Origin of the sequence: Dryocola clanedunensis (genome assembly GCF_038405435.1) — a bacterium.
GTDB classification, from domain to species: Bacteria; Pseudomonadota; Gammaproteobacteria; order Enterobacterales; family Enterobacteriaceae; genus Dryocola; species Dryocola clanedunensis_A.
Map to the genome: position 1 here is coordinate 56,753 of NZ_JBBYHZ010000012.1, position 55,963 is coordinate 112,715.

General features: G+C 56.4%; 56 protein-coding genes and 3 tRNA genes (2 of these 59 cut by a window edge). 19 read left to right on the plus strand and 40 right to left on the minus strand.

Annotated elements, in window-relative coordinates; all coding sequences use genetic code 11:
- Positions 1–238, minus strand: the 5' end (the start) of a protein-coding gene (gene radA, locus AAE045_RS19800) for a DNA repair protein RadA (RefSeq protein ID WP_455549174.1). It extends 1,145 nt beyond the left edge of the window; the window shows 238 of its 1,383 coding nt (coding positions 1–238); the start codon lies at positions 236–238; its stop codon lies beyond the left edge, outside the window.
- A gap of 12 nt (positions 239–250) precedes the next feature.
- Positions 251–1,228, minus strand: a complete 978-nt coding sequence (serB, locus tag AAE045_RS19805; protein WP_455549175.1) for a phosphoserine phosphatase — start codon at positions 1,226–1,228, stop codon at positions 251–253.
- A 108-nt stretch (positions 1,229–1,336) separates the two neighbouring features.
- Here serB and AAE045_RS19810 point away from each other — a divergent pair, with 108 nt between their 5' ends.
- Positions 1,337–1,975, plus strand: coding sequence for a YtjB family periplasmic protein (locus tag AAE045_RS19810; RefSeq protein ID WP_455549176.1), 639 nt, complete (start codon positions 1,337–1,339; stop codon positions 1,973–1,975).
- Between the two features lies 1 nt (position 1,976).
- Positions 1,977–2,993, plus strand: a complete 1,017-nt coding sequence (gene lplA / locus AAE045_RS19815) for a lipoate--protein ligase LplA (RefSeq protein WP_455549177.1) — start codon at positions 1,977–1,979, stop codon at positions 2,991–2,993.
- On the opposite strand, the gene yjjJ is transcribed toward lplA, so the two are convergent.
- The 14 genes from yjjJ to AAE045_RS19885 form a co-directional block, all read right to left on the minus strand.
- Positions 2,990–4,318, minus strand: a complete 1,329-nt coding sequence (gene yjjJ / locus AAE045_RS19820; RefSeq protein ID WP_455549178.1) for a type II toxin-antitoxin system HipA family toxin YjjJ — start codon at positions 4,316–4,318, stop codon at positions 2,990–2,992. The two genes, lplA and yjjJ, sit on opposite strands and share 4 nt — an antisense overlap.
- Before the next feature lie 160 nt (positions 4,319–4,478).
- Complete coding sequence (gene deoD / locus AAE045_RS19825) at positions 4,479–5,198, minus strand: purine-nucleoside phosphorylase (RefSeq protein WP_202301367.1); 720 nt, start codon at positions 5,196–5,198, stop codon at positions 4,479–4,481.
- A 107-nt stretch (positions 5,199–5,305) separates the two neighbouring features.
- Positions 5,306–6,529 carry a phosphopentomutase gene (gene deoB / locus AAE045_RS19830; protein WP_455549179.1) on the minus strand — a complete coding sequence of 408 codons (1,224 nt, stop codon included), beginning with the start codon at positions 6,527–6,529 and terminating at the stop codon, positions 5,306–5,308.
- A gap of 52 nt (positions 6,530–6,581) precedes the next feature.
- Positions 6,582–7,904: a thymidine phosphorylase gene (deoA, locus tag AAE045_RS19835; RefSeq protein ID WP_455549180.1), complete on the minus strand. Its 1,323-nt coding sequence runs from the start codon at positions 7,902–7,904 to the stop codon at positions 6,582–6,584.
- 60 nt (positions 7,905–7,964) lie between these two features.
- Positions 7,965–8,744 (minus strand): deoxyribose-phosphate aldolase, encoded by a 780-nt coding sequence (deoC, locus tag AAE045_RS19840; protein WP_202301372.1) that lies wholly within the window; start codon positions 8,742–8,744, stop codon positions 7,965–7,967.
- A 345-nt stretch (positions 8,745–9,089) separates the two neighbouring features.
- A complete protein-coding gene (locus AAE045_RS19845) occupies positions 9,090–10,367 on the minus strand; it encodes a NupC/NupG family nucleoside CNT transporter (RefSeq protein ID WP_455549181.1) in 1,278 nt (425 codons plus the stop codon).
- Between the two features lie 171 nt (positions 10,368–10,538).
- On the minus strand, positions 10,539–11,315 hold the full coding sequence (locus AAE045_RS19850) for a TatD family hydrolase (protein WP_455549182.1): 777 nt from the start codon (positions 11,313–11,315) through the stop codon (positions 10,539–10,541).
- A complete protein-coding gene (locus tag AAE045_RS19855; protein WP_455549183.1) occupies positions 11,312–12,385 on the minus strand; it encodes a patatin-like phospholipase family protein in 1,074 nt (357 codons plus the stop codon). Before AAE045_RS19855 ends, AAE045_RS19850 begins: the two co-directional genes overlap by 4 nt.
- Before the next feature lie 175 nt (positions 12,386–12,560).
- A complete protein-coding gene (locus AAE045_RS19860; protein WP_002437547.1) occupies positions 12,561–12,722 on the minus strand; it encodes a DUF1328 domain-containing protein in 162 nt (53 codons plus the stop codon).
- A 142-nt stretch (positions 12,723–12,864) separates the two neighbouring features.
- A complete protein-coding gene (gene osmY / locus AAE045_RS19865) occupies positions 12,865–13,476 on the minus strand; it encodes a molecular chaperone OsmY (protein ID WP_455549184.1) in 612 nt (203 codons plus the stop codon).
- A gap of 418 nt (positions 13,477–13,894) precedes the next feature.
- Positions 13,895–15,484 (minus strand): peptide chain release factor 3, encoded by a 1,590-nt coding sequence (gene prfC, locus AAE045_RS19870; protein WP_202301381.1) that lies wholly within the window; start codon positions 15,482–15,484, stop codon positions 13,895–13,897.
- Between the two features lie 99 nt (positions 15,485–15,583).
- Positions 15,584–16,261, minus strand: a complete 678-nt coding sequence (gene yjjG, locus AAE045_RS19875) for a pyrimidine 5'-nucleotidase (protein ID WP_455549185.1) — start codon at positions 16,259–16,261, stop codon at positions 15,584–15,586.
- A 21-nt stretch (positions 16,262–16,282) separates the two neighbouring features.
- Complete coding sequence (gene rimI, locus AAE045_RS19880; protein WP_455549186.1) at positions 16,283–16,726, minus strand: ribosomal protein S18-alanine N-acetyltransferase; 444 nt, start codon at positions 16,724–16,726, stop codon at positions 16,283–16,285.
- A complete protein-coding gene (locus tag AAE045_RS19885) occupies positions 16,695–17,108 on the minus strand; it encodes a DNA polymerase III subunit psi (RefSeq protein WP_455549187.1) in 414 nt (137 codons plus the stop codon). Before AAE045_RS19885 ends, rimI begins: the two co-directional genes overlap by 32 nt.
- 107 nt (positions 17,109–17,215) lie before the next feature.
- On the opposite strand from AAE045_RS19885, the gene rsmC reads away from it, so the two are divergent.
- From rsmC to AAE045_RS19905, 4 genes are all read left to right on the plus strand, one after another.
- Positions 17,216–18,253, plus strand: coding sequence for a 16S rRNA (guanine(1207)-N(2))-methyltransferase RsmC (gene rsmC, locus AAE045_RS19890; RefSeq protein WP_455549188.1), 1,038 nt, complete (start codon positions 17,216–17,218; stop codon positions 18,251–18,253).
- Between the two features lie 121 nt (positions 18,254–18,374).
- A tRNA-Leu gene (locus tag AAE045_RS19895) sits at positions 18,375–18,461 on the plus strand.
- 32 nt (positions 18,462–18,493) lie between these two features.
- Positions 18,494–18,580 (plus strand) — tRNA-Leu (locus tag AAE045_RS19900).
- Between the two features lie 46 nt (positions 18,581–18,626).
- Positions 18,627–18,713 (plus strand) — tRNA-Leu (locus AAE045_RS19905).
- A gap of 72 nt (positions 18,714–18,785) precedes the next feature.
- On the opposite strand, the gene AAE045_RS19910 is transcribed toward AAE045_RS19905, so the two are convergent.
- A complete protein-coding gene (locus AAE045_RS19910) occupies positions 18,786–19,019 on the minus strand; it encodes a DUF1435 domain-containing protein (protein WP_271127938.1) in 234 nt (77 codons plus the stop codon).
- 249 nt (positions 19,020–19,268) lie between these two features.
- Between AAE045_RS19910 and AAE045_RS19915 the strand changes: the two genes are divergently transcribed.
- Together AAE045_RS19915 and fhuF are read left to right on the plus strand one after the other, a co-directional pair.
- Positions 19,269–20,333: a GGDEF domain-containing protein gene (locus tag AAE045_RS19915; protein ID WP_455549189.1), complete on the plus strand. Its 1,065-nt coding sequence runs from the start codon at positions 19,269–19,271 to the stop codon at positions 20,331–20,333.
- Between the two features lie 112 nt (positions 20,334–20,445).
- On the plus strand, positions 20,446–21,234 hold the full coding sequence (gene fhuF / locus AAE045_RS19920) for a siderophore-iron reductase FhuF (protein WP_455549190.1): 789 nt from the start codon (positions 20,446–20,448) through the stop codon (positions 21,232–21,234).
- Between the two features lie 98 nt (positions 21,235–21,332).
- Here the strand turns inward: fhuF and AAE045_RS19925 are convergent, their stop codons facing one another.
- Positions 21,333–22,679 (minus strand): PTS sugar transporter subunit IIC, encoded by a 1,347-nt coding sequence (locus AAE045_RS19925; protein WP_455549191.1) that lies wholly within the window; start codon positions 22,677–22,679, stop codon positions 21,333–21,335.
- A 13-nt stretch (positions 22,680–22,692) separates the two neighbouring features.
- Positions 22,693–22,998, minus strand: coding sequence for a PTS sugar transporter subunit IIB (locus AAE045_RS19930; RefSeq protein ID WP_455549192.1), 306 nt, complete (start codon positions 22,996–22,998; stop codon positions 22,693–22,695).
- Positions 22,999–23,206: 208 nt separating this feature from the next.
- On the opposite strand from AAE045_RS19930, the gene AAE045_RS19935 reads away from it, so the two are divergent.
- Positions 23,207–23,665, plus strand: coding sequence for a YbaK/EbsC family protein (locus AAE045_RS19935; protein ID WP_455549193.1), 459 nt, complete (start codon positions 23,207–23,209; stop codon positions 23,663–23,665).
- Between the two features lie 36 nt (positions 23,666–23,701).
- Here the strand turns inward: AAE045_RS19935 and AAE045_RS19940 are convergent, their stop codons facing one another.
- The 4 genes from AAE045_RS19940 to pobA all read right to left on the minus strand — a co-directional run bounded on the left by AAE045_RS19940 (position 23,702) and on the right by pobA (position 27,522).
- A complete protein-coding gene (locus AAE045_RS19940; RefSeq protein ID WP_455549194.1) occupies positions 23,702–24,346 on the minus strand; it encodes a helix-turn-helix domain-containing protein in 645 nt (214 codons plus the stop codon).
- A 119-nt stretch (positions 24,347–24,465) separates the two neighbouring features.
- Positions 24,466–25,113, minus strand: coding sequence for a LuxR C-terminal-related transcriptional regulator (locus AAE045_RS19945; protein WP_455549195.1), 648 nt, complete (start codon positions 25,111–25,113; stop codon positions 24,466–24,468).
- 244 nt (positions 25,114–25,357) lie between these two features.
- Positions 25,358–26,245 (minus strand): helix-turn-helix domain-containing protein, encoded by an 888-nt coding sequence (locus tag AAE045_RS19950; protein ID WP_455549196.1) that lies wholly within the window; start codon positions 26,243–26,245, stop codon positions 25,358–25,360.
- Positions 26,246–26,337: 92 nt separating this feature from the next.
- Positions 26,338–27,522 (minus strand): 4-hydroxybenzoate 3-monooxygenase, encoded by a 1,185-nt coding sequence (gene pobA / locus AAE045_RS19955; RefSeq protein WP_455549197.1) that lies wholly within the window; start codon positions 27,520–27,522, stop codon positions 26,338–26,340.
- Positions 27,523–27,820: 298 nt separating this feature from the next.
- On the opposite strand from pobA, the gene AAE045_RS19960 reads away from it, so the two are divergent.
- Positions 27,821–28,597: a threonine/serine ThrE exporter family protein gene (locus tag AAE045_RS19960; RefSeq protein ID WP_455549198.1), complete on the plus strand. Its 777-nt coding sequence runs from the start codon at positions 27,821–27,823 to the stop codon at positions 28,595–28,597.
- The gene (locus tag AAE045_RS19965; protein WP_455549199.1) at positions 28,588–29,061 is read left to right on the plus strand and encodes a threonine/serine exporter; all 474 of its coding nucleotides are present in this window, start codon (positions 28,588–28,590) and stop codon (positions 29,059–29,061) included. Before AAE045_RS19960 ends, AAE045_RS19965 begins: the two co-directional genes overlap by 10 nt.
- Positions 29,062–29,067: 6 nt before the next feature.
- Here AAE045_RS19965 and AAE045_RS19970 read toward each other — a convergent pair whose 3' ends face one another.
- Entirely contained in the window at positions 29,068–30,447 is a 1,380-nt protein-coding gene (locus AAE045_RS19970) for an MFS transporter (protein ID WP_455549200.1), read from the minus strand.
- A 211-nt stretch (positions 30,448–30,658) separates the two neighbouring features.
- Between AAE045_RS19970 and AAE045_RS19975 the strand changes: the two genes are divergently transcribed.
- Complete coding sequence (locus tag AAE045_RS19975) at positions 30,659–31,300, plus strand: TetR family transcriptional regulator (protein WP_455549201.1); 642 nt, start codon at positions 30,659–30,661, stop codon at positions 31,298–31,300.
- 97 nt (positions 31,301–31,397) lie between these two features.
- On the plus strand, positions 31,398–31,901 hold the full coding sequence (locus AAE045_RS19980; RefSeq protein WP_455549202.1) for a DUF2501 domain-containing protein: 504 nt from the start codon (positions 31,398–31,400) through the stop codon (positions 31,899–31,901).
- 141 nt (positions 31,902–32,042) lie between these two features.
- On the opposite strand, the gene AAE045_RS19985 is transcribed toward AAE045_RS19980, so the two are convergent.
- From AAE045_RS19985 to AAE045_RS20025, 9 genes are all read right to left on the minus strand, one after another.
- Complete coding sequence (locus tag AAE045_RS19985; RefSeq protein WP_455549203.1) at positions 32,043–33,053, minus strand: SIS domain-containing protein; 1,011 nt, start codon at positions 33,051–33,053, stop codon at positions 32,043–32,045.
- Between the two features lie 21 nt (positions 33,054–33,074).
- The gene (locus AAE045_RS19990) at positions 33,075–34,136 is read right to left on the minus strand and encodes an SIS domain-containing protein (protein WP_455549204.1); all 1,062 of its coding nucleotides are present in this window, start codon (positions 34,134–34,136) and stop codon (positions 33,075–33,077) included.
- Between the two features lie 10 nt (positions 34,137–34,146).
- The gene (locus tag AAE045_RS19995; protein WP_202301415.1) at positions 34,147–34,995 is read right to left on the minus strand and encodes a PTS system mannose/fructose/sorbose family transporter subunit IID; all 849 of its coding nucleotides are present in this window, start codon (positions 34,993–34,995) and stop codon (positions 34,147–34,149) included.
- A complete protein-coding gene (locus AAE045_RS20000) occupies positions 34,973–35,752 on the minus strand; it encodes a PTS mannose/fructose/sorbose/N-acetylgalactosamine transporter subunit IIC (protein WP_455549205.1) in 780 nt (259 codons plus the stop codon). The genes AAE045_RS19995 and AAE045_RS20000 overlap by 23 nt, the downstream gene beginning before the upstream one ends.
- Positions 35,753–35,765: 13 nt before the next feature.
- Entirely contained in the window at positions 35,766–36,239 is a 474-nt protein-coding gene (locus AAE045_RS20005; protein WP_455549206.1) for a PTS sugar transporter subunit IIB, read from the minus strand.
- A 15-nt stretch (positions 36,240–36,254) separates the two neighbouring features.
- Positions 36,255–36,677 carry a PTS sugar transporter subunit IIA gene (locus AAE045_RS20010; RefSeq protein WP_202301421.1) on the minus strand — a complete coding sequence of 141 codons (423 nt, stop codon included), beginning with the start codon at positions 36,675–36,677 and terminating at the stop codon, positions 36,255–36,257.
- A gap of 105 nt (positions 36,678–36,782) precedes the next feature.
- The gene (locus AAE045_RS20015) at positions 36,783–39,557 is read right to left on the minus strand and encodes a sigma 54-interacting transcriptional regulator (protein WP_455549207.1); all 2,775 of its coding nucleotides are present in this window, start codon (positions 39,555–39,557) and stop codon (positions 36,783–36,785) included.
- Between the two features lie 131 nt (positions 39,558–39,688).
- Positions 39,689–40,441: a CDP-diacylglycerol diphosphatase gene (locus AAE045_RS20020; RefSeq protein ID WP_455549208.1), complete on the minus strand. Its 753-nt coding sequence runs from the start codon at positions 40,439–40,441 to the stop codon at positions 39,689–39,691.
- A 35-nt stretch (positions 40,442–40,476) separates the two neighbouring features.
- The gene (locus AAE045_RS20025; RefSeq protein ID WP_455549231.1) at positions 40,477–41,409 is read right to left on the minus strand and encodes a LysR family transcriptional regulator; all 933 of its coding nucleotides are present in this window, start codon (positions 41,407–41,409) and stop codon (positions 40,477–40,479) included.
- A gap of 132 nt (positions 41,410–41,541) precedes the next feature.
- On the opposite strand from AAE045_RS20025, the gene AAE045_RS20030 reads away from it, so the two are divergent.
- Entirely contained in the window at positions 41,542–43,323 is a 1,782-nt protein-coding gene (locus tag AAE045_RS20030; protein WP_455549232.1) for an adenine deaminase, read from the plus strand.
- A gap of 35 nt (positions 43,324–43,358) precedes the next feature.
- Positions 43,359–44,702, plus strand: a complete 1,344-nt coding sequence (locus AAE045_RS20035; RefSeq protein ID WP_202301429.1) for an NCS2 family permease — start codon at positions 43,359–43,361, stop codon at positions 44,700–44,702.
- Between the two features lie 35 nt (positions 44,703–44,737).
- Here the strand turns inward: AAE045_RS20035 and AAE045_RS20040 are convergent, their stop codons facing one another.
- From AAE045_RS20040 to AAE045_RS20055, 4 genes are all read right to left on the minus strand, one after another.
- A complete protein-coding gene (locus AAE045_RS20040; RefSeq protein ID WP_455549209.1) occupies positions 44,738–45,217 on the minus strand; it encodes a GNAT family N-acetyltransferase in 480 nt (159 codons plus the stop codon).
- Positions 45,208–45,480, minus strand: coding sequence for a type II toxin-antitoxin system TacA family antitoxin (locus AAE045_RS20045; RefSeq protein WP_455549210.1), 273 nt, complete (start codon positions 45,478–45,480; stop codon positions 45,208–45,210). The genes AAE045_RS20040 and AAE045_RS20045 overlap by 10 nt, the downstream gene beginning before the upstream one ends.
- Positions 45,481–45,588: 108 nt before the next feature.
- Positions 45,589–46,755: a M20 aminoacylase family protein gene (locus tag AAE045_RS20050; RefSeq protein ID WP_455549211.1), complete on the minus strand. Its 1,167-nt coding sequence runs from the start codon at positions 46,753–46,755 to the stop codon at positions 45,589–45,591.
- A gap of 12 nt (positions 46,756–46,767) precedes the next feature.
- Positions 46,768–48,096, minus strand: a complete 1,329-nt coding sequence (locus tag AAE045_RS20055; protein WP_455549212.1) for an MFS transporter — start codon at positions 48,094–48,096, stop codon at positions 46,768–46,770.
- A gap of 168 nt (positions 48,097–48,264) precedes the next feature.
- Here AAE045_RS20055 and AAE045_RS20060 point away from each other — a divergent pair, with 168 nt between their 5' ends.
- From AAE045_RS20060 to fimZ, 4 genes are all read left to right on the plus strand, one after another.
- Positions 48,265–49,200, plus strand: coding sequence for a LysR family transcriptional regulator (locus AAE045_RS20060; protein WP_455549213.1), 936 nt, complete (start codon positions 48,265–48,267; stop codon positions 49,198–49,200).
- A 151-nt stretch (positions 49,201–49,351) separates the two neighbouring features.
- Positions 49,352–49,954: a fimbria biosynthesis transcriptional regulator FimW gene (fimW, locus tag AAE045_RS20065; protein ID WP_455549214.1), complete on the plus strand. Its 603-nt coding sequence runs from the start codon at positions 49,352–49,354 to the stop codon at positions 49,952–49,954.
- 360 nt (positions 49,955–50,314) lie between these two features.
- Positions 50,315–51,064, plus strand: a complete 750-nt coding sequence (locus AAE045_RS20070) for a helix-turn-helix transcriptional regulator (protein ID WP_455549215.1) — start codon at positions 50,315–50,317, stop codon at positions 51,062–51,064.
- A gap of 591 nt (positions 51,065–51,655) precedes the next feature.
- Complete coding sequence (fimZ, locus tag AAE045_RS20075; protein WP_455426782.1) at positions 51,656–52,288, plus strand: response regulator transcription factor FimZ; 633 nt, start codon at positions 51,656–51,658, stop codon at positions 52,286–52,288.
- Positions 52,289–52,363: 75 nt separating this feature from the next.
- Here fimZ and sfmF read toward each other — a convergent pair whose 3' ends face one another.
- The 3 genes in view from sfmF to AAE045_RS20090 are tightly spaced (at most 19 nt apart) and all read right to left on the minus strand, a layout consistent with a single transcriptional unit that may run on beyond the window.
- Positions 52,364–52,891 (minus strand): fimbria assembly protein, encoded by a 528-nt coding sequence (gene sfmF / locus AAE045_RS20080; protein ID WP_455549216.1) that lies wholly within the window; start codon positions 52,889–52,891, stop codon positions 52,364–52,366.
- Positions 52,884–53,888, minus strand: a complete 1,005-nt coding sequence (gene fimH, locus AAE045_RS20085) for a type 1 fimbria D-mannose specific adhesin FimH (RefSeq protein ID WP_455549217.1) — start codon at positions 53,886–53,888, stop codon at positions 52,884–52,886. The genes sfmF and fimH overlap by 8 nt, the downstream gene beginning before the upstream one ends.
- A gap of 19 nt (positions 53,889–53,907) precedes the next feature.
- On the minus strand, positions 53,908–55,963 hold the 3' portion of the coding sequence (locus AAE045_RS20090; RefSeq protein ID WP_455549233.1) for a fimbrial biogenesis usher protein. It continues 512 nt past the right edge of the window; 2,056 of the gene's 2,568 nt are visible here — the last part of the coding sequence; its start codon lies off the right edge, out of view; the stop codon is at positions 53,908–53,910.

A 55,963-nucleotide genomic window follows, 5' to 3' on the forward strand; every position in this document is an offset into this window, starting at 1 on the left:
CGGTGGAGAAACGCGGCAGCTCTTCCAGGCTGATATCTGAAAGCTTCTGCACTTTGCTGACGCCCGCGCTGCCCGCATAGCCGGACAGGCGCTCGTTGCGCGCAACGGTTGGCGAGGCGGCGATGCGCACTTCGGTGATGGTATTCCAGGCATGACAGGCGCTGCACTGCCCCTGCCAGCGCGGATAATCCGCACCGCACTCGTTACAGACAAATGCGCGTTTTGGAGCTTTCGCCACCTTAATATCCTCTTATCTTTCTTCCTGAATCAGGCTGCCGGAGAGAATGCAGAAGACGCCCATCAGGTCGGCATGACGGATGGTGACCTCTGTTTTTTCATTCACCTTAGGCTTGGCATGGAAAGCAATGCCCAGCCCGGCGGCCTGAATCATCGGTAAATCATTGGCCCCGTCGCCAATCGCAACGGTCTGCTCGACGGGGATCTCGTATTTGGTTGCCAGACGTTTTAACGTCTCGGCTTTAAACTGGGCATCGACTATCTGGCCGATCACTTCGCCGGTCAGCTTGCCGTCGCAGATCTCCAGCTCGTTGGCCACGACGGTAGTCAGATGCAGCTTGTCGCGCAGGTATTCCGCAAAGAAGGTGAACCCACCCGAGGCAATCGCCACCTTCCAGCCCAGGGATTCCAGCTTCAGCACCAGCGACGTCAGCCCCGGCATCAGCGGCAGCTCATCGCGCACCTGGCGCAGTATAGAAGCGTTAGCGCCTTTCAGGGTTGCCACGCGCTGTTTCAGGCTGGCGGTAAAATCCAGCTCGCCGCGCATGGCGCGCTCGGTAACTTCCGCCACCATTTCGCCCGTACCGGCGAGCTTCGCGATTTCATCAATGCATTCGATTTGGATCGCGGTGGAGTCCATATCCATCACCAGCAGGCCAGGCGTGCGCAGGTGCGGGATTTTGCCCAGCGGCGCAACGTCCAGCCCGGCTTCGTGGGCAAGCTTCGTCGCCCTTGGCGTCAGGGAGCCCGCCAGACGAATAACCTGATAATCTTCCACGCACCAGGCCGTAACGATAACCATCGCGGCGCCCAGCTTACGCTGATAGCGGTTCAGACATGCCTTGTCGAGATTCCGGCCGTACAGGAGCCAGCCGCTGCGGCCAGCGCGGTAATCCAGCGGCATCACTTCATCGCCGCTGAGGGACAGCGGCAATCCTGGCCAGAGAGCAACATCGTTCGGCAGATCGCACCAGGTCAGACTATTTGGCATTACAGCTCCTGAAAAAAAGATAAAGGCCGGGATAAAACAACGCATGAGGCTACCCTGTCCACGCCGCTTCTGGCAACATTAAAGTATGCAATTTATCGAAGGTGCAAAATGGCTCGGGCAAAAATGAAATTCAGGCTCCATCGTGCGGTGATTGTGCTTATCTGCCTCGCACTTTTGGTCGCCTTAATGCAGGGAGCGTCGTGGTTCAGCCAGGGCCATCAGCAGGCCCGCAACGTGCAGCTTGAAGAGCTGGCCCGCACGCTGGCGCGCCAGGTCAGCTACACCCTGATTCCATTGATGAAATCAGAAAACCCGGATGAAAAACGCATCAATACCATGCTGACTTTGCTGACCCGCGACAGCCGCGTGCTGGATGCCGCCGTCTATGACGACGAAGGCGATCAGGTGGCCCGCGCGGGCGAAGGGGTTGGCGTACGGGACCGGCTTGCCCTGGACGGTAAAAAAGCGGGCGGCTATTTTAATCAGCAAATCGTTGAGCCTATCGTTGATAAGGACAGCCCGATTGGCTATCTGCGTATTACGCTGGATACCCACAGCCTGCCCACGGAGGCCAAACAGGTCGATAACACCACCAATATCCTGCGCCTGATGATGCTTCTCGCGCTGGCAATTGGCATCGTCCTCACCCGCACGTTGTTACAGGGCAAACGCACCCGCTGGCAGCAGTCTCCCTTCCTGCTGACCGCCAATACCGAAGTGAAAGAAGACGAAGAAAAGGAATCCTGATATGTCGACGCTACGCCTGCTGATTTCTGATTCACACGATCCCTGGTTTAACCTGGCCGTTGAAGAATGTATTTTCCGCCAGATGCCAGCCACTCAACGGGTGCTGTTCCTGTGGCGCAACGCCGATACTGTCGTCATTGGCCGCGCGCAAAACCCGTGGAAAGAGTGCAACACCAGACGTATGGAAGAGGACAACGTGCGGCTGGCAAGGCGCAGCAGCGGCGGCGGTGCGGTGTTCCACGACCTGGGCAATACCTGCTTTACCTTTATGGCCGGAAAACCGGAGTACGATAAAAGCGTCTCGACGGCGATTGTCGTCAACGCGCTGAACTCGCTTGGCATAAAAGCGGCGGCTTCCGGGCGAAACGATCTGGAAGTGGCAACGCCTGACGGCGCGCGCAAAGTATCAGGCTCAGCCTATAAAGAGACGATGGATCGCGGTTTTCACCACGGCACGCTGCTGCTGAACGCGGATTTAAGCCGTCTGGCGAACTATCTGAACCCGGATAAGAAAAAGCTCCAGGCTAAGGGAATTACTTCCGTGCGCGGGCGGGTCGCCAACCTCAGCGATTTACTGCCGGGCGTGACCCACGAACAAATCAGCGATGCGGTACGCGAGGCTTTCTTCGCTTACTACGGCGAACGCGTAGAAGCCGAACACATCTCGCCAGATGCGCTGCCGGACCTGCCGGGCTTTACGGAGACCTTCGCCAGGCAAAGCAGCTGGGAGTGGAACTTCGGCCAGGCGCCTGCGTTCAGCCACATGCTGGATCAGCGCTTCACCTGGGGCGGCATCGAAATGCATTTTGACGTAGAGAAAGCCCACATCACCCGCACGCAAATTTTCACCGACAGCCTGAATCCTGCCCCGCTGGAAGCCCTCGCTGCGCGCCTTCAGGGCTGCCTGTACCGCAGCGACATGCTGCAACAGCAGTGCGAAACGCTGATCGTAGATTTCCCGGAGCAGGAGATGGAGCTGCGTGAAGTCAGCGCGTGGATTGCGCAGACGGTGCGTTAGGCAAGGCGGGCAATACTGTCAGCCACAACGTCCAGCTCTGGCAGCATGGAACGGCTTATCTCCCGAAAAGCGTTGCTGATCTCATGGTTCTGGCTTAATTCAAGCCAGAACTGACGAGCAAGCGGCATCATCTCACGCCATACCTCCCCCGGTACCTGCGGATCTATCTGCGGTATGACAGACTCTCTTCGCATGTTCCCGACGCTGTTTGGCGCAAAGGCCATTGGCAGCATGTCGTACACCGGTGCCAGGCTGAGAGGCATATCCGAAAGGAAGAAAGAAAGATTTCCCGCATGCATGTCACTATTGGCAATCAATCGGCCAAACGCCCAGATTTTCTGCGCTAAACGTAGCGTCGCAGGCTCTACGATTTTTTGCTTTAACAGTTCGGCTATTGCCGCAGGCCAGCGTTTAGGCCCGCTGGCATACTCTGCCTGCACGGCCTCAAGAGAGACAATGCCTTTCCGCCCCTGCGCCCCTATGCAGTCAAAGCGAACGACCTCAAGGAAGGTCTGGCGCAGGCCGCTTCTTATAACGGTTGCGTGGGATGAAGCAATCCCAGCCTGATTGAGGATAGTTAGCGCGTGAGCCTCCGCATGAAGCAAATCCGCCCAGCGCTGGCTATTTTCGTTTTGCACAGCGGGAGTAAATTTTACGATTACCTGGGCCGGGCCAGCTTCGGTTTGCGAATAGCAGGTAAATTTTGGCTGCTCGCCCCCCGCAGACGAGCCAGCAACCTCCCCGGAAAGCGCGTTAGCCGCCAGTGCGGCGTACAGAGAAAGTTTGTTCGCTTCAGGGATAGCCTGTGGCGAAGGTAGTTCAAACCAGCGGTGATAGCTCTGCTCCCCCACCAGCCAGCCGCCCAGGTTTTCCGGTACCTGTTGCGATAATGCGAAGAGCACATCTTCTTCCTGCCACAGGCGAATATCTTCCGGCAACCCGGCTCGCTGGGCTAATCTGCGTCCCCATGCCCGCCCTAAAAACCCCTGCGGACGCAGGTCAGTTAAATACCAGGGTAATCCGTCGTACCACTGCGCGGCACCGTTATTGAGCCTCACCAGACAGCTGCCCTGCGGCCAGACTGGATACAGTTCGCCAAATAGCCATGCCTGCCCCGCATCGTCGATTTGCCATAGCGGAAACTGCCTGATTTGGCGCACCGGCCTGATCAAAGCATAACGAGTTGACCTTGCCTGCCCGACTTTGATGACGTCGCTTTCGGCATTAACGAGGCGTGAAAAGGTTGCCTGACTAACGCCCAGCCGCTGACGCAGCCGGGTAGCTGATTGTGGGCCATGAAGTAATAAATCGGTCAGCACGCTCATTGAATAGTTTCTTGAATAGATATCTGAATAGATACATGAATAGATTTATAGCGCTAATAGCATGAAAGATAAAGGCGGAAGGACAAATTTTGAACTATTCGTGAATAGATACTGAAAACAAAAAAGGCGCCCAGGGCGCCTTTTTCACTAAGAGAAAAACTTACTCTTTGTCACCCAGCAGCACGGATTCAAGGGCAATCTTGATCATGTCGTTGAAGGTGGTCTGACGCTCGGCGGCGGTGGTCTGCTCGTGCGTGCGGATATGGTCGGAGACGGTGCAGATGGTCAGCGCTTTTGCGCCGTATTCTGCCGCTACGCCGTAGATACCGGCCGCTTCCATTTCCACGCCCAGGATGCCGTATTTTTCCATTACGTCAAACATTTGCGGATCTGGCGTGTAGAACAGATCTGCAGAGAAGATGTTGCCCACGCGAGCGTCAACGCCCAGCGCTTTCGCCGCATCAACCGCGTTACGCACCATGTCAAAGTCAGCGATAGCCGCAAAGTCATGGTCTTTGAAACGCAGGCGGTTCACTTTGGAATCCGTACATGCGCCCATGCCGATAACCACGTCACGCAGTTTCACATCGGCACGAACCGCGCCGCAGGAGCCCACGCGGATGATTTTCTTCACGCCAAAATCGGTGATCAGCTCTTTGGTGTAGATAGAGCAGGACGGGATACCCATACCGTGGCCCATAACGGACACTTTACGGCCTTTATAAGTCCCGGTGTAGCCCAGCATGCCGCGCACGTTGTTCACTTCGCGCACGTCTTCGAAGAAAGTCTCCGCAATGTGTTTCGCACGCAGCGGATCGCCCGGCATCAGTACGACGTCTGCGAAATCACCCATCTCTGCGTTAATGTGTGGCGTTGCCATTATTCTGTCCTTTTAAATTATTTTTGCCTGACGGCGGCTGTGCGTTATCAGGCCTGCAAACGGTTTCACGTAGGCCGGATAAGCGTAGCGCCATCCGGCAACGGGTATCACAGCATGTTTTTGCCGTAGTCCATGTCGGACAGGCCAAAGTATTTCGCCACGGTCTGACCGATGTCCGCGAAGGTTTCGCGGTGGCCAAGAGAACCGGCTTTTACTTTCGGGCCGTAAACCAGAACCGGGATGTGCTCGCGGGTATGGTCGGTGCCTTTCCAGGTCGGGTCGCAGCCGTGGTCCGCGGTGAGGATTAAAATATCGTCCTCTTTCAGCAGCTCCATCAGCTCCGGCAGGCGGCGGTCGAACAGCTCCAGACCACCGGCATAACCGGCGACGTCGCGGCGGTGGCCCCAGGAAGAGTCGAAATCAACGAAGTTAGTGAAGACGATGGTGTCGTCGCCCGCTTCTTTCATCTCTTTGACGGTGGCGTCGAACAGCGCGTCCAGGCCCGTCGCCTTCACTTTTTTGGTGATGCCAACGTTGGCGTAGATATCCGCAATTTTACCCACGGAAACCACCTGGCCGTTTTTCTCTTCGACCAGTTTTTTCAGCACGGTCGGCGCCGGTGGCTCAACGGCCAGGTCGTGACGGTTACCGGTACGCTGGAAGCTGCCCGGCTTGTCGCCGATAAACGGACGAGCGATAACGCGGCCGATGTTGTAGCCGCCTTCGGTCAGCTCTTCACGGGCTATTTCACACAGCTCGTAAAGCTTATCCAGGCCGTAGGTCTCTTCGTGGCAGGCAATCTGGAATACGGAGTCGGCGGAGGTATAGAAAATCGGCTTGCCGGTTTTCATGTGCTCTTCGCCCAGTTCGTCCAGGATCACGGTGCCGGAAGAGTGGCAATTACCGAGGTAGCCCGGCAGGTTAGCGCGCTTAACCAGCTTGTCGAGCAGCTCCTGCGGGAAGCTGTTCTGCACGTCGGAGAAGTATCCCCAGTCGAACAGCACGGGCACGCCCGCAATTTCCCAGTGGCCTGACGGGGTATCTTTACCGGAGGAGAGCTCATGCGCCCAGCCGTAAGCACCGATAACTTCTGCGTTACCGTCCATGCCCGCCGGGATTTTACCGGTAGAGCCTTCAGCGGCTTTAACCAGGCCCAGACGGGTCAGGTTAGGCAGGTTCAGCGGCCCTTTACGACCGTTGTCCGCTTCGCCTTTGGCACAGGCTTCCGCGATGTGCCCGAATGTATCAGAACCGACGTCGCCGAAGCGGTCAGCGTCTTCTGTAGCACCGATGCCGAAGGAGTCCAGCACCATAATAAATGCACGTTTCATATTGTTCTCCGTACCTTGTGCTCTGTAAAAAAGCGATCGGATCAGTATACCGCTATTGGGTGATTCGGCGATAGACCGTTGGCGTTTCTGTCGGCTGAGTATCGTTAACTTTGATTGCCGCCTTCACGGCGCGCGCCGCTTCCTGCCACTGGGCTTCGCTTGCCGCATGGATCACCGCCAGCGGACGTGAGGTATCCACGCTCTCACCCAGGCGAGCCATGTCGGTGAAGCCGACGCTGTAATCAATAGTATCGGCTGCCTGACGACGACCGCCGCCCATGGAAACTACCGCCATGCCTAACGCGCGGGTGTCCATTTCGCTGACGAAACCTGTGCGGTCCGCATAAATGGCTTTGCTGAGCACGGCGGTTGGCAGGTATTTCGCGTAGTTTTCCACGAAGTCCGCCGGGCCTTTCTGTGCCGCAACCATGCGGCCAAAGATCTCCGCCGCTTTGCCGTTATCCAGCACGGACTGCAGCTTAGCGCGGGCTTCCGCGTCATCTTTGGCAAGCCTGCCGGAAATCAGCATTTCCACGCACAGCGCCATGGTCACTTCATGCAGACGCGGATTCACATACTCGCCAGTCAGGAACTGCACCGCCTCACGCACTTCAACCGCGTTACCCGCGCTGGAGGCCAGCACCTGGTTCATATCGGTCAGCAGTGCCGTAGTTTTGACGCCCGCGCCGTTGGCAACGCCAACAATCGCTTCCGCCAGCAGCTCAGAGAGTTCATAAGTCGGCATAAATGCGCCGCTGCCCACCTTCACGTCCATCACCAGCGCGTCCAGCCCTTCGGCCAGTTTTTTCGCGAGGATGGAGGCGGTGATCAGCGGAATGGAGTCTACGGTCGCGGTAATGTCACGCGTGGCGTAGAAACGCTTGTCCGCCGGGGCCAGCGAGTTGGTCTGGCCAATAATCGCCACGCCGACATTTTTAATGATGTCGCGGAAGCGGTTATCGTCCGGGAAAATATCAAAGCCGGGGATCGCCTCGAGCTTGTCGAGGGTGCCACCGGTGTGGCCAAGGCCACGGCCAGAGATCATTGGAATGAAGCCGCCGCAGGCCGCCACCATCGGGCCAAGCATCAGGGAAGTCACGTCGCCCACGCCGCCGGTGGAGTGCTTATCGACGATTGGGCCGCCCAGATCCAGGCTTTTCCAGTCCAGCACCGTCCCGGAATCGCGCATGGCCATGGTCAGCGACACGCGCTCCGGCATGGTCATGTCATGGAAGAAGATGGTCATCGCCAGCGCGGCAATCTGCCCTTCGGAAATGGTGTTGTCGCGAATGCCGTTGATAAAAAAGCGAATCTCTTCGTCGCTTAACGCCAGACCGTCACGTTTTTTTCGAATAATTTCTTGAGCGAGGAACAAAGTAACCCCCTGAGGTGATCGGGTAAAAGCGGCGGTCAGACGGACCGCCGCAGGACGAGATTAATAGCCGCTGGCGCTTTTGCCGTCGCCGTGGCCCAGCGCTTTTAACAGGCTGGCAAGCAGGCTGGATGCGCCGAAACGGTAGTGGCGGGAGTCAGCCCAGTCGGCGCCAAACAGATCGTCCGCGATAGACAGGAACAGCGCTGCATCTTCAGCGCTACGCACGCCGCCAGCCGGTTTGAAACCAACTGTTTTCTCAACGCCCATATCACGGATAACTTCCATCATGATGCGTGCGCTTTCAGGCGTGGCGTTCACCGGCACTTTACCGGTAGAGGTTTTGATGAAGTCTGCACCAGCTTTGATCGAGATTTCAGACGCTTTACGAATAAGCGCTTCTTCTTTCAGCTCGCCGGTTTCGATGATCACTTTCAGCCAGACGTTAGCCGCCGCACAGGCTTCTTTACAGGCTTTCACCAGGTCAAAACCAACCTGCTCGTTGCCGGCAATCAGCGCGCGGTACGGGAAAACAACGTCAACTTCGTCTGCGCCGTAGGCGATAGCAGCGCGGGTTTCCGCCAGCGCGATGTCGATGTCATCGTTGCCGTGCGGGAAGTTGGTCACGGTGGCGATACGGATATCCGGCGTGCCCTGCTCGTTCAGGGTTTTACGCGCAATGGGGATAAAACGTGGGTAGATGCAGATAGCCGCAGTGTTGCCTACTGGGGTTTTCGCCTGATGGCACAGAGCGATGACTTTTTCGTTGGTGTCATCGTCGTTCAGGGTGGTGAGGTCCATCAGTTTCAGCGCGCGCAGGCTGCTTGCAGTTAAATCGGTCATAACACTCTCCAACAAAAGATACAGAAGTCTCAGGCTTCGAAACTCAACACGTTGGAGCGGACTTGGTTCCATGAAGAGGAGAGGCAACTCTTGTCACCATCACGTTGAGATCCATCTCACCGCACATTGCCGGTAGCAATGTTATAATTCTAACACTCACTACCTGGGCAATTTTGTGTTTCGAATCACAAAAGCCAAAGGCGGGATTACATACTTTCCACAGTATATGTGATTTAACGAACAAAATAACCTGTTAAAAAGGGCTTCAGAAAACGAAAATGGCTGGCATCGCGCCAGCCATTGGTTTTCGCAAAATGTTAAAATTATAACATTTGCTTTCTGTCGTTACAGCGAGAGGAACACGCCCGCGATGGTCGCGCTCATCAGGTTTGAAAGCGTACCCGCCGCTACGGCCTTCAGGCCAAGCTGAGCAATTTCATGACGGCGATTTGGCGCCATGCTGCCCAGGCCACCGATCAGAATGGCTATAGAAGAAAGGTTAGCAAATCCACACAGCGCGAAGGAGATAATTGCTTTGGTGTGGTCAGAAAGCACCTGCAGGCCAGCCGCCGCAACGGTCGCATCATCTTTGAGATACTCGCCGAAGTTCAGGTAGGCCACGAACTCGTTAATGATCAGCTTCTGGCCGATAAACGAGCCGGCAACGTTAGCTTCGCTCCAGGGTACGCCGATAATCCACGCCAGCGGCGAGAACACCCAGCCCAGAATCAGCTCCATGGAAAGCTGCGGGTAGTTAAACCAGCCGCCAATCCCGGAGAGCATCCCGTTCAGCAATGCAATCAGGGCAACGAATGCCAGCAGCATTGCGCCGACGTTCAGCGCCAGCTGCATACCGGAAGCCGCGCCGGAAGCGGCAGCGTCCAGCACGTTGGCCGGGCGATCCGGATCGTTTTTCATCGATTCCAGCTCTGGCGCATCGTTTGGCACTTCTGTCTCAGGCAGGATCAGCTTGGCGAACAGCAGGCCGCCGGGGGCCGCCATGAACGACGCGGCAATCAGGTATTCCAGCGGCACGCCCATCTGCGCGTAGCCCGCAAGCACGGAGCCCGCCACGGAAGCCAGGCCACCACACATCACCGCAAACAGCTCGGAGCGGGTCATGGTCGCAATGTAAGGACGCACAACCAGCGGCGCTTCAGTCTGCCCGACGAAAATATTCGCCGTTGCAGAGAGTGATTCGGTGCGGGAAGTTTTCAGTACCTTACGCAGACCGCCGCCAAGGACGCGGATAACCAGCTGCATGATGCCGAGATAGTAGAGCACCGCAATCAGCGAGGAGAAGAAGACGATGATCGGCAGTACGCGCAGCGCAAAGACAAAGCCGCCGCCGCCGAACACTTCAAACATCTTGTCAGACACCAGCCCGCCAAACAGGAAAGAGATCCCCGCGTTGCCGTAGGCAATGACGTTCGCCACCCCTTCGGACATGGCTAGCAGGACTTTACGTCCGACCGGAACATAGAGGATCAGCGCACCGATACCCACCTGAATAATCCATGCGCCGAGAACGGTACGCAGATTAATGGCTTTACGGTTGCTGGAAAGAAGAACAGCGATCAGCAGCAGAACTATCATGCCGATCAGACCCATGAGGATTTGCATACATATTCCCTGTGCATAGTAGAAAACAGGAAAAGCCTAAGGGCTTTCCCCCAACGCGCGGATTATAACGGCAGATGCCGGGCAGATTGCCATCGCCATCACGTATTTCTACAAATGTAAGCAAACGTTTGTCTTATAAAGTGACGGGGATCACATCATTTTGCTGAATGATTACCAGAGAAATAATTTGTCTGCATTGTAAATCAGCGCTGTGGCGATATCAGAGGAGGGTTCAGGGCGCAGTTCGCAGAGCGTTTGAAAAACGTCGGCGACGCGTTCGGGGCGGTTTGGCTGGCCCTGGAAACCGCTGAGCGGCATATCCGGGGCATCCGTTTCCAGCAGCAAAGACGAGAGGGGTAGACGGGCCATTACGTCCCGCGTTTTGCTCGCCCTTGGGTAGGTTATGGTACCGCCCACGCCAATATAATAGCCCAGTTCCATGAACCGCTGCGCCTGCTGCAGGCTGCCCGCAAAGCCGTGGACAACGCCGGTACGGGGCAAAGCATGGCGCTTCAGGTGTATGGCGAGTTTGTCGTGGGTACGGCGCGAGTGAAGGATCACCGGCAGATCGTAGCGCTTCGCCAGTTTTAGCTGCGCGTCAAGGATCGTCTCCTGCCGCTCAAAAAGCGGATCGTCCATATAAAGATCCAGCCCGATCTCCCCTATCGCCACCAGCTTATCCGGCTGCTGCTGCAGGTGATGTTCCAGCAGCGCAAGGGACGCATCGTTATGCTTATGGATGACGATGGGGTGCAGACCAACAGCGGCATACAGCGCAGAATGCTGCGCGGCCAATGCCAGTACCGTAGCGAAACGTCCGGCTTCAATCGCCGGAACGACGATCTTCTCCACCCCTGCCCGCTTCGCCGTCTCCAGGCTTTCAGCCTCGCTGCCGGTAAAGGGGGGGAAATCGAAATGGCAGTGGGTATCGTAGAACCTGGTCGTCACGCGCTGTCCTCGCTGGTAAACGAGGCGTCGTTGGCCTCCGTAGCGCCGATGACGGGCTTAATCAGCGGCTCATTGGCAACGGCGGCAGGCGGTACCACCAGCGGCCCCGGCGTGACGATGCGCGGACGGTGACGACTGATCGGCGGCTTATCGGCCAGCAGTCTGCCAACGGTGGCCAGGAAGTACCGGCCACACATACGCCCGGTTTTATAGTCGGCGTTCAGCGACGGCAGGCGGCTGCCGAGGGCGATACTCTGCAATGGTTTCGGCGGATAGATTTCAAAGATGCGCAGCTTGCCCGGCGGCTTTTCGATAAAGCTCTGGATTTCGCGGTAGCTGGCTTCGTGATGCTGCACCAGGTTGAGCAGCGGCTGCAGGCTGCTGTCGCCCAGCCAGCGTTCCATACGTTTAAACCACTGCGGGGTGTAATACATCTGGGAAGGAACCGTGCGGATCACCACCAGCGTATCCGCGCCAAGGCGCACGGCCTCCCGCACCGGGATAGCATCGCTTATCCCGCCGTCCTGATAGCTAATGCCATCGATGTCCACGCCCGTACGGTAGAAGCCAGGTATGGCGCTGGAGGCTTTGATGATGTTCAGCCACGTATCATCCGTCGGAGAAAAATACCCCGGCGTATAGTCATCGCTGCGGCAGGCGCACATATAGAATTGTTTGCCCGTCTCGAAAAGTTCGTCCGCGTGGGACATAGACAACGGAAGTTTGGCCGCTGTCGCCTCAACGAGCCAGTCCAGATCGATAAGGTTGCCTCCGCGCACGAAGCGCAGCGGATCGAAAAAATCACGGGTTGTGGTAAAGCGGGTAATAACGCGGCGCGCGTATCCGGGCTGGTTACAGACGTAGGCGGAAAGGTTTTGCGCACCGGCGGAGGTGCCGAGGAAAAAATCGAATGGGTTGAATTCCGCCCGCATGAATTCATCCAGAACCCCGGCGGTGAAGATCCCACGCTGCCCCCCACCCTCACAAATGATGGCAAGCTTGCCGGGACTAAACGGTTTTGACGCAAGCGGCGCGATATTGCCGAGCGTAACGGGTATTCTTAGTCCCACCCTGCTTTCCTGATTTTTGTTTTTGTTTTTGTTGGTGGATGACGCTTTGCTTATCCACCCTACGCACTCAGAGCATTGTAGGCCGGATAAGCGTCAGCGTCATCCGACACCCCATAAAATGCGAGAGCCAGTCAATTGACTGGCTCTCTGGTCGGTCTCTAACTGTTATAGCACGCTACGGACGTCTGCGGCCCATAAACAGGCTGACCAGGAACAGAATGATACCTACCACGAAGACGATTTTTGCAGCACCTGCTGCGGTACCAGCAAGGCCACCAAAGCCTAACGCTGCTGCAATCAACGCGATAACCAGAAAAATAATGCCCCAACGAAACATAAGCCTCTCCTTAAACCATAGTGAACTCTAATCGCTTCTTAATGGGTGCCTTTCAGGCTTTCCCACTGGCGATGTATGAGTAGCGGTAGTGCTGACTGCTTCCCCCGGACACCCCGAGGGAAAGAGTTTTGATATGCTGCGATTACTGTACTTTCAGGTCGTTTTTAACGCTTTTAACGCCGTCAACGGCCTTGGCAATGCTCTCAGCACGCTCGGACTGAGCGTTAGACTTCACATGGCCTGAAAGCTGAACAACACCATCGGTGGTTTCTACTTTCACGTTACGAGACGGAACGATGTCGTCTGCTAACAGTTTAGCTTTGATTTCGCTTGTGGTTGCGGTATCGCCCGCATAACCGCTTACGGATTTGTCTTTGCCATCGCGAACGTGGAGTTTATCGCTCACGGAAGAGACGCCTTCAACGCCTTTGGCAACGGTCACCGCCTGCTCGGCCTGGGCCTGGCTTTCAACGAAGCCGCTCAGCGTCACCACTTTTTTATCGGTCTTCACCGAAATATCGGTGCTTTTAATATTCTCATGGTCCACCAGGGCCGCTTTTACCTTCGCGGTGATGGAGCTATCGTCCATGAAGTTACCGACTTTATTCATAGAGCTATCGATTTTTTGCCCTGCGCTGTCAGCCGTGGATTCAGTTTTGTTCAGCATTGTGTCTTCTGCAAGGGCCGTGCCGCTTGCCAGAACCGAACCCAGAACTACCGCCAGCAGAGTTTTCGAAATCTTAGTCGTAGTCATCGATTTATTCCTGTAGGTTTGCTCATAATTTGAGCTCTAAGCCACAACGTGGCAGCTTTGCTGAAAAGGCCCGTCTGGCCTAAGCTTGCTCTCAGTCAGCGGCTTTGTTGATAACCAAACCAGGCGGCTTATGCCGTGTTCGATATCTCGCCCTTTATGAGTTAAAGCAGTTATTAATATCGCGATAGCAAAATTACCCTAAAAAACATTCCGCCAAATTACTTATCCGGGGGATATTTATCCGTGTAAGTTGTCATCACAATGTTAAATATAGATCACAATCGCAAAATTGCATGGTCAGAACGGTTGAAAAAGCGGCAAACGAGGGCGAAAGAGGGGTAATTAAGAGTATTCCGTAAGGGGTTAATAAGACTGGAAAAGTAGCGGGACGCGGCGGCTGCCGCGCCCTGCGAGGGGATCAGTGCTCGCGTGTTTTGCGGAACACAACTTCCGGGTAACGGTCCTGCGTCAGGTTAAGGTTAACCATCGTCGGCGCGATATAGGCCAGATTATCGCCACCGTCTAACGCCAGCTGCATTTCGTTTTTACGTTTGAACTCTTCAAACTTCTTCACGTCGCTGCTTTCGACCCAGCGGGCGGTAGAGACGTTTACGGATTCGTAAATCGCCTCCACGTTGTATTCGCTCTTAAGACGAGCCACAACCACGTCGAACTGCAGCACGCCCACCGCGCCTACGATCAGATCGTTATTGGCGATTGGGCGGAAGACCTGCACCGCGCCCTCTTCGGAAAGCTGAACCAGGCCCTTAAGCAGCTGCTTCTGTTTCAAAGGATCGCGCAGGCGGATACGGCGGAACAGTTCAGGGGCGAAGTTCGGGATGCCGGTGAACTTCATCATCTCGCCCTGGGTGAAGGTATCGCCAATCTGGATGGTGCCGTGGTTATGCAGGCCGATGATATCGCCCGGATACGCTTCTTCGACGTGGGAACGGTCGCCCGCCATAAAGGTCAGCGCGTCGGAGATAACTACGTCTTTACCGGTACGAACCTGGCGCAGCTTCATGCCCTTTTCGTATTTGCCGGACACCACGCGCATAAAGGCCACGCGGTCGCGGTGTTTCGGGTCCATGTTGGCCTGAATTTTAAAGACGAAGCCGGAGAACTTCTCTTCCGCTGCTTCAACTTCGCGGCTGTCGGTCTTGCGCGGCATTGGCGCGGGCGCCCACTCCACCAGGCCATCCAGCATATGGTCCACGCCGAAGTTACCCAGTGCGGTACCGAAGAAGACCGGAGTCAGCTCACCTTCAAGGAACAGCTCACGATCGAACTCGTGAGAGGCACCCTGCACCAGCTCTAGCTCATCACGCAGCTGCGCGGCCAGGTCTTCACCCACGGCAGCTTCCAGCTCGGGGTTGTTAAGCCCCTTAACAACGCGAACATCCTGGATAGTGTGGCCTTTGCCGGTCTGGTAAAGATAAGTTTCGTCTTTATAGAGGTGATAAACCCCTTTGAACAGCTTGCCGCAGCCGATAGGCCAGGTGATAGGGGAACAGGCGATTTTCAGCTCGCGCTCCACTTCATCCAGCACTTCCATCGGATCGCGGATGTCGCGGTCCAGCTTGTTCATAAAGGTGAGGATTGGCGTGTCGCGCAGGCGGGTAACTTCCATCAGCTTGCGGGTACGATCTTCTACACCTTTCGCGGCGTCGATAACCATCAGGCAGCAGTCCACCGCCGTCAGGGTACGGTAGGTATCTTCGGAGAAGTCTTCGTGCCCCGGGGTATCGAGCAGGTTAACAAGGCTGTCGCGGTACGGGAACTGCATCACGGACGTGGTGATGGAGATACCACGCTGCTTTTCCATTTCCATCCAGTCAGATTTTGCATGCTGGCTTGAGCCACGGCCCTTAACGGTACCGGCGGTCTGAATGGCCTGTCCGAACAGCAGCACTTTTTCAGTGATGGTCGTTTTACCGGCATCCGGGTGGGAAATGATCGCAAAGGTGCGGCGTTTCGACACCTCTTGCAGGAAAGGAGACAAAGTCATAATTGTATCTTCTGTGAATGCGCGCGGCGCCAGGCCACGCGACGAATGAACGTTTCTGGCGGCTATTTTACCCATCAGTGTGGGTTTAACAATCAACAATCATGGCTTACACAACAGTTGCTCCAGTTCACTTAGCGAGGATACCTGCCACGTCGGGTGAATCCCCTCCGGCAGGCTGCGCCCGTGGGCGTTTAGCCAGCAGGTTGCAATGCCTGCGTTGTTGCCGCCCAGAATGTCTGATTCGGCGGTGTCCCCCACCATCATCACGCGGTCGCGCGGCGGGTTACCCATCTGCTCAAAAGCATAATCAAAGATACGAGGATCCGGCTTGGCGACGCCAACCTGCTCGGAGATAACCAGCAGGTCGAAAGCATCGCGCAGGCCGGTACGCTCAAGGCGGATTTGCTGCAGCGCCGTAAAGCCGTTGGTGATAATGCCGATTTTCGTTTTGCCTTTCAGGGCGTTGAGCAAAGAGACCGCGCCCGGCAGCGGGGTACAAATCTCGGCCATCGCGTTAAGAAACGCGGCGTTGAGATCCCCGGCCGGCACATTCAGTCTTTCCGACCAGCCCTGGAAACGCTGGTGTTGCAGATGTAAGGCAGTGATGGCACCGTTCTGGTAATCCACCCACAGAGGCTTGTTGACCGCCTGGTAATCCTGGAAATCTTCAGCGGTGAAGGTCACGCTGTAGTCGAGAAACATCCGCTGTAAGCCGCCGAAAGCGTCAAAGGTAAACAGCGTTTCGTCGGCATCAAATAAAATCCAGTCCCAGTTCATCAACACACCTTTCTTTTCGTATCAACCAAGCGGTAACGCCATGATAATGGCGTCTTCCCGACCCTCTTTTGTGGGGTAATAATTGCGGCGAATCGTCGCCTCGTTGAAGCCCAGGCTCTCGTAGAGCGCGATGGCTGCCGCATTCGAGGCGCGCACTTCAAGCCACAGGGTAAAAACATCTTTCGCTTCCAGCTCGCGGATTAAATGCTCCAGCAGCTGGCGGCCTAATCCTCTGCGCTGGCAGGCGGGATCGACCGCGATATTAAACAGCGTCGCCTCGTCGAGGACGACCTGGGTGACGGCGAAGGCCGCCATCTTACCGTCGACATCGAGCCGCAAATTGAAATAGCGTTCGCCCTGGTTGCTGGCGAAGGTCTTTTCACTCCACGGGAAGGCATGGCTGCGCTGTTCGATGGCGTACGCCGCCGGTAAGTCATCCGGCGTCAGGGAAGAAATCATGTTCATGTTTGCAAATTTGCTGCCACAGCGCCCAGCGGGCGGTGCCATTGTGATAAAGCTCGTTTAAGGCAGGCGTTGATAACTGCACGCCGGGAAGTGAAAGCGGCGCCTCGACGCCCAGACGCCAGCTGTTGCAGGGCAAGTCTGCGGGCAGCATCGCCGCACGATCCGGCGTCAGCTGCAGAACCTGCGCGGGCGTCAGCGCCAGGGTGCGCAGGACGTCGCTGACCAGCGGATCGTTAAGGGCCGGAAGCGCTTCGGCCACCATCACCAGCCGGGTATCCGCCTGTAACGAAACGGCAATTTCGCCCTGCAACACCAACGGTCGCCGCAGCTGCCACTGGGTGATGCCCAGTTGCTGTAACAGCCAGTCGCGTCGCGAAGTCATAGCGAAACCTTTAGAGAGTGCCAATTGGGGCGCAAATATAGCAAATACATCGAATGTGCGCCATTAAAGCTCTATAATCCCGGATCTGATTTTCCAGGAGTAATTTGATGACTGCGTTAACCCCGGCAAGCGAAGTGCTGCTGCGCCACAGCGATGATTTTACCGAAAGCCGCGTCCTGTTTGCCGGTGACTTACAGGACGATTTGCCAGCCCGCTATGAGACCGCGTCAAGCCGTGTTCATACGCAGCAGTTCCACCACTGGCAGGTGCTTAGCGCCCAGATGGGTGAAGACGCACGTTACGGCCTGGTCGCTGATGCGGACATCGTCGGCGACTGCAATACGCTGATCTACTACTGGCCAAAGAACAAGCCGGAAGCGCAATTCCAGCTGATGAACATTCTCTCCCTGATGCCGGTTGGCTGCGACGTATTCGTTGTGGGTGAAAACCGCAGCGGCGTGCGGAGCGCGGAACAGATCCTTGAAGACTATTGCCCGCTGACCAAAATCGACAGCGCGCGCCGCTGCGGTCTGTACCATGGCCGCCTCGAAACGCAGCCTAAATTTGACCAACAGGCCTGGTGGGATGAGTACGACCACGAAGGCATGACGGTGAAAACCCTGCCGGGCGTGTTTAGCCGCGATGGCCTGGACACCGGCAGCAAGCTGCTGCTCTCCACCCTGACCGCGCATACCAAAGGCAAAGTGCTGGACGTAGGCTGCGGCGCGGGCGTGCTGGCCATTACGCTGAAAAGCCACTCTCCGAAGGTGCGTCTGACGCTGTGCGACGTGAGCGCCCCGGCGGTGGAAGCCAGCCGCGCAACGCTTGCCGCAAACGAGATTGAAGGTGAAGTGATCGCCAGCAACGTCTATTCCGAAATCAACGGTCGTTTCGACATGATCATCTCCAATCCACCGTTCCACGACGGTATGCAAACCAGCCTGGATGCGGCTCATCAGCTTATCCGCGGCGCGGCCCGCCATCTCAATATGGGCGGTGAACTGCGTATCGTTGCCAACGCCTTCCTGGCCTATCCGAACGTGCTGGACGAAGTTTTTGGCAGCCATGAAGTGATCGCACAAACAGGACGTTTTAAGGTTTACCGTGCCGTACTGGCCCGAGCGGCTAAGACGAAGAAGCGCTAAACACGCCGCAGCGCCGCTTTTTGCAGCATTTGGGAAAGCGGCCGCAAATTAACTGTTGACGCCGCTCAGAAAACATCTAGAATGCGCCTCCGTGGTTGTGATACTTCGGTATTACAGGTATGCGAAGGTGGCGGAATTGGTAGACGCGCTAGCTTCAGGTGTTAGTGTTCTTACGGACGTGAGGGTTCAAGTCCCTCTCTTCGCACCACCAACAACCACGCAAGATATCGTTCGCACTGCGCGAAGGTGGCGGAATTGGTAGACGCGCTAGCTTCAGGTGTTAGTGTTCTTACGGACGTGAGGGTTCAAGTCCCTCTCTTCGCACCATGCGAAGGCGATATCTGACCTTTAAGCGCAAGCTTAGAAAAACTGTGCGAAGGTGGCGGAATTGGTAGACGCGCTAGCTTCAGGTGTTAGTGTCCTAACGGACGTGAGGGTTCAAGTCCCTCTCTTCGCACCACTTTCTGGTTGTTTCCCAGAAGTGATCCAGTAGTTCCTCAGTTGTTTCCTGCATAAATTTTTATCTCCTTTTTTATCTCCAGATATTCATCATCACCAGAGCGATCCCGCTGGCGAACGCAATGCCAGACGGCAGCAGTACGTAATGCCGCAACCGCTTGTGGTACAGCATGCCCGCAGAAGCTACCAGCCCCAGCACAACCAGTACCCGCCACTGGCTGAACGACAGATCCATCCACACCAGCGCGGCGACGATCAAACCCGGCACGATAACCCCCCAGGCACTTTCAAGCTGTCGATGTAACATACTGGCTATCTCATCAATTGGTAATGATAACCACTATCATATGATAAATTTTCTCATTTGTCAGCAGGGGCAACGTGAGCGGTGCTCATCATCAGATGACATACATTCATGAAGGTGATAGATTGAGCGATAACGTTAATAAAATTCAACAATAGATAACGGCTGACGTTAATCAGTTAGCCGCCAAAATAACGTTTAACCATCGCACACAGTCAACGCAGACATCTGGCCGAAAGAATCTATTAATTTATGAGTGCAAAAACCTGGCGGGCATTACTGAAAGGTAAGCATCAGCTTTCTTTACGTTTATTCCTGTTACTGAACGCAATTTCTGCCAGTTTTAGCATGGCAAGCCCCATTTACCACACGCAGCCGTTCACCGTGCCTGCTGTGCTGGTGCTGTTCGGCAGCAGCCTGCTGCTCGTATGGCAATTAATTGATAAACAAAGATTAATTAATATTAACCTGGTCTCTTTTTCGCTGGGAATATTATGGGCGTGGCATATCATTATTAAAAATGACGCGATTCCCAATACTGACGCCTCCTATTTAATTATTGCGTTATTGACCATTCTTTTTATCGGTTCTATCTCGTTTATCAATAATTTACGGGCCTTCACGCTGCACTGTCTGCCGGTAACTTTAACCATTCTCTGGCTCGATCAGGGGGAGCACTGGCTGCGGGTCATGTATTCCATTGCGCTTCCGGGGGTTGGCATCACCATCCAGCATATCATTCAGCGCAGGAATGATAACTTCACCCAGCGGCTGATGAACAAGCTGCTGGAGGAGAAGGAGCAGCTGACGGATCTCAGCATGATTGACCCGCTTACCGGCCTGTACAACCGCAGGGGTTTCCAGAACCGTCTGGAGAGCATCCTGGCCGCGGGCAGCGGCAATCACTTTGTGCTGCTGCTGGATATCGACCATTTCAAGGCCTACAACGATAACTACGGCCACAGCATGGGTGATCAGGCGCTGATTCGCGTGTCCGCCGCCATTCGCGACGCGGTCCGCTCCAGGGACGTCGTGACCCGCTACGGCGGCGAAGAGTTTATGGTCCTGCTGACAAACACCAGCGCGGAAAGCGCGATGGATACCGCAGAGCGCATCCGCCTTCGCGTATACGATCTTAAAATCCGACATCTGTTCAACGAACAGGTCGCCACAAACGTCACTATCAGCATTGGCGTTGCCCCCTTAGAAGACGACGGCATCGAAGAGGCGCTGGAGCTCGCCGATAAAGCGCTCTACCGGGCAAAAAACCAGGGACGTAACAGTATCCTCACCAGCGACGAGCTGCAGGCCGCCTGACCCCTGAATTTGAGTTTTCTCCTACAGGAGGCACAAATTCATCTTGCTAACGCTTTTGGCTATAGCTAGGATTGGCAATCATTATCATTTAGATTCCCGGTCGTATCAGGCAATGGCGCTTCAGTCCCAGAGATTTATTGATGACATGCTATGGCAAACGCCGCTTACGCGCGCGCTGCCCGCCTTTGCTGACGATCTGCGCGACCATTTCACCCTCCATCGCGCCTACTTCAACGACTTTATCAGGCTCAACGAAGGCGCGCCGGATAACGCCCTCACCTTTTATCAGTGGGCCCAGCCCGCCACGTTAACGACGCTCTTGGCCTGCTATGCGGACCATATTTACCGCAACGACCCGCAGCAGGCCCGCGAAGGCAAGCCGCTGAAGTCACTCTGGGCGCAGTGGTATCTGGGGCTGCTGGTTCCGCCGCTGCTGATGGCGCTGGTCACCTACCCTCGCGCGCTTAACATCAGCCCGGAGCATATCCAGGTTAAATTTCACGAAACGGGCCGGGCGGAAAGCTTCTGGCTGGATGTAAAAGAAGACGCCGCCGCAACGGTGTTACCGCTGCGCCTGCGGGTGGAAAAGCTGATTAGCGAAGGGATGAAGCCGGTTGTGGATGCGCTGGAGGCGAGCGGCGATATCAACGGTAAGCTTATCTGGGCCAACGCTGGCTATCTTATCAACTGGTTCCTGGGTGAAATCAAAGACCTGCTGAGCGATGAGGCCGTATCCGGGCTGCGTCAGGCCTGCTTCTTCGAGAAGCAGCTGTCGGACGGGCAGGATAACCCGCTCTACCGCACCGTGGTGCCGCGTGAGGGACTGCTGGTACGCCGCACCTGCTGCCAGCGCTATAAGCTGCCGGGCGTTCAGGGCTGCGGCGACTGCACCTTAAAATAGCCTCTGACAACTTCTGCTGGATGGCGCTGCGCTTATCCACCCTTCCAAAAGCATCTAAAACAAACGGCGGGTTTCCCCGCCGTTTTCACATCTTACTTTTACGCTGCCTGCTGGCTCTCTTCGCCAGAGGCTTTCTGCGCCTCTTCGGCTTCCTGCTCAAGCAGCTGCTTCTCGTACACTTTGAAGAACGGGAAGTAGATGATGGCGGACACTACGGCGAGCAGCACCACCAGAATCGCCGCGCGGAAATCCCAGCCCAGCGCCCAGGCCGCGCCGATTGGCGCAGGGGCCGTCCACGGCACGACTGAAATTACGCGGCCAATCAGATCCAGCTTCATCGCTCCCCACGCCAGCACGGCGTTTACCATCGGCGCCAGCAGGAAAGGAATGAAGAACACCGGGTTCATGACGATTGGCGTACCGAAAATAACCGGTTCGTTAATGTTAAAGAAGCTTGGCACCACGCTCAGACGCCCGATGGAGCGCAGGTGCGCCGAGCGGCTGCGCAGGTAGCAGATGACCAGGCCCATGGTGGCACCTGAACCGCCGATAACGATAAAGAAGGTCCAGAAGGCCTCCATAAAGATATGCGGCAGCGGCGCGCCCTGCGCCAGCGCGCTCTGGTTCATCCCGAGGTTAGTCAGCCAGAACATTTGCAGCATGCCGGAGATGATTGCCGCACCGTGGATGCCTGCAAACCACAGCAGGTGGCCAATCAGCACCGCCAGCAGAATTGCCGGCAGCGAATCCGCCGCGGAAACCAGAGGCTTAAACACGGACATGATGGCCTGCGGGATCAGCATATCGAACTGAGACTGAATGAACAGACTCAGCGGATAAAGCGTCAGCACCACCACCAGCACCGGGATCAGCAGATCAAACGAGTTTTTGATCATCGGCGGCACCTGGTCCGGCAGCTTGATCCCGATATTGTGCGCCTTGAGGAACCTCATCAGCTCCACGCAGTACACCGCAACCAGAATCGCGGTAAAGATACCCGTCCCGCCCAGGCTGTCGACCGGCATCGCGCCTTTCGTTTTAGGGGCGGCAACCAGCAGGAAAGCCATCAGCGACAGCATCGCGCACATGAAGGGATCCAGCGCGTGCGACTTCACGTAGTGCTTGCCGAGGTTATAGGCGATCGCCATACAGATATAGATAGACATGATGCCCATCGTCATATCAAACGGCGTCAGGATCTGCCCCTCGAACTGTTTTGCCATATCCAGCCACGCGCGGGCGAAGCCCCAGGTGGTGGTTGGCGAGAACGGCGGATAAGCAAAGACCAGCAGGAATGAGCCGACAATCATAAACGGCATGGCGGAGATAAATCCGTCACGAATCGCCATGACGTGACGCTGGGAGGAAATGCGCCCGGCAACCGGACTCACGTAGTTTTCAACAAAGCGGAAAATCAAATTAAAGGCGGCATGGTTAGAAGACATCGCAATTCTCCTGTCAGGCTATCAACGCGAGTGCGTCAGCGAGAATTTTGTCGCCGCGCATCATTCCGTAATCCATAGGGTTGATCACCGTGACCGGGATCCGTTTGGGTGCTGCCTGTGCTTTGAAATCTTCCAGACGATATTTGATTTGTGGACCGAGTAAACAGCAATCATAACCGGGCATCACGTCCGTGAACTCTTCAATACCGACAGCTTTAATTTCTACGTCAATCCGTTGCGTTAATGCGGCCTGCTTCATCCTGTTCACGACCATGCTGGTAGACATACCAGCGGCACAGCATAAAAGGATACGTTTCATAGACAGCTCTTATTATGGGATACAGGGGGTGGTTACGAATTCAGTATTCACTGCGCTGAAGCGCACTGCAACCGGTTACAGTAACCGGTTGCAGTGATTGTGAAGGAGATCGACAAATGAGTGAAATAAAGCCGGGCGAGGCGCAGAAGCGATTTGCGAAAAGGCCGACCTTATGCGAAATTATTTGCAGCCAAATCAGGAGAAACACATGAGTCTGCAGTCCGTTCGGCAATTCTTTGCTGACCACGCCCCCGATATTGATATTATCGAGCTTAATCAAAGTACTGCCACCGTTGCGCTTGCCGCCGCCGCGCATCAGGTTGAGCCGGGCCAGATAGCCAAAACGCTGTCGCTGAAAGTCAAAAATGCTGTGATTCTCGTCGTCGCCAAAGGGGATGCCAGGCTGGATAACAAGAAGCTTAAAACCGTCTTTGGGGCGAAAGCACGCATGCTAAGCAGCGACGAGGTCGTCACCTGGACGGGTCATCCTGTCGGCGGCGTCTGCCCGTTCGGCCTTGAAAATCCCCTCGCCGTGTACTGCGATGTCTCTCTCAAAAATTATGCAGAAGTGCTGCCCGCCGCAGGTGCTACCCATAGCGCCGTGCGTATCACGCCCGATCGTCTGGCCGAGCTGACCGACGCTACCTGGGTGGACGTCTGCCTGTAAAATACTTTCGAGGACCCCACCTGCGGTCCTCGTTCGTTAACGCTCTTCGCTGTCCTCTGCCGGTAACGGCTCTTCCGTTTCGCTTACCGTGGGCACCAGGTTCAGCGCTCCCCTGCCTTCTTCACTGACCAGCCAGGAAAACAGGGCGGCGTCATTTCCCAGCCCCAGCCTGCGCATGGCGCTTTTCTTCTGGGCGCTGACGGTTTTGTTGCTTTTCTTCAGCAGGACGGCAATCTGGTTCACCCGCCATCCTTTGCTGACCAGTCTTAGCACGCTACGTTCCGAAAAGGTCAGATGCACCTCACACATCTCTTTACTGCCGTGCAGAAGCTGCGATTTTTCGGCCAGCAGCGCCGGGCTGATATAGCTGAACCGGTCCTCGCCGTTAAAAATTTGCTCAATGACATTTTCAGCCGGTTCGCTCACCGACATCAGGGATGTCCGCAATGAAAAGATCCGTTCTATGGCGATATCAATCAGCGCCGGGCGCAGCAGAAAAAGCCAATAAATATGGCGTGAACAATTCTGTAATTCATTAATTGTTTTCAGCACTTCGGTAATGTTATCCGTATCTTCGCTGAGGTCGGCCACCACGACATTCAGGCCAGCTAACTTTTCTTTATCCAAATCCCCCATCGAAGCGTAGCAGCACAGCGATGCCTGACGGGAGCGTTCCAGCAATAGCGCCCTAAGCCCTTCATTTAATAATGGTATTTTGCTAATAAGCGCAACACTACAAGCTGGATTGCGTAAAAACTTTATTTTATGAATTCCTTTCATAGACTTTCTCCCTATGCGTTCTATTTTCCTGTAACGGTCCACCCTAATTGATGAAGATCTTTTTCACTCCTTAGGTTTAACTTTTCCATCGCCCGCCTTTTATGCGTACTGATAGTTCGTATATCCCGGCTTAACTCTTCAGCTATCATGCTGACGCTTTTACCGTTGAATAGTTTTTCCAGCACCTGCACCTCACGGCAGGTCAGTTTTTTTGGCATCTCTTCCGGTAAAAGGTTTCTAATCAGCGGGCTCAATTGTACCTGCTCGCAAAAATCCATTGACCTTATGAATATTGCCTGAAAAACCGTTACCGGATCATATAAAGAAATAATGGCGTTCAGACCCAGCGCAGAAAGGTAACTCAACAGGCGGGGATGGCGATTACGCGTTAAAGCAATAATACGAACTTCAGGATAATAGATCTGCCAGGCATGAAGAAAAGCGAACGTCTGCGCACGTTGAGCGTGATGGTCATTGACGTCCAGTACGACTATCGCGCCTGGGCGCAGTGAGCATAGCGACATCGGCTTATCGGGGCGATATTCCAATTGTTGTACGGACGCAATACCGGGTATCCCGCTTACGCAGTGTCGTACGCCATGCGCGATCATCTCACAGGGGATATGGATAATAACATCTTTATTTTTTTTACGGATTACAGAACTCACGCTATTCATTTCTCGCTCAGGTTATTTCAGCCAAATATATATAACGCAAATACATTTGCGTCATCAATTGATAGCAAAAAGACGGCTTAAATGATGTTAAGTGATTTTTGGGAGGATTGGTATTGCAGATTCAATAATATTTCACAATGCCATTACAATAATAAATAACAGGAAAGTATTATTAAAAGAAATATTAACAACCGATCATAAAATAAAAGTTTTAGAAAAAGGCGCTTATTTCCTTCTAAAAATGGACAATTATCCGCTCAACATCGCGACGGAATGCTTTCGGCGTGGTGCCCGTATAGCGACGAAAAAACCGGGAGAAATAGGTCGCGTCGCTGAAGCCCAGATAGTCTGAAATCTGACTTATCGTCATGCTGGTATAGTGCAGGCTGCGCTTCGCCTCCAGCAGCAACCGCTGGTTGATAACGTTCAGCGCGCTCTGCCCGTGTAGCTCCTGGCAGAGATTATTGAGGTGGACGCTGGACAGCCCGATGACGCTCGCATAGTGCGACACCGGCAGATGCTCGCGATAATGCCTCTCCAGCAGTTTATTAAAAGTACGTATCACGGCCCGTTTGCGTTCCACTCGCCCACCGGCTGCAGGAACAGGCGCGCTCTGACGGTTAAGCCAGACGAGAAGCGCGCCGGTCAGCGAATGCATCATCATGTCCCGCGCTTCACCATCCCCTTCGTACTCGCTCTGCAGGGTACGAAACAGGGTGTTGATCTGGCCTCGGGAGGCGTTAACGGGAAAACATGCCGCCCGGGATAAGACCTGCAGCGGCCGACCAAACTGCTGTTCGAACTGGGTCACCAGCGGAGCAGAAAAAGAGAGCGAGTATCCCTGAGTGCCGGGTGAAAAGCGAAAGCCGTGAACGCACAGCGCCGGAACTACCTGCAGACAGGCCTGTTTGACGTGGTGCACGCTGCCTTCAATCTCTATCTCAGCCTGGCCCTTATGCAGATACAGCAGCTGCACCAGATCCGCATGCTGATGCACACGGATATGCCATTCATACAGGCTGCTGCGGCTGTGAATAGACTCGCAGTGCAGTAAATCCCGCGTCGGCCAGTTCAGGTTTTCGCCGTACAGCTTAAAGACGGGTATAGATTGGCTCAGGCTCATCTCTCGCTCGCGCTCGTGTCAGGGCGGGAAATAGCCGCCCTGAATAAGTGTAGTACATTCAATAGGTTTACAATTGTGCCGCCGCTGGTCCCTCAGCGAACCTCCTCAAAAGGCAGGCCAACATAATTCTCGGCTATCGTCGTCATTCCCGCCTGCGAACCTAAGTAGTATTCCCGGTCAGCCTGCTGCATTTTGCGGTCAAAATCGTTCTGCCCGGCAAAATCATGCAGCAGATTAGTCATAAACCAGCTGAACCGCTCTCCCTTCCATACGCGCCGGAGCGCCATTGCCGAATAGGTTTCTAAAAGATCGGTGCGCCCTTCGTGATACACCTTACGCAAAATACGATAGAGATAGTTTACGTCCGAAGCGGCCAGATTCAGCCCTTTCGCCCCGGTTGGCGGGACGATGTGTGCCGCGTCGCCCACCAGGAACAGCCTGCCGTACTGCATCGGCTCGACGACAAAGCTGCGCAGCGGGGCAATGCTTTTCTCAAGTGAGTGACCAGTCACTAACTTCGCGCCCAGCTCGGCGGGCAGGCGGCTTTTCAGCTCGCTCCAGAAGCGCTCGTCGGGCCAGGCCTCTACGGTATCGGTCAGCGGCACCTGCAAATAGTAGCGGCTTCTGGTTAGTGAGCGCTGACTACACAACACAAAGCCGCGCTCATGATGGGCATAAATCAGCTCGTGGTTTACCGGTGGGGTATCCGCCAGCAGCCCTAGCCAGCCGAAGGGATAAACCCGCTCGTATTCACGCAGGATATCTTCTGGAATGGCGTGTCGGGAAACGCCGTGGAAGCCATCGCACCCCGCGATGTAATCGCAGTCGATGCGGCAGGTCTCGCCCTGCTTTTCAAAAGTGACGTAAGGCGAGTCACCTTTTATTTCAAAGAGCTGCACGTTACTGACGCCATAGATGGAACGGCCCCGGCTCTCTTCGCGTGCCGCCATTAAATCGCGGGTCACTTCGGTCTGTCCGTAAACCATGACCGTTTTGCCCCCCGTCAGCTCTTTGAGCGGAACAGGAATGCGCCTGCCGTCGAACAGGAACTCCACGCCGTCGTGCACCAGCCCTTCGGCATCCATACGCTGGTTCACGCCAGCTTCGCGCAGCAAATCGACGGTGCCCTGCTCGAGAATGCCCGCCCGTATCCGCCCTAATACATAGTCCGGCGTCTGTCTTTCGAGGATCACACTGCTGATGCCCGCCTGGTGCAGCAGCTGACCAAGCAGCAGGCCGGACGGCCCGGCGCCGATAATCACCACCTGAGTTTTCATAGGGTACGCTCGCTCACGATTATGTTTGTGATTTGTTGTGATTGTGTTTTTAAAATGTTTCACATGCATTTTTGCCAGCCAGCCGGGCAAAAAGAAGGCCGATAAATGACTAAAACCTGCACTTTTCGAAAATTAACCAGAACTGCGAGCGGCCTCAAACTTTACTGAAACAGCGTTCGCCGGAGTTTATTCGTACAAAGATTGATCTGGCACGTCGGAGCGCGAGGGGGTGGGTATGTTACTAATGGGAAGTCCTTTTTTTGCGCGATACGCGCTTACTTTTCCTTCAGGGTCAGGCATGCAAACAGAAGTCAGCATTCAACGGGAAGTGACCCGCCTGTGCATACAGTGCGCGCTTTTTTTATTGCAGCACGGGGCGGAAAGCGCGCTGGTAGAAGAACTTTCCTCCCGCCTGGGCATCGCGCTGGGCATGGACAGCGTGGAAAGCTCCATTTCGGCCAATGCCATCGTCCTGAGCACCATTAAAGACAACCAGTGCCTGACGACCACGCGTAAAAATATCGATCGCGGCATCAACATGCACGTCGTTACCGAAGTCCAGCATATAGTGATTATGACCGAGCATAAGCTGCTGGATTATAAAGACGTGCAGAAGCGCTTCGCGCATATCAAGCCGCTGCGCTATCCGCGCTGGCTGGTCGTGCTGATGGTCGGCCTCTCCTGCGGCTGCTTCTGCAAGCTCAACGGCGGAGGCTGGGACGGGGCGTTCGTCACTTTTATTGCCAGCACGGTGGCCATGTACGTTCGCCAGCTGCTGACCCAGCGTCACCTGCACCCGCAGATTAACTTCTGCATCACGGCCTTTGTGGCGACTACCCTCTCCGGCCTGTTAATTGCCAAAGGCCCGTTTGCCAGCACCTCTAATATTGCGATGGCGGCAAGCGTGCTGCTGCTGGTGCCCGGCTTTCCGCTCATAAACGCGGTAGCCGACATGTTCAAAGGACACGTGAATACCGGCCTTGCGCGCTGGGCGATGGCGAGCCTGCTGACGCTGGCCACCTGCATCGGCGTCATTATGGCGATGGCACTCTGGGGGCTACGCGGATGGGCATAATTGATTTTGTTCTGGCGCTGCTGCAGGACATGGCGCTGGCGGCCATTCCGGCGGCTGGCTTCGCACTGGTGTTCAACGTGCCACACCGGGCGCTGCCCTACTGCGCCCTGCTGGGGGCAATAGGCCACGGTTCGCGCATGGCGCTGATGGCGGCGGGCGTAAATATCGAGTGGAGTTCATTCGTTGCGGCAATCCTGATTGGTACGATCGGCATTCAGTGGTCACGCTGGTATCTGGCCCACCCGAAGGTATTTACCGTCGCGGCGGTGATCCCCATGTTCCCTGGGATCTCCGCCTACACCGCAATGATTTCCGCCGTGAAGATGAGCCACTTCGGCTACAGCGAAGACCTGATGATCCTGCTGATGACCAACTTCCTGAAGGCCTCGTTCATCGTGGGCGCGCTGTCCATCGGCCTGTCGCTGCCGGGGCTGTGGCTCTACCGCAAGCGCCCGCGGGTTTAGCCCAGTTTACTCCCTCTCCACCATAGAGAGGGCCGGGGTAAGGGGAGGCTCCTCAGGGGAATGACTCCTTTCGGCCGCCCGCCTGCCCTTGGCAAAAATAGCCAGCGCGGTAATCATCGCCGGGACGGCGAGAATAAAGAACACCGTCTGGAACGCCAGGCCGAGCGACATCATTTCCGCCCCGGCAAAGGCGCTCAGGATCGCGCCGATGCGTCCGACGCCGTGCATCCAGCTCGAACCGGTTGCGCGGGCTTCCGTCGGGTAGTAGCTGGCGGAAAGCGCATTCATGCCGGTGTTTGCCCCGTTCAGACAGGACCCGCAGAAAAAGGCCAGCGCGCCGAGCAGCGTGAAACTCTCGCCTGCCAGGCCAATGACAATCGTCATGCCGCCGCCGGTGGCATACATCAGCCCCAGCGCCCGGTGGGGGTTTATCCGGTCCATCAGCCAGCCGGCAAACAGCGAACCCAGGGTGCCACCGGCCTGGTAGAGCGCGGCAATCACCGCCGCCTGCGCCACCGTCATGCCGATGCCCTTGACCATCGAGGGCAGCCAGCTGCCGAGCACGTAAACCAGAAACAGCCCCATAAAATAGGCCAGCCACAGCATCAGGGTGCCAAAGCGGTACTCTGCCGAAACCACGATTTCTATTGCGCCTTTCTTTACCGCGGGCGGCGGAGGGATCATAAACTCTGTTGCCGCGTCGACGGCTTCAGGATATAGCTTTGCCACAATCTGGCGGATACGCCGCTGCTCGGCACGCTTGCTCACCAGAAAGCGCACGGATTCGGGCAGCTTCCACATCAGCAGCGGAACGAACAGCAGCGGCAAAACGCCGCCCAGCACCATCAGCGAATGCCAGCCCAGGTTTGGGATCATCCAGGATGCCGCAAATCCGCCGCTCGCCGCGCCAAAGGTAAAGCCGCAGAAAATCACCGTAATAATAAACGAGCGCTTTTTCTCCGGCGCATACTCCGACACCAGCGTCCCCATGTTCGGCATCGCCGCGCCCAGGCCCAGGCCGGTCATGAAGCGGAAGAACATCATCTGATCGATGTTCTGCGAGAAGGCGGTGGCGCAGGTCCAGAAGCCGAAGAAAAAGACGCTGTTGATAATAATTTTCTTGCGCCCGAGCCGGTCGGCCAGCGGCCCGGACAGCATCGCCCCCAGGGCAAGACCGATAAGCGCCGCGCTGATAACAAAGCCCAGCTCGTGGTTGGTCACTCCCCAGCTCTCTTTCAGCACGGGAGCGATAAAGCCCATAATGGCGATATCAAAGCCGTCCAGCGCAATTACGCAGAACCCCAGCAGCACGATGAGCTTCTGGTAGCCTCCCAGCGGGCTGTGGTCGATTAATTCTCTTACATCCATGACTTTTGCATCTGACATTAAGATTCTCCGCGCCGTGGAAAGGCGCCACGTCAGTGATAATATTCGCAACGGGGCGCCTGGGAACAGTAGAAGTTAGTGTATAAGGTGCGTTATCGCCCGGCATGAGATCACACTTTTTAAACAATTCGTTCACAAAACGAACCTAATGATTCAATAACCAAAATCAGGTTATAGAATAACTTTTTGGATCCACTCACGAGGAGCCCGCATGGAAAGCCACGAGATCTATCTCCCGGAACGCTTTGAAGAGGCGAGCCTGAAAGAGAAAATCTTCTTTAGCGCCATTGAGCTGTTTGCCGAATTTGGCCTTAACGGCGCGCGTATGGAGCAAATCGCCGAGAAAGCAGGCACCACCAAACGCATGGTGGTTTACCACTTCAAGAGCAAAGAGCTGCTTTACGTGCAGGTGCTGGAATATGTCTACACCCAAATCCGCAGCTCGGAGCGCAGGCTGAACCTGGCCGACCAGCCGCCGGTTGAGGCCATGGTGCAGCTGGTGGAGTGGACGTTTGATTTCCACGCCGGCAACCCGGATTTCATTCGTATTATCTGCATGGAGAACATGCAGCGCGGGCGCTTTGTGAAAGAGTCCACCTACCTGCGAGAGGTGAACCGCAGCGCGTTAACGCTGCTGGAGGACGTGCTGAGTCGCGGCCAGGCTGCGCATCTGTTCAGCAAATCGATTAACGCCAAAGACGTTCACCGCCTGATCAGCAGCTTCAGCTTCCACCACGTCGCCAACAGCTATACCTTTTCGAACCTTTTTGAAGAGGGGGCCGACCCGGCGCAGAACACGGCCCACTACCGTGAGATGGCGGTGAAGGTGGTGCTGAGATATATCGGGCCGTAGGTATTAGGAACACTCCGTCTGCGCCCGCCAGCGGCGAGGGGTTATACTCAGGGGCTACATGCTCCTGCACAGCAGGGAAATAACAGGGAATGAGAAGATGAAAGCAAACAAATTACTCTGCGCTATGGCGCTGGCATCATCCGTATTCGCAGGCCAGGCGCTGGCGGCCAGCTGGCAGGATCAGCTCTCCAGCGCGGCAAGCGAACTGAGCAAAAGCGGCACAGCCTCCACCGCGGGCACCGCAAGCAGCGGCTTGTCCCTCTCTACGCTGACCGGGCTGCTGAACGGCGGCAACCAGGCGCTTAACGCCAACAGTATGACCAACGCGGCGGGCGTGATGGAGTACTGCGCGAAGAACAAGCTGGCTTCCGTGACCAGCACTGAAAACCTGAAAAGCCAGCTGATGAACAAGCTAGGCATGGAAGACACCGCGAAGGCGGTTGAAAAACCGGATTACAATCAGGGGCTGATGGGCCTGCTGAATACCGGCAAAGGCCAGCAGCTGGATCTGACCACCATCGGCAGCTCGCCGCTGGCGGAGAAGGTGAAAACCAAAGCGTGCGATCTGGTGCTCAAGCAGGCGGCTAATTTCGTTTCATAATCCGTTTTACGCGTAAAAATGGTGGATGGCGCTGCCGCTTATCCACCCTACGAATTTTTCATATCTGGTGGGTGGCGCTGCCGCTTATCCACTCCACCTGGTTCGTAGGTCGGATAAGCGCAGCGTCATCCGACAGGGCTGTTAGTAGTCGAACTGACGGTAATAGCGTCGGATATCCAGACTGTGCCCGGTGTAATGTTCAAAATGAGCGGCCAGCCTGTCCACCAGCAGGGTTGAGGCCACGCACGGCGCCATTATCCAGCGGAACTCGTCGTCAATGCCGTTCAGCGCAAATTCACGAGGATCGATAACCACCAGATCGTCGGTGATCTTGCTGGCGAAGGCTTCCACGCGATCGTCGAGCGCGCGGCACTTCCCTTCCCCCTTCACCAGAAACAGCGGCACGTCTTTTTCCAGCAGCTCCAGCGTGCCGTGGAAAAACTCCGCCGAACTGACCGATTTGGTACGTTTCCACTGCATCTCTTCCAGAATACACATCGAGAACAGATAGACCTCGCCCCACATCTCGGCCCCGCCGATCCACATCATATACTCCGCGTTATGGTAGCGGCTGGCAATCTCGTCGGCGCGATCGTTAAATTTGCGTTTAGCCTGTAACAGATTTTCCGGCAGCAGCTCCAGCTGGCCTGCAAAACGATCGTAGCCGCTGAACTCACCGTTGAGCGCGACCAGGCGGAAGAACAGCCAGTACAGCAGCATGTATTCAAACTCCACGCCGTTTTTATGCTGCATCGGGATGTGCCAGGTTGCCGCTTCGGCCAGCGGCGAGTCCGCATTTTTAGTGATAGCCACCACGCGAATGCCCTGCTCCTTGCACCAGCGGGCAATCGCCACCGACTCTTTGGTGTCGCCTGATTTTGAAAGCGTAATCACCACCGAGTCTTTAGTAAGCTTTTTATTTCCCTTAGAGATTAACTCCGCCGCCTGCTCGGTATAAACCGGCAGCGCGGTCACCTCTTTGGCAAACTCCTGCATGGCCATCATCGGCGCCAGCGAGCCGCCCACCGAGGCGAAAAATATATTATTAAAACCTGCCTCGTGAATATTTCCGGCCACCTGCTCGGCAACTTTACGCGCAGAGATAATATCGCGAGCACTGGTCAGGTACTCGTCCTGATTAAAACCTAACATAGTTATTCTCCTGAAAAGGAATTAAATTTTGCTTTTAAGCACTCTGTCAAAATCGTCAAAAATACGCACGCTTAGATCCGTGCCTTTCGCCGTGGCGATATTAAAAGCCAGCAGCTGGAACGGGACTATTAATAATAAAGGCGCAAAGTTATGGCTTACTGAATAATCCAGCGCCAGCGTATTCTCGTCATTACTTTCCGCAGCCAGGGTTACGGTAAATGCGCCACCCAGCGCGGGCCGCATATAGTCCCGTAACGCAGCGCTGCGCGCATGGGGCCGGTCTTCAATGAAAAAGATTGTGTGCTTTGCGCTGGCCTCAAGGTACGGGCCGTGCATGTAGGCCTCCAGCTCGAAGCCGCTGGAGGGCAGCCGCACCGTTTCGGTGAACTTCGTTTCGAACTCCTTCGCCACGCCAACCAGCGCGCCATAGCCAGTCGCCACAAAGCGCTGCGCCCCGATGAAATGCTGCCGATGGCGAGCGATAAAGGCGTTGGTTTTGTCTATAACGCCCGGTATCGCCAGCGCAATATCCTTCAGCTCTGCCAGCGCCCGTTCCTTTTCTCCCGCCTCAGGCAGGCCGCCGTGTTCGGCAACGGTCAGGGCGATAAGCAGCAGGTTCAGCACCGTGGCGCTGAAGCCCAGCGTCACGAAACCGACGCTTTCTATGCCGGTGTTAATATCCAGCACGCCGTCGGCCTGCTGCGCCACCGGGCTTGCGGGATTAGAGGTCAGGCAAAAAACCGGAATATGCCGTGCCTGCACTTTCTTAACGGCTTCCAGCGTCGACGCGCTTTTACCGCTCTGCGACACCGCAATAACCAAATCCGTTGTCGGATCCAGCCGTTCATAATGGGTGAAATTATACGGCTCTTTAATATCTACCAGAATCCCGAAGCGATCTTCGAAATAATACTTCGCGCAGAGCACCGCGTTATATGACGATCCCGTCGCCAGAATCATTATTTTATTTACAGTTTTGTTAGCCAGGTACTCTTTTAGCGGCGCAAGCTTAGCCTCGTATTCATTAAGAATAACCCCCAGCGCCTCTGACTCCCGGTCGATATAATCCAGCATGGTTAACATTGTATAATCCTCAGAATAAACCAATCCATGAACCTAATATCCCCACCACCGCCATGCCGCCCAGAATAGCCAGCGGTTTAACCTTTCTGCCCAGCAGCCAGTAGACGATGCCAAAGCTCAGCAGCGGGAGTAAAGCAGGCATGACGTCGTTGATGATGTCCTGCACGTGGGTTTTCGCATCCCCCGTCCCGAAGGTAATAGGAATGGTGATATCAATCATGGAGGCGGTCATTGCCCCCACCACCATCAGGCCGATTATCGATGCGCCATAGGTCAGGCTCTCCATCATCCCGCTCTTCTGGATACGCTGCAGCACGCCGGTTCCCAGCACGTACCCCCAGCGGGTAAACAGGAAACGCACGGCCAGGTGCGGGATGTTAAACACCAGCAGGAACAGAATGGGGCCGAGGATGCTGCCCTTAAGGGCGAGGCTTGTGCCGATGCCGGTGGCAATCAGGCGCAGCGTGCCCCAGAAGAACGAGTCGCCCAGCCCGGCCAGCGGCCCCATCAGCGAGGCCTTTACGCTGTCCACGGAGGCCGCGTCCATGCCCTTCGACTGGCTGTTTTTCTCTTCCATCGCCGCCGTTATGCCCAGGATCAGCGTGACGATGTGCGGCGTAGTGTTGAAGAACGCCAGGTGACGCTTCAGCGCGCAGGCCAGATCCTCTTTGCGGGTATAGAGCTTTTTCAGCACCGGGATCATCGCGTAAACAAACGCCAGGTTCATCTGCCGCTCATAGTTCCAGGAGAACTCCATCTGGAACGAGCGCCAGAACACGCTGCGCAGCTCTTTATCGGTAATGCCGCCGGTCTCCTCTTCTGCCGCCTGAGTTTCCTCAGAAATCATCTTCATCGTCATTCTGGACTCCTTGTGCCGCCGTCGGGCGCGGGGAATTAAATTGCGTGACGTTCACCATCACCACGGCGGTGATCGCGCCGAGGATGGCAATGCCGGTCACCGGGATTTTCAGATAGGCCATCAGCACGAAGCCGAGGAAGAAGTAAGGCGCCACCTTGCGGTTAATCAGCAGGCGGGCCAGCATCGCAAAGCCCAGCGCGGGGATAATCCCCGTTGCCACGCTCAGGCCATGCTTGATGAACTCCGGAATGGCGTCCAGCAGGCTCTTCACCGCGCCGCTGCCGACCATAAAGGAGACGGTCACCACCGTCGCCAGCATCAGCGAAAGGCCAAACCCGGCGATGAGGTGCATCCGCTCGATGCCCCGCGTATCCGCCTGCTCCGCGTAGGCGTCCGCCTTCTGGTTCAGGGTCGGGATAAACAGCCCGAGATAGACGTTTTTCAGCACCAGCGTCAGCGTGGCTATCGGCAGGCCCAGCAACAGGGCGGTTTCCGTCCCCGCCCCGGACGTAATCGCAAAGGCCACGCCCAGAATGCCGCCGGTGACCACGTCTGGCGGAATAGAGGCCCCCACCGAAAACGAACCGATGAACGCCAGCTCCAGCGTCGCGCCCATAATCACGCCGGTTTGCACATCGCCCAACACCAGCCCGGTGAGCAGGCCGGTGACAATCGGCCTGGAAATTAACGACGTGCCTAATGCATATTCGGACTGGGCAATAAAGGCCACCAGACCGAGCAGTAATGCTTCTACCATGATGCTTCCCTCACTATTCAACGCATTCGGTGAATAATAATTTCCTGTCGTTAGGCACCTGCCGGATTTCCACTTCCGTACCCGCTTTTACCAGTTCGTGCAGCAAATTAATTTCCTCAGGCAGGACGTTAATCGCTTTCGAAATATTCTGGCTTCCCTCTTTGGCTTTAATACCGCCTAAGTTAATGCTTTTTATTTCTGGAATTTCGCTGGCCAGCCGCCAGGCATCCTCAACGGATTCCACGACGATAAATAATTTATATTTATCGGTGACGCCGCTTTTTATCGCCGCAATCGAATCGGCGATATTTTTCATTACCAGCTTCACCGCGGGCGGTTTAGCGAGTTTAATGGTGGTTTTACGCAGCTCATCTTCCATCACCGCATCGTTGGCAATCAGGATGCAGTCGGCGCTGATGTACTGGGTCCAGGAGAAGGCAACCTGGCCGTGGAGCAGGCGGTGGTCAACGCGCAGGAGTGTTATCATTTTTCTGGTCCTCGGTTAAAAGTCTTTATCCGTCACCAGCGCCGTATTCAGCGTCTGGTTGCAGTACTGGATGCTCTGGCGGGCGCTGGCCAGCGATTCGCTAATCAGCAGCTGCGTCTCTTCATCCTGCGGGGAAATCAGCATTTCGATGATTAACGGCAGATTCAGCCCGGCCAGCAAATGGAAGCCGGGGCGGTGGATAAAGCGGATAAATTCATTGTTTACGCTGCCGGCAAAAATATCCGTTAATACCACCAGCTCGTCCTGAGCCGGAAAAGAAGCCATCAGGTTATTCACCTGCTCGGTCAGATCCTCGCCCTCGTTAATATAGGCACAGAGCGTATGGATATTATTTTGCTTGCCCAGAATCAGCTCAACCGAGTTGAGGATACCGGTAGCGAAGGTGCCGTGGCTGGCAAAAATATAGTGTCGTTTCATCCTGTCCTCGAAAATAAATCCCGCTGTCTGAGCTTTAAATTGCAACCGCCGTGCCAGTATTAGTGGCACGGCGGAGGGTGGCGGGGATGAAGCGGGAGAAAAAGCCTAAAACTCTTGATCGTACTGAAGAAATTCAGTTTCCAGATGCAGAATATCGTGGATATAAAACAGCTCGGCCTCGGGGATTTTGACACTGTAGCTGGACTCAATGACACTAAAGGCCTCCCGCAGCGCGGAGAGGTGATTTCTTTGACACTGAGCGCGCCGCCCGCCGTAGACCTGAATCGCCGCCTGGCGGATCAGCCGCTCAATCAGGCAGCTTACGTGAACGTAGAGCGCAACCTTGCGATCGTTAGGCACGGAGATGGCGGCCAGGTGCTGATAGCGCGTCAGAAACTGCTCCACCTGATTAATCACCTTGCCGGTATCGAGAATGGTGACGGACTCAATCACCCGCCGCAGGGAGAAGTTCTTCACGATGCGCTCGTTAATCTGCTTCACCTCTTCCTGCCCGGTCAGCGCCCCGAACAGCCCCAGCAGCGTCTCGTTGCCCTGCCCGGAGATCAGCGTATCCAGCGGGATATAGGGCACCTCGGGGATGTTGGGGTCGAGCGTCCCCACCAGCGCCAGCACGTCGAAACGGGAAAAGATCGGCTCGCGGCGCTTGTTTTCCGCCAGCGTCTCGTACTCATAGGCGACCACCTCGATCCCCAGCTCCTGGGGAATACTCGCTTTCAGCAGGCTGCAAAGATTGCTGGCGGCGCCGATACCCGTCGCGCAGGTGGTAATAATCGCCTTCGGTTTATTCCGCTCGGGCCAGATGATTTTATGCTCGACGGGCAAATCCGTAGCGATGTCGCTGGCGATATTTTCCAGATAGTCCCCCTGCAAAATCCGCTCGCCGACGTACAGCGCCATGCGCGTGGACACGTTATTAATGATGACCACCGGCATCGTCACCCGGTGGCTGAAATACTGGTGGATATCGTTAAGGGAGCCCATATCCACCAGAATCACCAGGCTGCTGGCCTGCGCGTTACGCTCGACGTACTGCGTCACCTGCTGGGCGATGGCCTCGGGCGTCACGTCCAGCGGCATATCGAACGACTCGTAAACCGTCTGCTTCAAAAGCCGGTTCGCCACGTTGGCAATGCTGCTCGCCGTGGCGTAGCCGTGCGCCAGAATCACCGCTTTGGTCACCAGCTGGCTGGTCTGCACGCCGGTTTTATTCAGCCAGAGCAGTAACAGCACGCGGTCCATCGCCTGAATGTTCAAATCCAGCCTGCGGGTCAGCGACGTCAGCACCTCGTCGCAAAACAGATAGAGCAGCGGGTACTTCTGCTCTAAAAAGCGGTCGAGCTGTTTGCACACCTCGGCGTTTAGCTTCGAGGGCTCGACGTTCGAGCGATGCACCAGGTAATGGCCGATGGCGTAAATACAGTTGCCGTTAAACTGGACGCTGTAGCTTTTTTCCAGCCGGTAAAACTCTTCCCGCACCTGGCTCGTCACCAGCAGCAGCATCTGCGAGCTGGCTTTGTCCCGGCTGTCGAAAATCAGCCGGTCAAACAGCTCTTCAATTTCGTTGCCGATACGCAGTTCGATATCATCCCAGGCGTGGTGAGCGCTGCGGTATTTTTCAAACAGGGCCAGCACGCTGAGCTGGAGATCGTGGATCAGCATGCGGGCCGCATCCTGGCTTTGCAGCAGCCACGGCAGGCACGTTTTCTCATCGAGCAGGATATCGTCCTGGCGGTCGGTCACGGCTTCGCTGAGGGCGGGCAGCTGGGCCATTACCGGTTCCGGAAGATCGTGGATCGTCACGCTCAGCGTCTGCCCCGCCCCCTGTTTGGCAAACGCAGAGGCCACCACGTATTTGATGACGTTTTTCAGCTCCCCCACGTTGCCGCGAAAAACGTAATGCGACAGCACGGAGAGCAGCCGCGGGCTGAGGCTCAGCCCAGTCCCTACCTTCTTTGCCTCCAGCCAGAAGAACTGCAGGATCAGCGCCTCTTTCTCTTTGCGGCTGCGGCTTTCAAGCTCCGGCAGCACAACCTGAATGGGGATGCGGCGGATAAACGTGGTCAGGAAGGTGCTGTGAATGTCCTCGGTGGTGGCGAAAATCAGCCGCACCGAAACGGCGTGGCCGCAGGCGGTCTCGCCCAGCCGGTAAATCTCCCCCCGGTCGAGCCAGGTGAAGAGCTTTTCCTGCCCTTCGGCATGCAGCCGGTGAACCTCGTCCAGAAATAAAATGCCGCCGTCCGCCGCTTCGAACGCCCCGGCTTTATCCGCTGTGGCCCCCGTGAATGCCCCTTTGACGTAGCCGAACAGGTTTGCCGCCAGCAGCTCCGGGTTGCTGGCGTACTGGGCGCAGTTGAACGTGACAAAAGGGGCATCGGCCCCAATCAGCCCCTGCGCGATAGCGTATTCATGCATCAGCTGCGCGAGGTAGCTTTTGCCGGTGCCGCTGTCGCCGGTGATCAGCAGCGGTAGGCCACCGTCGGGATAAAAGAGCGCAGTTTTCAGCTGCTCAATCGGCTTCCTGAGCGAGCCTTCATGGCCGATCAGCAGGGAAAAGTGGTCATGCTGCTGTTTCCCGCCGTCGCTTTCTGCCAGCAGCTCGTCGACGCTGGCGAACTCGGTGCGCGACAGGCGGTAAAACTGCTGCTCGAAGCTCGCTTTATGCAGGAAGTAAACGGGGCGGGTGTTGATTTTTATCAGCACGCCCTGCGCCACAAGCTGGTTGAGATAGTGGCTGGCGGTATTGCGCCGTAGCGCAAAACGCCCGGCAAGGTGGCCGGCAGTGAAGATGTCACTGACGTCATGGGGATCGAAAAAGTCGGTCTGGTTTTTCAGGAAGGTGAGCAAATCATCTTTACGCATGGGGCGTTCCTTACGCTGCGGTATACGCTTGCCCCAATGATGCAGTGAAAGATCGCGCCGTGACCAAAAGCCAGCCGGGGATTTTCGATTTTGTGGACGGCAGCACAAAAGCCGCCGCCCCATCGTTCACGCTAGTTTTGCAGCGCGCAGCCGTAGTCGAGGATCTCTCCCGCCGTGCCCAGATTCAAATCCGTCACCTTCAGCCGATTTGCCAGCAGCACAAACTCGCCCCGCTCGTTGACGGTTACCGCCAGGCCATATTTCGCAATGTCGTCGCCGTGCGCCTGAACGTAGCGGTTCAGCAGCGCAAAGGGGCTTTGCTGCGCAAACGTGTCGGCCGGGATTTTCATCGCCAGATAATCATGGCCCTTCAGCCCGATCCCCAGCGGCTGCCAGCTGGTGCTGATAAGCCCTTCCTGCTGGCTAAGCTGCCGATAAACCTCCGGGCGCAGGCAGGCAAGATGGATATGCAGCTGGTTCTGGGAGCGGCCGTACCAGGAGTTGATCGCCAGCGCCAGATAACGGTCGTCGACGGGCTTATCCGTCATCTGCTTCAAGCGACCGCGCTCCTGCCAGGCGTAATAGAAGTAGTTGGGCGCATCCGCCTTCTGAAGCTCCGGGCTTTCAATGCCGGTAATTTCTTCGGTCGGCATCACCAGCGTGTGCAGCGGCCCCTTCGCGTCTTTAAAGACCACGAAACCTTTATCGAGATCGACATCCAGGCAAGGCGTCGGATCGTGCCGCTGCTGCTGGCCGGGCACGCACTGCTGGCTGACAATCTTCCACAGCGCGTCGCTGTTGGCGTGGATATACAGCAGCCATCCGGCAGCGGCCAGCAGCACGAGAAGCATCAGAATTAAAACGGCGCGGAGGGTCTTCTTCATGAAAAACGATCGTCCTTGTGTTTGAAATTATGCGGTCAGTTTAGCTTCCTTTGCTGAAATGCTTTAGCAATCAGCTGGAAACAGTCGTCGATGACGGGCGGGAACGCCTGCTGCGTACTGCGCATCAGCGCCACCGTCCGGCTCAGAGAGGGCTGCTGAAGATGCACCACCAACAGATCTTTATCCTGCAAATGCGTGGTGTAAAGCTCCGGCAGGATCGCAATAGCCAGGCGGGAGCGCACCAGCCCGTACAGGGTTTCGATAAAATCCACCTGATAGCGCGCGGTGAGATTAAGCCGCTGGCTTTCTGCCATAGCGGCCACCAGGCGGCTGATATTCCCTTTTGAAAACACGCCGATATCGCGACGGGAGAGATGCCGCCACGGGATTTGGCTGGAGGCAGCCAGCGGATCGTCCCGGTGCATCACGGCGACAAACGGATCGTCCTGCAGCGGGTGGATCTCCAGCGTTTCGGGCACCGAGCTGTCCAGCGCGCCGATGCCGAAGTCCAGCTGGCCGTTTTCCAGCTGGCTAATCAGGGAATCATTGGTTTGATCGTGAAACTCAACGCGCAGACGAGGGTAATGCTCCGCCAGCAGCTGCGGAATATCCGGGAATAAAAGGCTGCTGACCGAAGGCACCAGCCCGATGCGCAATGTCCCCACCCCGCCGTTTTCCACGATGCGCTGCATATCATCGAACGAGCGCTGCGCCACGTACAGTACGCGTTCGGCATGGGGCAGGATCGCCATGCCCAGCTCCGTGAGCGTCACCGCCGACGCCGTGCGGTTCACCAGCTTGCCGCCCAGCACCAGCTCAATCTGCCGCAGCGCGCTGCTCAGCGCCGGCTGGCTGATAGCAAGACGGTTGGCGGTATCAGTGAAATGCCTTAACCGGGCAAGCGTCACAAAATACTGGATCTGTTTTAAAGAGAGGGCGGGCAGGCGGCGCCAGGGTTCAGCCATTATCGTGTCCGGGTTCCGGAGGTAATCGTTTGCGACAGGATAAACGTTTCTTATCGGCTGATAAATTAAATCATCTGGGCAAAACTCCGCCCGCTGCCTAGAGTAGCGCTATCTTGCGATTTGCGGACGGAAATGATGACTTCATATGTGCACGCGGACCTGCGCCGCCGGGCGGTAAAAGCCGCGCTGGGCGAACAGCCTTTTGACCTGCTGCTGAGCAACGCCAACCTGATAGACATGGCAACCGGCGAGGTTCGCCTGGTGGACGTGGGGCTGGTCGGCTCGCTTATCGCCAGCGTTCACCCCTGTGGAACCTGGGCCGACGCCGCAGAAACCCACGACCTGGCAGGAGCGTATCTCAGCCCGGGGCTGATGGACACCCACGTACACGTTGAAAGCTCGCATTTACCTCCGGCCCGCTACGCTGAAATCGTTGTGGCGCAGGGCACCACCACCATCTTCTGGGACCCGCACGAGCTGGCTAACGTGCTGGGCGTGGAAGGCGTGCGTTATGCCGTGGAAGCCAGCCGTGAATTACCACTGCGGGTGATCTGCGCCGCGCCGTCCAGCGTCCCTTCTACGCCTGGCCTTGAAATGTCCGGCGCTGATTTTGCAGGCAAAGAGATGGAAACCATGCTCGCCTGGCCGGAAGTGGCGGGCGTGGCGGAAGTAATGGACATGCACGGCGTGCTGAACGGCAGCGAGCGCATGCTGGAGATCCTCAACGCCGGGCTGAACAGCGGCAAGCTCATTGAGGGCCACGCGCGCGGGCTTAGCGGCGCGCAGCTACAGGCCTATCTCGCCGCTGGCGTCACCTCGGATCACGAACTGACCTCGGCCGCTGACGCGCTGGAAAAGCTCCGCGCCGGGCTGACCATCGAAATTCGCGGCTCGCACCCGTACCTGTTGCCGGAAATTGTCGCAGCGCTGAACGCCCTTCCGCATCTCTCCTCCCAGGTCACGGTCTGCACCGATGACGTGCCGCCGGATATCCTGCTGGAAAAAGGCGGGATCGTCGCCCTGCTCAACCTGCTGATCGAACACGGCATGAAGGCAACCGACGCGTTACGCCTTGCAACTCTCAACGCCGCGATCCGCCTGCAGCGTAACGATCTGGGGCTGATTGCCGCCGGACGCACGGCGGATCTTGTGGTCTTCGATTCGCTGGAGAAGCTCCGGGCGAAAGCGGTGTATGTCGCAGGACAGCGCCTGGCGCAAAACGGCAAACTGACTGAACCGGTGAAAGCACCGGAAGTTCTGCCGCCGCGCGATACCGTCCGCCTTCAGCCGCTGACTGCGGAAGCTTTCAATCTTACCGTCCCGATGACGCACGGCACCGCCACGCTGCGCCATATCAAAGGCGCACGCTTTACCCAGTGGAACGAAACGACGGTGGAAGTGCGCGATGGAAAAGTGCAAATCCCTGAAGGATTCAGCCTGATCTGGGTGCAGCACCGCCACGGCCGCCACGAAGCGAAGCCGCAGCTGGCGCTGCTGGAAGGCTGGGGAGAACTGCGCGGCGCGATTGCCACGACCTACTCCCACGACTCCCACAACCTGGTGGTTCTGGGGCGGGATCCGCAGGATATGATGCTGGCGGCCAACACCTTAATCGCCAGCGGCGGCGGCATGGCGCTGAGCCAGAACGGAGAGATCCTTGCGCACGTGGCGATGCCCATTGCCGGTATGCTTTCCGACCTGCCCGCAGACGAGCTGGCGCGGCAGTTCCACCAGCTGCGCGAACTGAGCAACAAAGTCGCCGACTGGGAGCCGCCTTACCGGGTCTTTAAAGCCATTGAAGGCACCTGCCTTGCCTGTAACGCCGGGCCGCATCTGACCGATCTCGGCTTAACGGACGGCAGCACGCGCCAGATTGTCGACCCGCTTATTGCCCGTCACGAAACGGCAGCGAAATAACACACAACAATCAGATAGCAACGGAGAGCCGCATAATGGCCGAAAACACAGTTACCCCCGCCGCGTCCGGCAGCTGGCTGGAAAGGCGTTTCCAGCTGCAGGCCCGGCAAAGCAAAGTCAAAACCGAATGCCTCGCGGGCGTCACGGGCTTCCTGGCCGCCGCCTATCTGCTGGTGGTGATCCCCGGCCTGCTGGCCGTCGGCGGCATGGACAAAGGCGCGGTGACCACGGGCACCATTCTGGTGTTTGTGGCGGGCACCCTGCTGATGGCGTTTTACGGCAACCTGCCGTTTATCGTCGGGCCGGGCATTGGGGGTTCCGTGCTGGTGGGCGTAACGCTTGCCGGGAGCGAGGGGATTAGCTGGCAGATTGGCCTGGGCATTGCCTGCTGGTCAGGCATTCTCTTCTTCGCCCTGACCCGTCTCGGCCTGCGGGAGATCGTCACCCGCTCAGTGCCGCAGTCCATCAAACTAGGGCTGACGGCGTCTATCGGGCTGTTCGTCGCCGTCCTCGGCTTCCGTAACGCGGGGCTGGTGCTGGCGAACGTGAAAAGCAACGCGCTGATGCTGGGGGATTTCACCTCGCCGGGCGCGGTTGTTGCGCTGTGCGGGCTGTTCCTTGCCATAGCATTGCAGGCCCGCCGCATCCCCGGTGCCATTCTCTGGGCGATTCTGTTTGCCACCCTCGTCGGCATTCCCTTTGGCGTCACCCACTTGCCGCAAAGCTTTATCGCCCTGCCGCACTCCATCGCGCCCGTGCTGGGCCATGTGGATATGCTGGGCGCGCTGAATATCGCGTTTCTGCCCTATCTGTTCGTCTTTTTTGCCTCGGAGTTCTTCTCCACCATGGGCACCACGCTTGCCGTCGGCGGCGAAGCGGGCCTGCTGGATGAGAAAGGCAATATGCCGCACATCAACCGTCCGTTTATGGTCGATTCCATTGCCGCCGCGCTTGGTCCGTGGGTCGGTATCCCTGCGGCAACGGCGTTAATTGAATCTTCCGCAGCGGCGGAGGCCGGTGGCAAAACGGGCCTGACCGCGCTGACGGCAGCCGTGATGTTCCTGCTGATGCTGCTGTTCACGCCGGTGGCGCTGATGATCCCGAAAGAGGCGACGGCCCCCGCGCTGATCCTCATCGGGTTGAATATGTTCAGCGGCCTGCGCAAGGTGGATTTAGCGAACTTCACCGACGGGCTGCCGGTGCTGATGATGGTGATGATCACGCTGATCGCCAACAGCTTCGGCACCGGCATCGCGGGCGGCCTGCTGTTCTATGTGATCATTAAGGTGATTGCCGGGAAGTGGCGTGAGATCCCCGTGGGGCTGTATCTGCTGGCGATCCCGCTGATCTATTACTTCGCCACGCTGGTCCATCACTGATCCGCTTCGCGCCTTCGGTTTCGGGGGCGCGAATCTTACCAGAGCGGTAAGAGCAAAGTGCTGGGCTGCAGGCCTGACTCAATAAATCCAAAGCGCTGATAAAACGCCTTTGCGTTGTCAGACAGGGCGTGAACCAGCAGCGCCCGCATGCCAACGTGCTGCGAGACCTGCCGGGTTCGCAGCACCGCGTCCTTCAGCAGGGCCACGCCAATTTTTTGTCCGTGAAAACTGGCATCTACGGCCAGCCTGCCAAGCACGCATACGGGTATCGGGTCGGGCATATTACGCCGTACCAGGCCGGGAACCGACGCGCGTTCTACGCTGCCGGTCGCTAATGCGTAGAAGCCAACGACCCTTTTGTTTCCCGCTTCACAAACGACGAAGGTGCGGGAAGCACCGATAACCTGATTCTTAAGCGCCTTGCGTTTAAGCCATTCATCCAGCGTACTTTCACTGCAATTAAATTCTGCCGTTACGTGCTCAGCCCTGAGCAGTTCTGGTGCAGTTATTCCCACGGAGCTCTCCTGCTCAGCAGATCGGCCAGGCCGACGTTTTCGGAAACGGGGGCTTCTAAGGCTTTCAGGAAGGCGTTGTACTGATTTTCGTCCGCCATGAAGAGCCGCTGATCGAGAAGAATATCCTCTGCTTCACGACAGGCAGCCTCCAGCACAAAGTCAGTGCGGGACTTAGAGACCAGCTCCGCAGCGCGATCGATCAGATCGCGCTGGGCGGCCTTCGCTCGTATGTTGATTGGGCTTTCTTTCGGCTGGGTTCTCATGACATTTCTCGTGTATTCATTTGCTATACAGTGTAGCAAATGAATACACAAAGTGTTAGCCACAACGGCGCCAGGGCGGATAAGCGCAGCGTCATCCGCCGTTAAAAGCTAGCGTAAATAAGCCTCGGTGAGCTTCACCCAGTAGGTTGCGCCGATGGAAATACACTCGTCGTTAAACTGATACAGCGGATGGTGGACGGAATAGTCATCTTTGCCTTTGCCGGTGCCCAGCCAGACGTAGCAGCCCGGCACCTCTTCGAGCATGAACGAGAAGTCTTCGCTGCCCATCGCGCTTTTCACCTCCTGCGGATCCGCTACCCATTCTGCGCCAAACGCGTCACGGGCCACCTGCAGGGCGAACTCGGTCTGCGCCGGATCGTTAATCGTTACCGGATAGCCAAAGTCCGGCTCGATAGAGGCTTTCACGCCAAAGCTTTCCGCCTGGCCCTGCACAATCGTCTTAATGCGTGCTTTCACCGCATCCCGCACTTCTGGTTTGAAAGTGCGCATGTTCAGCTTGAGCACCGCGCTGTGCGGAATAATGTTGTGGGTTGTCCCGCTTTGCAGGCTGCCTACGGTCACCACTGCGGCATCCTGCGGATCGACATTGCGGGAAACAATGGTTTGCAGCGCCATGACGATTGCCGCTCCCGCAACGGTAGGATCGATGCTGTTTTCCGGCATCGATCCGTGACCGCCCTTGCCTTCCAGGTGAACGGTCATGCTGTCGGACGAGGCCATCAGCGCGCCCGGCTTAGTCATGATCTGCCCTGCCGGGATCAGCGGGAAGTTGTGCAGGCCGAAGATCGCATCGCAGGGGAAAAGCGTAAACAGGCCGTCGTCGATCATGCGTTTGGCGCCGCCGACGGACTCTTCCGACGGCTGGAAAATGAGATGCAGCGTGCCGCTAAACGGGCGATGTTCAGCCAGATAACGTGCCGCGGACAGCAGAATGGCACAGTGGCCGTCGTGGCCGCAGGCGTGCATCTTGCCTTCCACCGCGCTTGCCCACGGCAGCCCGGTTTGTTCCTGCATTGGCAGCGCGTCCATATCGGCACGAATACCAAGGCGCCTGCCGCCGCTGCCCACTTTCAGCGTGCCGACCACGCCGGTGCCGCCCAGCCCGCGATGCACCTCATAGCCCCAGCCGGTCAGCAGCTCCGCGATGCGATCGCTGGTGCGGAACTCTTCAAAGCCCAGCTCCGGGTGCTGGTGGAAGTCGCGGCGGATGGCGATCATCTCCGCTTCATGGTCAAGAATTTCTTTGATTAGCATAGGTTTTCCTTTTTATTCATCGTGATGACGTTCGCGCCAGGCAACCAGCGCGGCCAGGGAAACGACAGAGCAAAACATCAGGTACCAGGCTGGGGCCATCGGCGCATTGGTGACCTTCAGCAGCCAGGTGACGTTAAACTGCGCGAAGCCGCCGAACAGTGAAACACCTACCGCATAAACCATAGCCATACCGCAGGCGCGTACCGCTTTCGGGAAGGTCTCGAGCACCAGCAGGAACATGGCCACGGCGCTGATGTTGGCGAGGATCTGATCTACCGCGATCAGTGCGATGGTGTAGCCGAGCGGAACGCCATACAGAATTGTGGCAAAGATCGGCCAGATCAGCAGGAAAGAGACGATCGCGCAGCCGATCAGTATCGGTTTACGCTTCGGCAGCCGGTCCGCAAGCCTGCCGCCCCAGAAGGGGATCAGCAGCGTCAGCAGCGCCGCCGTCAGGCTTATCCAGTAGGAGATGCTGGCGGGCATGTGCAGGGTATTCACCATGTACGCGGGCATGTAATAGACGATGATGTAGAACGTCGTAGTGCCCTTCATCACCAGCAGGATCCCCAGCACCAGCGCCCGGCGATGCTCGCGCCACAGCGTCAGGGCCGGGTTGGCAACGGTGCTGGCCGCCGTCGTGCTGTGGGTTTCCGGCAGCTGGCGGCGGATATACAGCCCAACCGGCATGATTAACAGCCCGAAGATAAACGGAACCCGCCAGCCCCAGTCATACAGCTGCTGATCGCTCAGCAGGTGGCTCAGTCCGGCTCCCATCGCGGCCCCCAGCAACGCCGCTCCGCCCTGGCTGGTCATCTGCCAGCTTACGCGTACGCCGCGCCGGGAATGCCCTCCGGCCTCCATCAGCCAGGTGGTCGCCGCACCGACTTCACCCCCCGCCGAGAACCCCTGCAGCAGGCGGCCGGCAATCAGGACTATCGGTGCGAAAATTCCCACGTCTTTGTAGGTCGGGGCGAAGGCGACCATCAGCACGCCCAGCGACATAAGGCCCATGATCAGCGTCATGGCGGCTTTGCGTCCGTGCCGGTCGGCATAATTGCCTAAGACCATGCTGCCCAGCGGGCGCATGATAAAGCCGACGCCGAAGGTCGCGACGGCGAGAAGCAGGGAAACGTAATCGTTGCTGGCCGGGAAAAACAGGTGGCCAATAATCACGGAGAAAAAGCTGTATACGGCAAAATCGTAGATCTCAAGGCCATTGCCCAGCGTCACGGCAACCAGCGATTTTACGCTGGGCCCGTCCGACGCTGACGACGCGGCAACCGCAGGCGAGCCCGTGAAGTCGGCCCGGCTCGGGGCATAGCTGACTGACTCTTTCATGCTCATGTCCTTTCTGTAGCGAAGATGTGAAAAGTGGGCGCCTTTTGCACTATCTGCATAAAAAAAGAACATCGCAATCATAAAAATTCGTTATGCCTTTGGTTATATTCTTTGTATTGTGGCTGAGCAAAATTTGCACCACGGTGGTGAATCTCGCGAAGGCATCCAATGAAATTAAAGCTGAATCAATTAGATATTCTGTTGGAAGTTGCGGCACAGGGCAGCATTGGCAAAGCGGCAAAGGCGCTGAATCTGACGCAGCCCGCGATTTCGAAAACCATTCAGGAGATGGAGGCGGAAATCGGCCTGCCAATTCTGCAACGCTCGTCACGCGGCGTGACGCTAAACGAATATGGACAGGTGCTGCTGCGCCACGCCCGCGATATCGACCGGTCGCTGCACCAGGCCCGGGAAGAGATCGACCATCTGCTCGGCAAGGCCATGCGCCAGCTGCGGGTGGGCTTCACCTCCGCCGCCTCCTACGGGCCGTTTACCAACACGATGATTGAGTTCCAGGCCCGCTATCCCGGCGTCAAGCTGGTGGCGATGGAGGGGCGGCCGCATCAGATCCTCGACGCGCTGCAAAACCAGCGGCTGGATATCGCGGTGCTGACCGCGGGCACCAGCATCGTCCAGTCAGGAATGTATTACGAACCGCTGTACGCACTTAGCAATACGATCATCGCGGGCGACCAGCATCCGATCACGCACACTACCTCGCTGAAAAGCCTGATGAACTACCCCTGGCTGGACTGGGACGAGCCGGGGGAGCACTCCATTCTGGCGCAGGTATTCCGCCGCTATAACCTGCCGCAGCCGCAGAATATCGTGCACTGCTCCTCGCCGTGGGTGATGGCGCGCATGATGGAGCAGGCGGACATGGTGAGCATGTGGACGTCGGTTCGCCTGCGCTTTCCGGGCTATAACGTTAACCTGCGCCCGCTGGCGCTGCGCGAAGTGCTGCCCGCCACCAGCATCGGCGTGCTGTGCCCGAATATTGGCCGCCTCTCCACCGCAGGTAACACCTTTCTGGAGATGCTGAGGATTAACGCGCGCGACTGGCTCCAGCAAAGCGACGCGGCGGAGATGGTGGCCCGCGTTTAGCCACATTTCCCCTGCCAGCGTTGGGGCATGCCAGGAAATAGCCTGGCAATAACTCATCCCCCACGCCGGGGGAATTAAGTCGCAAGTGATTCTTATTTCAATAAATTTTATCTATGATCCTGTTCCGGTTTCGACTGCCACAAGGATCCTTATGCTCACCATTGCCCTGCGGGAAAAAAATCGCCCCTTTGCCCACGGAATAAAAATCATTGTTGAACAAATATGCAGCCGACGGCACGAGGCCTTTCAGTTTTTATCCGCTGAACATCACGATGCCGCCGACGTCGCTTTTATTTCTCTTGATGACAGCTGGATTACCGCCGACTGCTATAAAATCCCCAACACCACGCGAACCCAGCGGGTGATTCTTATTTGTCGCCGCCAGGAACATGAAAGGCTGATGTTCCGCCCCTGTCTTTATATGCTGCCGGTTATTTACCGGGAAGAAGAAATCGATCAAATAGCCGCCAAGATCGACCACTGGACGGCGTTATCCCGACGGGGCAAACATACCCTCGCCGTGCCTGCTGGCGTTTGTAAATTCTGCACCACGCGCCATTTCTCCATTACCGAACGTGAACTGCTGAAATATATCGCCTGCGGGCATTCGCTCTCGGACGCGGCGCTACTGATGAAAATTGACGAGTCGCAGGCCGTGCAGCACCGTAAGGCGATCATGAAAAAGCTCAGCATCAATAATAATCAGGGGCTGATTAGATTCATCCGAGTTAATCTGCATTTCTTATTTCCCTGATTGCTAACCGAGCAAATAAAGTGCAAAAGTCCCTGGGCTTTATTTTCTTGCCGCCTACATTCACCTTATCGGCCTGGCCATTAAGATTTTTCCGTGCGTTCTTTAGGCCTCCACTAATATCCGCCATTTTTCTCTGCTGACAGAATAGCCTCATTCTCAACATAATCAGAAACTGCCGCGATTCCGGTTTCTGATTATTTTCAGCCTCCTTAAGTGAAATTAGCCGGACAGGGGGATTGTTCGCCGCAAACAACGCTGATACGCCCGACGATTCAGCATTAACCTAAGGCATTCTGAGGTATTCAGCGTCGGGCACTCTCCCTGAAAAGAGATCCGATCGGTCAGCCAGTGAGTGAGCATTTGCAATTAGCCGCACGTAAAAGAAAATACCGCCGCATCAGCATCGATGGTCCCGTTAATCCGATTAGCCTGAGCAAGCCGATGATTTTCGACCGGCTTGAGTATTTGCAGCAGCAGCTGCGAACGGGAAGCCCCCAACCGGCCGTCGATCTGCTGCTGGTCAGTCATGACGCCTATCTTTCCCTGGCCCTCACCCGCTACATTTTCCGCCACATCCGAACGCATCTCTGCTCTACCCTCGACGAGGTGACGTGGTTTTTCGAGCAGAAGCCCATACCGCGAATCGTTATCGATCTGGACGGCATTGCCGCTTCCGCCATCAGCGTACTCAATACCCTGCGCCAGTGGCACCAGGATTATCCCGGCATCATCATCATTCTGCTTACCGCCGGCCGCAATCCCGCCGCGTCCTGCCTGATTGTCGCGGCGGCAAACTGCAGCGTCATCGAACGCAGGCTGCCGCCGGGCCTTCTGGCGCTTTTATTGATGCAGCAGCCTTGTTCCCAGCCGTCCGTTCAGGCTAACTATACGCGGCAGAATGACGCCCTCACCCGCAGGGAGTGGCGTCTGCTGATGGCGCTGGCGCAGGGGGATTCGCTGAAAACCGTTGCCGCCTCGCTGAATAAACCCTACCACTCGGTGGTCTACACCCTCGGGCGGCTGGCCAAACGCATTGGTCTGGCAAGTAGAAAGGCATTAATTCATTTACTTAATGAATTATCGACCCCCGCATCAGAGCGCAGGGTATAAGCGTAACCTACTGACTTGCGGATGAAAGTTAGGAAACTACTTATTTTCAATGTTTATAACTTGTTAAATTAGATCATGTTATTAACATTTATAAAAATTCCTGGAGTCCAGCAACGCCGTTAAAAGTGCGCCCCCGGCGATTAAACGATCGGTTTCGCCAGCAAATTATTAACAACTTTCAAACATTAGGTGTTTACTACTATTTTTGATAATTAAAACAAACTTTCTATCTATCCAGTACTTTAGCTTCGGTATGTTTCTCTGCATTGTAGAAATTATCGCCAGCCATTTAGAACTTAATAACGCTTCCGCCCCCCGCCGGAAACAGCAGACTTTCTCTCAAATATAATGACTGTATAATCAGCCCATCTATTTCAGCACCGTGAAAATGAATTTCTGGCTACGTTCAGATAATTTTTCATGACGCCCATCACCTATCAAAAAATATATAACATCACGGAATCATTATTCTAATAAGGGAGTGTGCCAGACATATATTTTCAAAATCAGCCAGTTAACATTTCATAACTTTCGCTGCCATTGGCCCCGCGTCAACGCGATGTTTACCTCAAACAATCCGAGGCAAAAAAAATGAAACCTGCATCCGTAATCATTATGGACGAGCACCCTATTGTCCGCATGTCGATAGAAGTGCTGTTACAGAAAAATAAAGATATCAGTGTCGTGCTAAAAACGGACAGTGGCCGGGAGGTCATTGAGTATATGCGCAGCCATCCGGTCGATCTGGTGATCCTGGATATTGAACTTCCGGGCGTTGATGGCTTCTCTTTGCTGAAGAGAATAAAGGGAATACAACAAGATACAAAAATATTATTCCTCTCTTCCAAGTCTGAACGCTTCTACGCCGGACGCGCCATTCAGGCGGGCGCCAACGGTTTTGTCAGCAAAAGAAAAGAGCAGGAAGATATCTATAACGCGGTGGAAATGCTGCTTTCGGGCTACTCCTTCTTCCCGTCGGACACGCTGAATTTTATCAGCAATGCTAAATCACAGCAGGGTACGGTTGACGATATGCCGCTCTCGAATCGTGAAGTGACGGTATTACGCTATCTGGCTAATGGTTTATCCAATAAGGAAATCGCCGAGCAGCTGCTGTTAAGCAACAAAACCATCAGCGCCCACAAAGCCAATATTTTCTCTAAGCTGCGCGTCAGTTCCATCGTTGAGCTTATCGATTACGCCCGCGTCAAAGAATTATTATAGTGTCGTAAACTGCAAAAAAGCCGGGAGTTGTTGGCCCCCGGACTTTTTTAATGCCGCAAGAATCATCCTGGGCACTCAATAATAATTAATCATAAATGTCGCATCCGCGTCCGCCTTGCCGGGCTGCGGGTTATCCGTCAGCGCGATGTAATTGGCGTAAAATCTCAGCGTCGCGTTACCGTCCGCATCCACCGCCACGTCCTGGCTGGCCTGCTCCAGCGGCAGCTGCACCTTGTCTTTATCCCGCAGCTGCACCGCTACATTCTTTGCGCTGCTGGTGCCGTTGAGCGCCAGCAGACCAGGGTTGCCGCTGGCCGTTTTACCCGAAAACGTAATGGAGGCAGAACCCGGCGGGCAGCCGTTTAGCTTCACCGTGAAGGGCATGCTCTGGGTGGTGCTCCCCACCGTACGCAGCTGTTTAGTCGGCCATGTGCCCAGCTGCACGGTTTTATTATCGTCCCCGGCTTCCACGTAGCAGCTGTAGTCCACGACGTTGCCGCGCAGTTCGATGTTGATCTCCCCAAGAGAATTGTCTGCCCCGGCGCTGGCGGATGCCGCTGCGAGCGCAAGCGCCAGCAGGCTGCTGATGCGTATATCAGTCATAATCCACCCGTAAATAGCCGCGTGAGGTAAAGGGCCCTTCGGCGGGCTTATTCCCCGTCACGCTCACCGGCCAGGCGCGGACACCCACCCGTGCCGCGGCGGCGTCGTCGAGGCGGAAGTTAATTTTGCTGCCCAGATTGTTAGGCGTCAGCGGCACGCCGCTGCTGTCAGAAACGATAAAGCCCAGATCGCTGTTGTCGGAAACCATCATGTTGCCGGACTGCTTTTCCGCCTCAAGCCGCAGGGTCAGGTACGACTGCGCGTCGACGTTGGTGCATTTTATGCCGATGGTTTTGCTCTGCGGCGTAACCCCCTGCGGGCGGTTTCCGGCGCCCGCCTGGCTAAAGAGCGCCGCGCCGATATCGCCAAAATCGAACTCGATGACCTGTCCGGCGTTGATTTCACAGGTCTGCGGCACCTCGACTTTGCCGCTGTAGCTGATGGTATAAACCGCCGTGGTCAGCGGGTCGGATTTGCCGGTTGTGACATAGACGCGGAACATGGTCTGCCGGGGGATCGGCACCATATTGATAAACTTACGCGTCACCTTGAGGCGAAAGATCAGGTTAGAGTCCTTAACCGGAAAGGGCTTCTGCTTCGGGACGTTCGGGTGTGACCCCATCTGGATATACCTGACCGGCGGATAAAAAACCCCGGCGTAGCTGTCGGTGATCCGCATGCCGCCGTTCAGGTAGTCGTTGATCTTCAGATATTTATAGCCGTCCAGGGTTTCCTGAATGGGCAGGTCGGTCTCGTAGCTGCGCATCGTGGTTTTGCCGCTCGTCCCGGCGGGACAGGTGGCGTTGACCCCTATCCAGCCAGATTTTTCCGCGAGCGTGACGATCTGCCCGACGTTGTTATTGGAGCTATTAAACTTGTCAGACAGGTCATAGCTCACCTCTTTTGGCACGCCGTCGGAGTTATGGCAGACCGTGGCATAGGCCTGGGTCGAAAGGGTCAGCAGCGCGAGGGCAGCAAGAGTTGTCTTTATTTTCATTTTCAAATCCTTAACGGCGCTATGAGCAGGTGGCGGTGGCAACCACCACGGCCTGCTTCAGGCTCGCTTCTGGCAGCGCATAAGGGGCGGTACACCGCAATCCTTTGCCGTCGCCCCACTGAATAATCAGCTTCCCGGCAAGCGGCAGGCCGCTGAGGTAAATTTGCCCGTCGTCGCCGACCATGCTGGTTGCCCCGCCGCCCTCTTCACGCACCACCGAGCCAAACGGCACCGGCCTGCCCGCGCGCGTTACGGTGATGATGGCCCGCACGCCGATCCGCGCGTTAAACGCCGCCCGCACCAGCGCGCCTTCGGTTGGCACCACGCTGCTGACGTTGTTGTCGATATCCGTGTGGTTATCCATGGAGTTGGTATCCAGCGCGATGCGGTTGTAGCGGTAGACGGTGGCGTAAGGCATAACGGCATAGCCCCGCCAGTCGGTTTTCACCCCGGTCTGATTTTCCACGCTCACGCCCGACGCGCCCGGCGCCTTAATCAGCACGTTGGTGTCCCCGAGCGGCTGGCTGAAGGTAACGCCGTCGGCATGCCCCACCACCCCACCGGCGGCCTGCCAGTTAAACTCACGCTGATCGCGTTCATAGTTGTAGCCCAGCCCCAGGGTGCCGTAGGTCGCCTGCCAGTTAGCCGTGGCGCTGCCGCTGTAGCCGTTTGAACTGCTGTGGCCCTGGGTCACGCTGTAGCTCAGGTTGCGGTCTTCCAGCAGCGTGCCGCCGACGCCCGCCTGCACGGTGCTCTGCCCGTCGGAATTACGGCTGGTCGCGAAGGTGGCGTAGGCGCGATCGATTGCCCTGTCCCGCGAATAGCCGTTCCCCAGAAACGCGCTGAACGGCACCGACAGGTTGAAGGCCACGATGCGATCGGTGCCCGCAAGGCCAATCGACTTGCTCCACGACGTAGAAACCGAATAGCTGATCCCCTTCCAGCCGCTGGCGTAGCCCGCCTGATACCAGGTGTTGTCGTCGTCCGTGCCCCAGTAGGTCTGCTGGCTGCCGGAGACGTAAAGCGAACCGTAATCCCCCATCGCCTGGGAGATATTCACCTGAAAACGCCCGCGCTTGCTGTAGCGCAGGTTATGGTAGCTCTGGGCGACCGGCACCTTGTTGTGGCTGCCGTCGTCCTCCAGCTCGTACTCGTAGCCCTCAATATTTTTGTAGGCCACTTCATCAAGGGTATAAAACCCTTTCGTTGAGTAGCGATACCCCAGAAGCTGGAAGTTGGTGCCGTAGCCGCTCAGGGATTTGGCGTACAGAAAACGCAGGGACTGGCCCTGATGATCGCTGTCGTCCGCCAGGGTGCTGCGGGCATGGGTAATGTCCATGGAGACGGCCCCCCAGTCGCCGAGGTTTTTGCCCAGGCCGAGCACCGCGGCGGTGTAACGCTCCGCAAGCTGCGTCCCGCCGTAGGCGGTGTAGCCGTTCGGCAGGCCGGCAATCAGCGTTCCCTGGGCGAAAAACGGCGTCTCCTGCTGGCTGTTGCCGCTGCGGAAGTCCCCGGCCACAAGGTCGTACTTGTAGCGCCCTTCGCGCTGCAGCAGCGGAACGGTGGAGTAAGGCACGGAGTAGTTCTGCTGGCTGCCGTCTTTCTCTTCGACGGTGATGTCGAGGTCACCGCTGGAAGAGGTGGGGTTGAGGTCGCTGATTGCAAACGCCCCCGGCGACACGTAGCTCTGATAAATCACATAGCCGTTCTGGCGAACGGTGACTTTGGCGTTGGTGCGCGCAATCCCACGTACCGTTGGCGCGTAGCCCTGAAGGCTGTCGGGATACATACTGTCCGATGAATAGAGGCGCGCGCCGCGAAAGCCAACGCTGTCGAACACGTCGCTGCCGGTATTGCTGTCGCCCATCACCAGCTCGCCCTTGAGCGGGATCACCGTGCGCTGCACGTAGGTGCTGATGTTCTTCCAGGTATTGCTGCGGTAGCCGTCCCCGCTGGTATAGCTCCAGGCACCGCTGTTGCGCAGGCGCCACGCTCCCCAGTTCAGGCCGCTTTGCAGGCTGAGATAATAGCTGTCGTCGTTGCTGCCGCGGTTGCCGGTAAAGGTGTAGTTCACC

What these genes read in the sequence shown, in the direction of transcription:
- AAE045_RS19910 (WP_271127938.1), bottom strand. Translation starts at nt 19,019, where the DNA reads ATGTTACATCGACAGCTTGAAAGTGCCTGGGGGGTTATCGTGCCGGGT.
- sfmF (WP_455549216.1), bottom strand. Translation starts at nt 52,891, where the DNA reads ATGACTGATATACGCATCAGCAGCCTGCTGGCGCTTGCGCTCGCAGCG.
- AAE045_RS20015 (WP_455549207.1), bottom strand. Translation starts at nt 39,557, where the DNA reads ATGCGTAAAGATGATTTGCTCACCTTCCTGAAAAACCAGACCGACTTT.
- pobA (WP_455549197.1), bottom strand. Translation starts at nt 27,522, where the DNA reads ATGAAAACTCAGGTGGTGATTATCGGCGCCGGGCCGTCCGGCCTGCTG.
- AAE045_RS19985 (WP_455549203.1), bottom strand. Translation starts at nt 33,053, where the DNA reads ATGTTAGGTTTTAATCAGGACGAGTACCTGACCAGTGCTCGCGATATT.
- yjjG (WP_455549185.1), bottom strand. Translation starts at nt 16,261, where the DNA reads ATGAACTGGGACTGGATTTTATTTGATGCCGACGAAACGCTGTTTACC.
- fimZ (WP_455426782.1), top strand. Translation starts at nt 51,656, where the DNA reads ATGAAACCTGCATCCGTAATCATTATGGACGAGCACCCTATTGTCCGC.
- AAE045_RS19935 (WP_455549193.1), top strand. Translation starts at nt 23,207, where the DNA reads ATGAGTCTGCAGTCCGTTCGGCAATTCTTTGCTGACCACGCCCCCGAT.
- AAE045_RS19845 (WP_455549181.1), bottom strand. Translation starts at nt 10,367, where the DNA reads ATGCAAATCCTCATGGGTCTGATCGGCATGATAGTTCTGCTGCTGATC.
- fhuF (WP_455549190.1), top strand. Translation starts at nt 20,446, where the DNA reads ATGGCGCTTCAGTCCCAGAGATTTATTGATGACATGCTATGGCAAACG.
- serB (WP_455549175.1), bottom strand. Translation starts at nt 1,228, where the DNA reads ATGCCAAATAGTCTGACCTGGTGCGATCTGCCGAACGATGTTGCTCTC.
- AAE045_RS20055 (WP_455549212.1), bottom strand. Translation starts at nt 48,096, where the DNA reads ATGAAAGAGTCAGTCAGCTATGCCCCGAGCCGGGCCGACTTCACGGGC.
- deoD (WP_202301367.1), bottom strand. Translation starts at nt 5,198, where the DNA reads ATGGCAACGCCACACATTAACGCAGAGATGGGTGATTTCGCAGACGTC.
- rsmC (WP_455549188.1), top strand. Translation starts at nt 17,216, where the DNA reads ATGACTGCGTTAACCCCGGCAAGCGAAGTGCTGCTGCGCCACAGCGAT.
- lplA (WP_455549177.1), top strand. Translation starts at nt 1,977, where the DNA reads ATGTCGACGCTACGCCTGCTGATTTCTGATTCACACGATCCCTGGTTT.
- AAE045_RS19925 (WP_455549191.1), bottom strand. Translation starts at nt 22,679, where the DNA reads ATGTCTTCTAACCATGCCGCCTTTAATTTGATTTTCCGCTTTGTTGAA.
- AAE045_RS19950 (WP_455549196.1), bottom strand. Translation starts at nt 26,245, where the DNA reads ATGAGCCTGAGCCAATCTATACCCGTCTTTAAGCTGTACGGCGAAAAC.
- AAE045_RS19885 (WP_455549187.1), bottom strand. Translation starts at nt 17,108, where the DNA reads ATGACTTCGCGACGCGACTGGCTGTTACAGCAACTGGGCATCACCCAG.
- AAE045_RS20045 (WP_455549210.1), bottom strand. Translation starts at nt 45,480, where the DNA reads ATGAGAACCCAGCCGAAAGAAAGCCCAATCAACATACGAGCGAAGGCC.
- AAE045_RS19980 (WP_455549202.1), top strand. Translation starts at nt 31,398, where the DNA reads ATGAAAGCAAACAAATTACTCTGCGCTATGGCGCTGGCATCATCCGTA.
- fimW (WP_455549214.1), top strand. Translation starts at nt 49,352, where the DNA reads ATGCTCACCATTGCCCTGCGGGAAAAAAATCGCCCCTTTGCCCACGGA.
- prfC (WP_202301381.1), bottom strand. Translation starts at nt 15,484, where the DNA reads ATGACTTTGTCTCCTTTCCTGCAAGAGGTGTCGAAACGCCGCACCTTT.
- AAE045_RS19860 (WP_002437547.1), bottom strand. Translation starts at nt 12,722, where the DNA reads ATGTTTCGTTGGGGCATTATTTTTCTGGTTATCGCGTTGATTGCAGCA.
- AAE045_RS20060 (WP_455549213.1), top strand. Translation starts at nt 48,265, where the DNA reads ATGAAATTAAAGCTGAATCAATTAGATATTCTGTTGGAAGTTGCGGCA.
- AAE045_RS20050 (WP_455549211.1), bottom strand. Translation starts at nt 46,755, where the DNA reads ATGCTAATCAAAGAAATTCTTGACCATGAAGCGGAGATGATCGCCATC.
- AAE045_RS19915 (WP_455549189.1), top strand. Translation starts at nt 19,269, where the DNA reads ATGAGTGCAAAAACCTGGCGGGCATTACTGAAAGGTAAGCATCAGCTT.
- rimI (WP_455549186.1), bottom strand. Translation starts at nt 16,726, where the DNA reads ATGAACATGATTTCTTCCCTGACGCCGGATGACTTACCGGCGGCGTAC.
- AAE045_RS19970 (WP_455549200.1), bottom strand. Translation starts at nt 30,447, where the DNA reads ATGTCAGATGCAAAAGTCATGGATGTAAGAGAATTAATCGACCACAGC.
- osmY (WP_455549184.1), bottom strand. Translation starts at nt 13,476, where the DNA reads ATGACTACGACTAAGATTTCGAAAACTCTGCTGGCGGTAGTTCTGGGT.
- AAE045_RS19960 (WP_455549198.1), top strand. Translation starts at nt 27,821, where the DNA reads ATGCAAACAGAAGTCAGCATTCAACGGGAAGTGACCCGCCTGTGCATA.
- AAE045_RS19930 (WP_455549192.1), bottom strand. Translation starts at nt 22,998, where the DNA reads ATGAAACGTATCCTTTTATGCTGTGCCGCTGGTATGTCTACCAGCATG.
- deoB (WP_455549179.1), bottom strand. Translation starts at nt 6,529, where the DNA reads ATGAAACGTGCATTTATTATGGTGCTGGACTCCTTCGGCATCGGTGCT.
- AAE045_RS20005 (WP_455549206.1), bottom strand. Translation starts at nt 36,239, where the DNA reads ATGATAACACTCCTGCGCGTTGACCACCGCCTGCTCCACGGCCAGGTT.
- fimH (WP_455549217.1), bottom strand. Translation starts at nt 53,888, where the DNA reads ATGAAAATAAAGACAACTCTTGCTGCCCTCGCGCTGCTGACCCTTTCG.
- AAE045_RS20000 (WP_455549205.1), bottom strand. Translation starts at nt 35,752, where the DNA reads ATGGTAGAAGCATTACTGCTCGGTCTGGTGGCCTTTATTGCCCAGTCC.
- deoC (WP_202301372.1), bottom strand. Translation starts at nt 8,744, where the DNA reads ATGACCGATTTAACTGCAAGCAGCCTGCGCGCGCTGAAACTGATGGAC.
- AAE045_RS20030 (WP_455549232.1), top strand. Translation starts at nt 41,542, where the DNA reads ATGACTTCATATGTGCACGCGGACCTGCGCCGCCGGGCGGTAAAAGCC.
- AAE045_RS19990 (WP_455549204.1), bottom strand. Translation starts at nt 34,136, where the DNA reads ATGTTAACCATGCTGGATTATATCGACCGGGAGTCAGAGGCGCTGGGG.
- AAE045_RS20010 (WP_202301421.1), bottom strand. Translation starts at nt 36,677, where the DNA reads ATGAAACGACACTATATTTTTGCCAGCCACGGCACCTTCGCTACCGGT.
- AAE045_RS19810 (WP_455549176.1), top strand. Translation starts at nt 1,337, where the DNA reads ATGGCTCGGGCAAAAATGAAATTCAGGCTCCATCGTGCGGTGATTGTG.
- AAE045_RS19995 (WP_202301415.1), bottom strand. Translation starts at nt 34,995, where the DNA reads ATGACGATGAAGATGATTTCTGAGGAAACTCAGGCGGCAGAAGAGGAG.
- AAE045_RS19975 (WP_455549201.1), top strand. Translation starts at nt 30,659, where the DNA reads ATGGAAAGCCACGAGATCTATCTCCCGGAACGCTTTGAAGAGGCGAGC.
- AAE045_RS20035 (WP_202301429.1), top strand. Translation starts at nt 43,359, where the DNA reads ATGGCCGAAAACACAGTTACCCCCGCCGCGTCCGGCAGCTGGCTGGAA.
- yjjJ (WP_455549178.1), bottom strand. Translation starts at nt 4,318, where the DNA reads ATGAGCGTGCTGACCGATTTATTACTTCATGGCCCACAATCAGCTACC.
- AAE045_RS19965 (WP_455549199.1), top strand. Translation starts at nt 28,588, where the DNA reads ATGGGCATAATTGATTTTGTTCTGGCGCTGCTGCAGGACATGGCGCTG.
- AAE045_RS20020 (WP_455549208.1), bottom strand. Translation starts at nt 40,441, where the DNA reads ATGAAGAAGACCCTCCGCGCCGTTTTAATTCTGATGCTTCTCGTGCTG.